This is a genomic window from Pseudomonas nitroreducens (assembly GCF_024170165.1).
Classification (GTDB): Bacteria; Pseudomonadota; Gammaproteobacteria; order Pseudomonadales; family Pseudomonadaceae; genus Pseudomonas; species Pseudomonas nitroreducens_C.
The window spans coordinates 1-57671 of sequence record NZ_JALJXP010000020.1; the positions used below are offsets into that span (position 1 = coordinate 1).

Genomic DNA, 57671 nt, shown 5'->3' on the forward strand with positions numbered 1-57671 from the left:
CCGCGAAGGGCCATCCCTGGCCCATCGCGGCTCTCGCGACATCCATGTCGCTCAACCCCTGAAACTCCGCTTCAACGAGGCCTCCTGAACGGGGCAGTCGGAGTACGCGGCTGTTTCTCTGGAAGTCCTCCAGAGCCAAAGCCAAATCTGGAACTGGGGCGGGTGTGCGGCTCTTCGTAGGAGCGAGCTTGCTCGCGAACAGCTCTTGGCTCCTGCACTTTGTTTTGACGTCTTCCAGAAAAATACCCGCCGCGCCGAAGTGCCCCTTTCAAGAGGCCGAAGGTGATCGGGGTTTCAGGGGTCGCCCGAGGGGGCGAAACAGGAAGTCCGCGTGCACGCCGAAGCGGCGCAGAACACCCAATCCCAAAGCATCGCGGACAAAGTCCGCTCCTACGTATACCGAAACGACAGTGCCGGCCTTTAGGAGCGCCCCATGGACGCGATTGCGGTCATGGCCGCTCCTACAGGTCCTGAAAGAAAAACGGGGCTCAGATCAGCCCCGTTTCCTCGTCGTCATTGATCAGCCGGGTCAGCCCGCCCAGGGCTTCACGCGCCTGGGTCCGGTTGAGCAGCTTGGAGCGCGCCGCCGGCGGCAGGTCGGTGATGCGGATCACGCCCTTGGTGATCAGCACCGAGATCAGGTCTTCCAGTACCCGGATCATGTCCAGGTCGCTCTGCTTGAGTTGCAGCAGGCTGCTTTCGGCCGCCCAGGCCTGGATGTCCGGGTGGTCCGCCGGCAGGGTGCCGGTCATTCCGTCGAACTCGGCGTCCTCGACGCGCGAGATTCTCCCCTCGGCGTTGCGCTGGATGTACAGCATCGACCGTCCCCATTTCTCGTGATGTGAAGGAACGACAGCGGTGCCACCCCGAAGGGTAGCCCCGCTGTCGTCGTGTCAGAGCCTGACCGTTTGGAAGCCTGGCGGCAACCGCGGATCAGTGATGCTCAGTCTTGACCACCGGGTCGGAACCCGCCACCAGCTTGTTGACGATCTCGGTGGAAGTCGAGCCGTAGGCGGAGAGATCGACCCCGCTCAGCTTGATGGTGACGTCTGCGGCCCCGCCATTGTTGATCTGCCCGGTGGTGCTCACCTGCAGGGTCGAGGTCGTGGTGTCCACCTTCAGGTAGCTGAGGATGTCGTTGTGCGCGGTCTCCGGTAGCAGGTCGCTGATGTCGATGCGGTCGCCTTCACCGGCCTTGAAGTCGGTGATGGTGTCGTTGCCGAGATCCCCGGCCTTCCAGATGAAGGTGTCGGCACCTGCACCGCCGGTGAGGATGTCGTCGCCCTTGCCGCCAGTGAGCTGGTCGTCGCCGGTGCCGCCGAAGAGGATGTCGTTGCCATTCTCGCCGAACAGGAAGTCGTTGCCGCCCTGGCCGTAGAGGATGTCATTGCCATCGCCGCCATACAGGTGGTCGTTGCCGCCACGGGTATCGCCCTCGACGTTGAACAGTGCGTGGTTGGCCTTGATGTAGTCGTACATCTCGTCGCTGGTGGCGGCGTGGCCGTTCTTCAGCTCGAGGAAGGCCGACAGTGCGCTGACACCCGAGCCCGCCGGCATGTCGGCCGGTTTGGCCGGGTTGCCGTTGACGCCCCAGGGCAGGTTATCGGTGTTGATGGTGTCACCGAAGATGATGTCGTCACCCGCGCCGCCGGTGATGGTGTCATGGCCCGAGGGCGCCAGTTCGGTGGAGGTGGAGCCGCCATGCAGCGCGGCGGTGAGGTCGCTGGCCTGCTTGACGATGTCCACCTGGCCGACCGGGGCATAGGTGTTGACGATCTGCTTGAGGTTGTCGAGGGTGATGCTCGCGGTGCCGGAAGTGGTGTTGTCGGTCAGTACGAAGTCGATGCGATAGGTACCTTCGCCCACGGTCTTGTCGGTGGTGTAGGTGGTGTTGCTCGACGTGGAAGTCAGCGTGTGCGTTTCTACCTGCGTCCAGGCGCCGTCGACGTACTGCTTCAGCGTCCAGGTGAAGGTGTCGCCGCTGCGCATGCTCTCGGTGAAGTCGAAGCTGAAGCTCGAGGTGGTGTTCTTGGCGACGGTCAGGTCCGAGGTGATAGCCGTGCTCGAACCGGCCGCACTGGTGTCGGTCATGTTCAGCTTGTTGCCCGAGATGCCGACCGAGCCGGTAGAGCTCTTGCTCAGGGTCCAGCCCGGCAGCGCGCTGTTGTTGTCGAAGGTGAACAGCGTGTTGGTCGCGGTGCTGTAGACCGTGCCGATGCCGGTGACATTGGTATTGTCGAAGTACTTGAGCGTGCTCTCGTTGACACTGGTGCCGATGCCGATGGCGCGGACCTCGCTGAGCGCCGACAGGCTGGCGAAGGCCTGGGTGGTGTTCTGCATCAGCGAGCCGTTGCCGCTGGACTCGGTCGGGTCACCGTCGGTGAGGAACAGGGTGATGTTCTCGTAGCCGTTCTTCTGGGTGTTGAACCAGCTGACTGCCTGGCCGAAGGCTTCCTGGTAGTCGGTGCCGCCGACGGCTTGCAGGCCCTGGTTCTGGGACTGGCCGATGGCGTTGACCAACTGGTTGATGTTGGCGTCGGACAGGTGGGCGATGTCGACTTTCAGGCTGGCGGTGCTCTGGAAGCCGATCAGGGAGATGTTGATGATCCCGTCATGGCCCTTGAGCTCGTTGGCCAGGCTGATCAGCGCATCCTTCACCAGCTTCATCCGCGAGTTGGCGTAGGCCGCGCCGGACTGGCCGGCGAGGTTGTAGGCCATGCTGCCGGAGGTGTCGACCACCAGGGCGATGTTGTAATTGGTGCCGCCCTGGGTGAGCGTCTTGATGCCGCCGACGTCGCCGAGGATCACGTCATCGCCCGAGCCGCCGGTGAGGGTGTTGTCGCCGTTGGGGTTGGTGGACGGGATCTGCACCTGACCGACGTGGATGTCGAAGCCGTAGGTCGGCGAAGTGTCGACGCCGCCGTTGGCCACGCCACCGCTGTCCTGCACGGCGAAGCTGAAGTGCGCGTTGGAACCCGAAGCGTCCGGTACGAAGGTCAGCTTGCCGGCGGCAATGTCACTGGCGCTGACGGCCTTGCCGGCACTGATGGCCTGGCCGTTGAGCAGCAGGGTGCCGGAGTCCGGCAGGGCCTTGATCAGGATGTTCTGCAGGCTGTGGTTCTGGCCGTTGGCGGAGTCCGCGGTGTCGCTGAAGGCGAAGTCCTTGGTGCCGAAGGTGTAGGTCTTGCCGGCGTAGATGCTGGCCGAAGCGTCCGCCGACAGCGGCGCATCGTTTACCGGGGTGACGTTGAAGGTCAGGGTGCTGGACGAGCTGGAGAAGCCGTCGTGGCTGTCCTGCACCGAGAACTTCAGGGTCGCGTAGGCATTGCCCGCGGCGTTCGCCACCGGGGTGTAGACCAGGCTGGCGAGCAGGCTGACGGCGATCACCTGGCCGGCGGTCACCGACTGGCCATTGAGGGTCAGGCTGCCGGCAGTGGGCAGGTTGTCGATGCGGATCGCCTTGAGCGTGTCGCCGGCGTCCTTGTCGCTGAAGCCGAAGTCGCTGGCGCTGAAGCTGCGCTTGCCGTCTTCGTTCAGGGTCACGCTGCTGGCGGTGGCGGTGGGCAGGTCGTTGCTGCCGGTCACGGTGATGGTCACGGTGGCCGGTGCGCTGACGGCGCCCTGGGCGTCCTTGGCGGTGTAGGTGAAGGTCACCTGGCGCGATTCACCGACGTTGAGCGAGTCGAAGTCGGTGCCCGGGTTGAACACGTAGCTGCCGTTGGCGTTGAAGGTGAGGGTGCCGTTGCCGGCGCCGACGTTCTGTACCAGGGCATAGCCGTTGGGGTTGACCGCGCTGTCGATGTCGGTAGCCGCCGGGACCTGGCCGTTGAGCGTGCTGTTCTCGCCGGTGGTCTGCAGGTCGTTCTTGGCTTCCGGCGCATCGTTCACCGCGTTGACGCCCACGGTGACGGTGGCGGTGCTGGTGCCGCCGTGGCCGTCGCTGATGGTGTAGGTGAAGCTGCCGCTGCCGTTGAAGTCCTTGGCCGGGGTGAAGACGACGTTGCCGCCCTCGAGCTTCACGCTGCCGTTCACCGCGTTCTGCACGCTGACGATGGTCAGGCTGTCGCCGTCCACGTCGCTGTCATTGCCCAGCAGGGTCTGCGGAGCGATGGTCAGCGCGGTGTCCTCGTTGGTCACCAGCTCGCCCACGGTGTGGGTCAGCGCGGTGCCGCCGACGGTGGCGTAGGTGCCGTTCTGCGGACGCATTTCCACCTGCAGCTGGGCCTGGCCACCCTGATCCCAGTAGACGATCTCGATGCTGTGGCTACCGCTCTGGGCGATGGTGAACACCGCCGATTCACGGCCTGTCGGGCTCTGGATGTTGTCGTACTTGAAGACTTCCACGCCATCGATCTTGATGCTGAAGCCATCGTCGGCGTTGACCCGCAGCTGGTAGTTGCCGGCGTTGAGGTTGATCGCGCCGGTCAGCTGGATGATCGCATCGGAGGTGTTCGCCGGGTCGGTGTTCAGCGAGCCGGCGTCGTTGCCGAGGAACTTCTGCAGGTTGCCGTCGCCGCCCAGGTCGCCGCCGCTGAGGTTGTAGTTCAGCGTGGTGGAGGTGAAGGTGGCGCTCGGGTTGTGCCCGGCCATGAAGCTGGTCACCTGGCTCAGGCTGATCAGGTTGGTGCCATCGGGGCCTTCGTTGTAGCCCCAGTAGTTGCCCTTCAGGCCGCTGACGGTGAAGTTGTCGTTCACCGCCACCGGGGCGTCGTTCACCGGCGTCACGTTGAAGGTGATCTTGTTCGGCGTGGTGTCGTAGGTGTTGCTGCTGTCCTTCACCGAGAAGGTGAAGTTGGCGTAGTTGTTGCCGTTGGCGTTGGCGGCCGGGGTGAATACCAGCTTGCCGAGGTCGGCGGCGTCGATCACCTGGCCTGCGCTCACGGCGTTGCCATTGAACTTCAGCGTGCCATTGGTGGGCAGGCTGTCGATGCGCACGCCACTCAGGGTGTCGCCGGCGTCCACGTCGCTGAAGCCGAAGTCGGCGGCAGTGAAGCTGCGGCTGCTGTCTTCGTTCAGGGTGATGGTGTTGTCGGTGCCATTGGGGGCGTCGTTGCTGCCATTGACGGTGATGGTAATGGTCTTCGGATCGCTGAGCGCGCCGGCATCGTCCTTCGCCTGGTAGGTGAAGGTGACGGTTTCGCTCTGGCCGGTGGCCAGGTGGTCGAAGGCCGTGCCCGGGTTGAAGGTGTAGCTGCCGTTGGCGTTGAAGACGAGGCTGCCCTTGCCCTGGGCGACATCGGTGGTCAGCTGGTAGCCGACCACGGTGCCGTCGATGTCGGTGGCGGTTGGGACCTGGCCGTTGAGAACGGTGTTCTCTCCGGTGGACGCGGTGCCGTCGACGGCAACCGGGCGGTCATTGGTGCCGGTGACGTCGATGGTGATGGTTTTCGGATCGCTCAGTGCGCCGTTGTTGTCCTTCGCCTGGTAGGTGAAGGTCACGGTTTCGTGAGCGCCGGCGGCCAGATGATCGAAGGCCGTGCCCGGGTTGAAGGTGTAGCTGCCGTTTGCGTTGAAGGTCAGGGTGCCTTTGCCAGCGGCGACGTTGGTGGCGAGCTGGTAGCTGGCGATGGTGCCGTCGACGTCGGTGGCGACCGGGACCTGGCCCTGGAGCACGGCGTTCTCGCCGGTGCTCTGGGTATCGGCGTAGGCAACCGGCGCATCGTTGGTGCCGTTGATGGTGACGGTCACGTTGCTGCTGGTGCCGTCGGCGGCTTTCACGACGAAGGTCTCGGTGAGGTGTTCGCCAGCCTTCAGTTCGTTGAAGGCGGAGTTGGCCACATAGGTCCAGGTGCCGTCGGTGGCGATGCTGAACTTGCCGTTGGTGCCGACGGTGTTGGTCTGCGCCTGGAAGACCGCCGGGCTGTCGACGTCGTTGACGATCAGCTTGCCGCCGATGGTCACCGGGGCGTTGGTTTCGTCCGCACTGCCGCTGGTCTGGCCGGTGATCACGGCGGCGTCGTTGGTGCCGGTGACGGTGATGGTGACGGCCTTCGGGTCACTCAGTGCGCCGTTGTTGTCCTTCGCCTGGTAGGTGAAGGTGACGTCCTGGGTCTGGCCCGCCGCCAGGTAGTCGAAGGCGGTGCCCGGGTTGAAGGTGTAGCTGCCATCGCTGTTGAAGGTCAGCGAGCCCTTGCCGCCGCCGATACCGGTGGCCAGCTGGTAGCTGGCGATGGTGCCGTCGACGTCGGTGGCGACCGGAACCTGGCCCTGGAACACGGTGTTCTCGCCGGTGCTCTGGGTATCGGCATAGGCAACCGGCGCATCGTTGGTGCCGTTGATGGTGACGGTCACGTTGCTGCTGGTGCCGTCGGCCGCTTTCACGATGAAGGTCTCGACGAGGTGTTCGCCGGACTTCAGTTCGTTGAAGGCGGAATTGGCCACGTAGGTCCAGGTGCCGTCGGTGGCGATGCTGAACTTGCCGTTGGTGCCAACGGTGTTGGTCTGCGCCTGGAAGCTGGCCGGACCGTCGATGTCGGTGACGTTCAGCTTGCCGCCGATGGTGACCGGGGCGTTGGTTTCGTCGGCGCTGCCGCTGGTCTGGCCGGTGATCACGGCGGCGTCGTTGGTGCCGGTGACGGTGATGGTGACGGTCTGCGGATCGCTCAGCGCGCCATTGTTGTCCTTCGCCTGGTAGGTGAAGGTCACGGCTTCGCTCTGGCCGGCGGCCAGGTGGTCGAAGGCAGCGCCCGGATTGAAGCTGTAGCTGCCGTCGGTGTTGAAGGTCAGGGTGCCTTTGCCGGCGGCCACGCTGGTGGTCAGCTGGTAGCTGGCGACAGTGCCGTCAACGTCGGTGGCAGTCGGAACCTGGCCGTTGAGAACAGTGTTCTCTTCGGTGGTCTTGCTGTCGGCGTAGGCGACCGGCGCGTCGTTGGTGCCGATGAGGGTCACGGTGACGCTGGTGCTGGTGCCGTCGGCAGCCAGGACGGTGAAGGACTCGCTCTGGTGCTCGCCGTCCTTCAGCTCGTTGTAGGCCTCGTTGGTGACGTAGCTCCAGGTGCCGTCAGCGGCGACGCTGAACTTGCCGAAGGTGCCGGCGGTGTTGGTCTGCACCTGGAAGCTGGCCGGGCCGTCGACGTCGCTGATGTCCAGCTTGCCGTCGATGGTGACCGGGGCGTTGGTTTCATCGGCGCTGCCGCTGGTCTGGCCGGTGATCACCGCTGCGTCGTTGGAGCCGTTGACGGTGATGGTGATGGTCTGCGGATCGCTCAGCGCGCCATTGTTGTCCTTCGCCTGATAGGTGAAGGTCACGGCTTCGCTCTGGCCGGCGGCCAGGTGGTCGAAGGCGGCACCCGGATTGAAGCTGTAGCTGCCGTCGGTGTTGAAGGTCAGGGTGCCTTTGCCGGCGGCCACGTTGGTGGTCAGCTGGTAGCTGGCGACGGTGCCGTCGATATCGGTGGCGACCGGGACTTGCCCGTTGAACACGGCGTTTTCGTCGGTATTGACGGTGTCGGCAAACGCCACCGGCTTGTCGTTGGTGCCGACGATGTTCACGGTGACGGTGGTGCTGGTGCCGTCGAAGGCCTTCACGGTGAAGGTGTCGGTCAGGGTCTGGCCGTCCTTCAGCTCGTTGTAGGCTTCTTTGGCGGTGTAGACCCAGGCGCCGTCGCTGCCGAGGTTGAAGGTGCCGTACTGGCCGGTGCTGCTCTGTGCCTGGAAGCTTTCCGGGCTGTCGACGTCACTGATGCTCAGCTGGCCATTGGTGGTGACCGGGGCGTCGGTCTCGTACACGTTGGCCGTGGACAAGCCGCCGATGACGGCTGCGTCGTTGCTGCCGGTGACGGTGATGGTGATGGTCTGCGGATCGCTCAGCGCGCCATTGTTGTCCTTCGCCTGGTAGGTGAAGGTCACGGCTTCGCTCTGGCCGGCGGCCAGGTGATCGAAGGCAGCGCCCGGATTGAAGCTGTAGCTGCCGTCGCTGTTGAAGGTCAGGGTGCCTTTGCCAGCCGCCACGTTGGTGGTGAGCTGGTAGCTGGCGACGGTGCCGTCAACGTCGGTGGCAGTCGGAACCTGGCCGTTGAGAACGGTGTTCTCTTCGGTGGTCTTGCTGTCGGCGTAGGCGACCGGCGCGTCGTTGGTGCCGATGAGGGTCACGGTGACGCTGGTGCTGGTGCCGTCGGCAGCCAGGACGGTGAAGGACTCGGTCTGATGCTCGCCGTCCTTCAGTTCGTTGAAGGCCTCGTTGGTGACGTAGCTCCAGGTGCCGTCAGCGGCGACGCTGAACTTGCCGAAGTTGCCGGCGGTGTCGGTCTGGACCTGGAAGCTGGCCGGGCCGTCGACGTCGGTGACGTTCAGCTTGCCGTCGATGGTGACCGGGGCGTTGGTTTCGTCGGCGCTGCCGCTGGTCTGGCCGGTGATCACCGCTGCGTCGTTGGAACCGTTGACGGTGATGGTGATGGTCTGCGGGTCACTCAGCGCACCGTTGTTGTCCTTCGCCTGGTAGGTGAAGGTCACGGCTTCGCTCTGGCCGGCGGCCAGGTGATCGAAGGCAGCACCCGGATTGAAGCTGTAGCTGCCGTCGGTGTTGAAGGTCAGGGTGCCTTTGCCGGCGGCCACGTTGGTGGTCAGCTGGTAGCTGGCGACGGTGCCGTCAACGTCGGTGGCAGTCGGGACCTGGCCGTTGAGAACGGTGTTCTCTTCGGTGGTCTGGCTGTCGGCGTAGGCGACCGGGGCGTCGTTGGTGCCGTTGACCGTGATGGTGATGGTCCGCGGATCGCTCAGCGCGCCGTTGTTGTCCTTGGCCTGGTAGGTGAAGGACACAGTTTCGCTCTGGCCGGCAGCCAGGTGATCGAAGGCGCTACCCGGGTTGAAGCTGTAGCTGCCGTTGGCGTTGAAGGTCAGGGTGCCCTTGCCGGCGGCGAGGTTGCTGGCGAGCTGGTAGCTGGCGATGGTGCCGTCGACATCGGTGGCGGTCGGGACCTGGCCGTTGAAGACCGTGTTCTCCCCGGTGGTTGCGGTGCCATCGAAGGCCACCGGCGCGTCGTTGGTACCGACGATGTTCACGGTCACGGTGGCGCTGGTGCCGTCGGCGGCCTTCACGGTGAAGGTGTCGGTGTAGGTCTGGCCAACCTTCAGTTCGTTGTAGGCGCTGCTGGCGACGTAGGTCCAGTTGCCGTCGGTGCCGAGGTTGAAGGTGCCGTACTTGCCGGCCACGTTGCTCTGCGCCTGGAAGGTTTCCGGGCCGTCGACGTCGCTGACGTTGAGCTTGCCACCGGTGCTGACCGGCGCGTCGGTCTCGTTGACGCTGCTGGACTTCACGCCGCTGATGACGGCGGCGTCATTGCTGCCGGTGACGGTGATGGTGATGGTCTTCGGATCGCTCAGCGCGCCGTTGTTGTCCTTCGCCTGGTAAGTGAAGGTGACGACCTGGCTCTCACCGGCGGCCAGGTGGTCGAAGTCGCTACCCGGTTCGAAGTGGTAGGTGCCGCTGGAGTTGAAGTTCAGCGAGCCATTGCCCTGGCCGACGTCGGTGACCAGCTGGTAGCTGGATACCCTGCCGTCCGGATCGGTAGCGGCCGGGACCTTGCCGTTGACGCGGCCGTTCTCGTCGATGGTGACACTGTCATCGTACGCGGTGGGCGCATCGTTGGTGCCGAGGATGTTCACGGTGACGCTGGAGCTGGTGCCGTCGGCGGCCTTCACGGTGAAGGTGTCGGTCAGGATCTGGCCCGGCTTCAGCTCGTTGTAGGCGTCCCTGGCGACGTAGGTCCAGGCGCCGTCGGTGCCCAGGTTGAAGGTGCCGTACTTGCCGGCGACGTTGGTCTGCGCCTGGAAGGTGTCCGGGCCGTCGACGTCACTGACGTCCAGCTTGCCGGTGGTGGTGATCGGCGCGTCGGTCTCGTAGACGTTGACGATCTTCGCCCCGCTGATGATCGCGGCATCGTTGCTGCCGTTCACGGTCAGGGTCAGGACGTTCTCGTCGGTGGCGCCCTTGTCGTCGGTGACGATGAACTTGATCTGCAGCTCGAGGGTTTCACCGGCGCCGAGCTTCTGGTAGTCGGCGTGGTTGCCGTTGAAGCTCCAGGTGCCGTTGGCGTTCAGGGTGAAGCCGCTGGGCGCCGCGTCCTTCAGGCTGAAGTACAGCGCGTGGCCATCGTCGACGTCGGTGGCGGTGAGCGTGCCGCCGCTGATCTTGTCTTCATTCACCGAAGCGCTGGCGGCCTTGGCCTGCGGCGCATCGTTGGTGCCGATGACGGTGATGGTCAGGGTGCTGCTGCTCTTCGCACCGTACTGGTCGGTGACGCTGTAGTTGACGGTGAAGACCTGGGTCGCGCCCACGGCCAGGTGCTGGTACGCCGCGTTGCTGGCGTCGAAGCTCCACTTGCCGCTGCTGTCGCTGCTGAAGCCCGCCGGCAGGTTGCCGGTGGTGGCGAAGGTGAGCGCGGCGTTGTCGTCGACATCGCTGCCGGCGAGCTGGCCACCGATCTTGCTGTCTTCGTAGACGGTTTCCTTCATCACCCCGGCGACCGGTGCGTCGTTGGTGCCGGTGATGGTGAGCGTCAGGGTGCTGGTGCCGGTGGCGCCGTGTTCGTCGGTGACGGTGTAGTTGATCGCCAGCGTCTGCGTCTCGCCTTGGGCGAGGTGGTCGTAGGCCGGGTCCTTGGCGTCGAACAGCCAGCTGCCGTCGGACTTCAGGGTGAAGCCGGCGGTGTTCTGCGCGGTGCTGAAGGTCAGCTGGGCGTCGTGGTCGACGTCGGTGGCCTGCAGCTTGCCGGTGATCTCGCTGACCGGCTTGAGCTGGTTGGTCAGGGTGGTGTTGTTGGCGCCGCTGGTGGTCAGGGTCCAGTTGCTGCCAATGTGGGTGACCTGGCCGACCACGTTGCCGACACTCGCCTGCGAAGGCAGGTTGCTCAGCACCAGGGTCGAGTCGACGGATTTGTCGACGGCATCGGAAACGCCCAGGACGATGGTGTAGGTGCCCGGCTTGTCGAACACCTGCTGGAAGGTCTGCAGCCCCGAGCTGCCGCCGTCGCCGACCAGAGCCACGCTGGAAAGCAGCTGCACCTTCTGGCCGTTGACCTGCACGTAGGCGAAATCGTTGAAGGCCGATTCGTCGTTGGTGCTGAACTTCCAGTTGAAGCTGACCGCCTCGCCCGGCTGGGTGGTGGTGATGGTCAGGGTGACGGACGAGCCGTCGGTGGCGCCGGCCACGACGCCGGGGTCCTTGATGCCGCCTTCGACCGCGCTGGCGGTGGCCGGGTAGGCGACCGGCGCGTCGTTGGTGCCGACGATGTTCACGGTGACGCTGGAGGCGGTGCCATCGGCGGCTTTCACGGCGAAGGTGTCGACCAGGGTCTCACCGACCTTCAGCTCGTTGTAGGCGGACTTGGCGGTGTAGGTCCACTGGCCGTCGGCGCCCAGGTTGAAGGTGCCGTACTTGCCGGCGACGTTGCTCTGCGCCTGGAAGGTTTCCGGGCTGTCCACATCGCTGATGGCCAGCTGGCCGCTGGTGCTGACCGGTGCGTTGGTCTCGTAGACGCTGACCGAGGTCTGGCCGCTGATGACCGCGGCGTCGTTGCTGCCGGTGACGGTGATGGTGATGGTCTGCGGGTCGCTCAGCGCGCCGTTGTCGTCCTTCGCCTGGTAGGTGAAGGTGACGTCCTGGCTTTCGCCGGCGGCCAGATGGTCGAAGTCGGTGCCCGGTTCGAAGGTGTAGCTGCCGTCGGCGTTGAAGGTCAGGCTGCCATGGCCCTGGCCGACGCCGGTGGCCAGTTCGTAGCCGACGACGCTGCCGTCGACATCGGTCGCCAGCGGAACCTGGCTGGTGAAGGCTGCATTCTCGCCGGTGGTCTTGCTGTCGCCGAATGCCACCGGCGCGTCGTTGGTGCCGATGATGTTCACGGTGACCGTGGCGCTGGTGCCATCGCTCGCCTTGACGGTGAAGCTGTCGGTCAGCTTCTCGTCCTGCTTGAGCTCGTTGTAGGCATCCTTGGCGGTGTAGGTCCAGGTGCCGTCGCTGCCCAGGCTGAAGGTGCCGTACTTGCCGGCGACGTTGTTCTGCGCCTGGAAGCTGGCCGGACCGTCGACATCGCTGACGGTCAGCAGGCCGCCGGTGGTGACCGGCGCATTGGTCTCGTTGACATCAACGCTGGCCACGCCGCCGATTACCGCCGGGTCGTTGCTGCCGGTGACGGTGACGGTGATGGTCAGGGTCTGGGTGTCAGTGGCACCGTGTTCGTCGGTGACGATGTACTTGACCTGGATGTTCTTGGTCTCGCCTTCGGCGAGGGACTGGTAGGCCGGGTTCTTGCCGTCGAAGGTCCAGCTGCCGTCGGTCTTCAGGGTGAAGCCGGCCGGCGGGTTGCCGGAAACGCTGAAGCTCAGCTTGGCGCCGTCGTCCACGTCGGTGGCCGTCAGCTTGCCCTGGCTGACCTGGTCTTCGTTGGCGGCAACAGGGGGCGCCGCGTTGGCGATGGGCGCATCGTTGGTGCCGGTGACGGTGATCACCAGCACGCTCTGGGTGCTGGCGCCGTGTTCGTCGGTGACGGTGTAACCCACGCTGATGAGCTGGGTCGCACCCGCTTTCAGGTGCTGGTAGGCGGCATCGCTCGCATCGAAGCTCCACTTGCCGTCGCTGCCCAGGATCAGGCCCGCCGGAGCGGCCTTGTTCAGGCTGTAGGTGAGCTGCGCGCCGTTGTCCACGTCGATGGCTTTCAGCTCGCCGCTGATCTGCGCATCTTCCTTCACGCCATTGAGCAGCGAGGGCAGGGCGATCGGCGTGTCGTTGGTGCCGGTGACGGTCAGCGTCAGGGTGTTGGAGCTGGTGGCGCCGTGTTCGTCGGTGACGGTGTAGTCGATCGACAGCACCTTGGTTTCGCCGACGGCGAGGCTCTGGTAGGCCGAGTCGAGGCCGCTGAAGGCCCAGGTGCCGTCCTTGAACAGGGTGAAGCCGGCCGGCGCCTTGTCATTCAGGCTGAAGCTGAGCTTGGCGCCGTCGTCGACGTCGCTGGCGGTCAGTTTGCCGAAGCTGAGCTTGTCTTCAGTGGCCTTGGCGGCTGCTGCATTGGCCACCGGCGCATCGTTGGTGCCGGTGATGGTGATGGTCAGGCTGCTGGAGCTGGTGGCGCCGTGCTCGTCGGTGACGGTGAACGGGATGCTGACGGTCTGCGTGGCGCCGGCTTTCAGGTGCTGGTACTCGCTGGCGCTGGCATCGAAGGTCCACTTGCCGTCGGCGTCGACGCTGAAGCCGGCCGGAGCGGTCTTGTCCAGGGCGTAGCTGAGCTGGGCGCCGTTGTCGGCATCGGTGGCGGCGAGCTGGCCGCTGATCTGCGCGTCTTCCTTCACCGCGCCGGTGGTGGCACTGGCGACCGGCGCGTCATTGCTGCCGGTAACGGTGATGGTGATGGTCTGCGGGTCGCTCAGGGCGCCGTTGTCGTCCTTCGCCTGGTAGGTGAAGGTGATGTCGCGGGATTCGCCTTCGGCCAGGCCGTCGAAATCCTTGCCGGGGTTGAAGCTGTAGCTGCCGTCGGCATTGAAGGTCAGGGTGCCGTTGTTGGCGCCCACGCCGCTGGCCAGCTGGTAGCCGGCGATGCTGCCGTCCACGTCGGAGGCTGTCGGAACCTGGCCGTTGAAGACGGTGTTCTCTTCGGTGGTGACGCCGTCGGCATAGGCCACCGGCGCGTCGTTGGTGCCGGTGACGGTGATGGTGACGGTCTGCGGATCGCTCAGCGCGCCGTTGTTGTCCTTCGCCTGGTAGGTGAAGGTCACGGTCTCCTGGGCGCCGGCGGCCAGGTGGTCGAACGCGGTGCCCGGGTTGAAGCTGTAGCTGCCGTTGGCGTTGAAGGTCAGCGAGCCCTTGCCCTGGGCGACGTCGGTGGTCAGCTGGTAGCTGACGACGGTGCCGTCCACGTCGGTGGCGACCGGAACCTGGCCGTTGAGAACGGCGTTCTCCTCGGTGGTGGCGGTGTCGGCGGAGGCGACCGGCGCATCGTTGGTGCCGATGAGGGTCACGGTGACGGTGGTGCTGGTGCCATCGGCGGCCAGGACCTTGAATGATTCGGTCTGGTGCTCGCCGTCCTTCAGCGCGTTGAAGGCCTCGTTGGTGACGTAGGTCCAGCTGCCGTCTGCGGCGACGCTGAACTTGCCATAGTCGCCAGCGGTGCCGGTCTGGACCTGGAAGCTGGCCGGGCCGTCAACGTCGCTGATGTCCAGCTTGCCATCGATGGTGACCGGGGCATTGGTTTCATCGGCGCTGCCGCTGGTCTGGCCGGTGATCACCGCTGCGTCGTTGGTGCCGGTGACGGTGATGGTGATGGTCTGCGGGTCGCTCAGCGCGCCGTTGTTGTCCTTCGCCTGGTAGGTGAAGGTCACGTCGCGGGTTTCGCCCTGGGCCAGGCTGTCGAAATCCTTGCCGGGATTGAAGCTGTAGCTGCCGTCCGGATTGAAGCTCAGGCTGCCGTTGCCCTGGCCGACGTCGGTGGTCAGCTGGTAGCCGGCGACGCTGCCGTCCACGTCGGAGGCGGCCGGCACCTGGCCGTTGAGAACGGTGTTCTCTTCCGTGGTGGCTGCGCCCGGCAGGGCGACCGGCGCGTCGTTGGTGCCGGTGACGGTGATGGTGATGGTCTGCGGGTCGCTCAGCGCGCCGTTGTTGTCCTTCGCCTGGTAGGTGAAGGTCACGTCGCGGGTCTCGCCCTGGGCCAGGCTGTCGAAGTCCTTGCCGGGGTTGAAGCTGTAGCTGCCGTCCGGGTTGAAGGTCAGGTTGCCATTGCCGTTGCCGACACCGGTGGTCAGCTGGTAGCCGGCGACGTTGCCGTCCACGTCGGAGGCGGCCGGCACCTGGCCGTTGAGCACGGTGTTTTCTTCGGTGGTGGCTGCACCCGGCAGGGCGACCGGCGCGTCGTTGGTGCCGGTCAGGGTCACGGTGAGGGTGGCGGTGCTGGTCGCGCCATGCTCATCGGTGACGGTGTAGGGCACCTGCACGACCTGGGTCTCGCCCTCGGCCAGGTGCTGGTAGGCCGGGTCCTTGGCATCGAAGGTCCAGCTGCCGTCCGGCTTCAGGGTGAAGCCCGCCGGCGGATTGCCGTTGGTGGTGAAGGTGAGGCTGCTGCCGGTGTCGCGGTCGGTGGCCAGCAGTTGGCCGCCAATCACGCTGTCCTCGTTGCCGCTGGCCTGGCCATCCTGGGCGACCGGGGTGTCGTTGGCGCCCTGGACGTTGATGGTGATGACGCGGGTAGCGGTGGCACCGGACGGATCGGTGACGGTGACGGTGAAGCTCTCGCTCGGGTTCTGGCCCAGTGGCAGGGCGTTCACCGCATTGGCGTCGACCACGTAGGTGTAGCTGCCGTCGGCGTTGACGGTCAGCTCGCCATAGGCGCCCTTGGCGCTGCCGCTCCAGGTCAGGTTGGTGTCGTCGACGTCGGTGGCGCTCAATTGGCCTTTGATGTCGGCGAAGCTGTCGTTGGCGGCAGTGTCAGTGATGGTACTGGTATAGGTACCAGTGGCCACTGGGGCGTCGTTCACCGGGGTGATACCGACGTTCACCACCAGGGTGCTGGACGCGCCACGGCTGTCGGTGACGATCACGGTGAAGCTGTCGGCGCCGTTGTAGTCGCCGTTGGGGTTGTATTGCCAGGTGCCGTTGGGGTTGAGCACCAGCAGGCCGTTGGCCGGCGCCTGGCCGACGCTGTAGGAGATCAGGTCGCCATTCGGATCGCGGGCGGAGAAGGCGCCGGTGAGCAGGGTGTCTTCGGCGGTGGTGAGGTTCAGCACGCCGTTGCCGCCGTCTTCGAATTGCGGCGCGAGGTTGGCCGGCAGTTCGTTCTGGCGCTCGTCACCGGCAGCGCCGCCGTTGTCCAGGCCGGAAGTGCTGTAGCCGATGTTCGGGTCGACGCGGCCGGCGGTGGCATCCAGCACCACGAAGCTGTGGCCGCCGCCAACGCCGGCATTGCCGCCAGCGGCCGAAGGCGCGGCAGTCGGGCCCGCTGCGGTGGGCGCCAGTGCCTGGGTCGGGTCGAGGCCGGCGGCGATGGCTTTCTGCAGGTCTTCGGTGCTCGGTGCGTTGACCGGCTGCGCGGCGGCGTGATGCGCCTCGGCCTGCGGCAGGTCGGCGCTGCTCCACTGGCTGTCGCGGCCCAGGTCGACCAGCTTGCCCTTGCCGACGTCGAGCGTCACCGCGCCGGAAGCGCCGGTGAGCAGCTGCTCGCCCTGGTAGATGCGGTCACCTTCGACCAGGACGCGCTGGGCGCCTTCGGGGGATACCGCAATCACTTGGCCGATGATGCTTTTTACGACGGCGACGACGCTGCTCATGCACTTCTCCTGGTGAGGCTTGCCTGGTTGCCGACCGGCCGCAGGTGAGGTCGGCTCAGGAGGCATTCCTTTGTCTTTAAGAGCAAAAAATTTGGCGTCAATCATTTGGCTTATAGCGTATCGAAATTACGTATATGCCAATGTATTGACCATTCGATTGCCATCCTAAACAATTGGCAAATCGATGTCACTTTGATATCGGTGCGCCGCCTAAAAAAATTTAGCGTGAAATTCATCACGCTTTTTGATGCTTTCCTTGCAGCTATTCGCCGGTCTTTTGACGCTACTTCGCGGCAATCGAATCGCTGCGGCTATCTCACTGATAAGGATGTTTTCCTCATGCGCATGCGATTCGCTCAAGCCGTGCCCTTCGCCCTGGCTTTCGTCATTCCCGTTGCCCTGCCGGTGCAGGCCGACACCCTCAACCAGGCCATGCAGAAGGCCCTGGAGTACCACCCGGAAATCCAGGCCGGGGTGAACTCGCGTCTCGCTGCGGACAAGCAACTGCGCGCTGCGAAGGGTGGTTACCTGCCGTCCGTCGACCTGACCGCCGGTTACGGCCGTGAGGGTTCGGATAACACCACCACCCGTGGCCAGGGCGACCACTGGGACACCCTGAACCGTGGCGAATCCAACCTCGCGCTGCGCCAGATGGTGTTCGACGGCTTCGCCACCTCCAGCGAAGTCGGCCGCCAGCAGGCCAACGTCAACTCCCGCGCCTACGCGCTGCTGGGTACCTCCGAGCGCACCGCGCTGGACGTCGCTCAGGTCTACACCGACGTGCTGCGTCGCCAGGAAATGGTTCGCCTGGCCGAGGACAACCTGAAGAATCACCAGCGTGTCTACGACCAGATCAGCCTGCGCAGCTCCCGCGGCGTCGGCCGTCTCGCCGACCAGGACCAGGCCGAAGCCCGCCTGGCCCAGGCGCAGAACAACCTGATGACCGAGAAGACCAACCTGGCCGACGCCCGCACCAACTACTACAGCGTGGTGGGCAGCGACCCGGTGGAGCTGAGCGAGCCGACCGGTCTTGTCGGCCAGCTGCCGGAAGACCTGCAGGCCGCCCGTCGCCAACTGGTGGAGAACAGCCCGATCCTGCGCTCCGCGGAATCCGACGTGGCCGCCGCCGAGAAGCAGTACGACGCGGCGAAATCGACCTTCTATCCGAGATTCGATGCAGAACTTTCCCGAGGTGCCGATAACAACCTCGACGGAGAAGAAGGCCACAACAACGAATGGCAGGCCATGCTGCGCATGCGCTACAACCTGTTTGCCGGTGGCAGCAACAAGGCCGAGCTGGAAGCCAAGTCGTATGAGGCGAACCAGGCCCTGGATATCCGTAACAATGCCCTGCGCCAGTTGAACGAGGAACTCGGATTGTCCTGGAACGCCCTGAACAACGCCCGCGACCAGCTGCCGATCGCCCGCCAGTACGTGGACTACAGCACCCGTGTGCGCGAGGCCTACCAGAAGCAGTTCACCATCGGCGAGCGCACCCTGCTCGACCTGCTGGACAGCGAGAACGAACTGTTCAACGCTTCGCGCCGTCTGGTCGACCTGAAGTACACCGAACTGTTCACCCAGTACCGCATCAAGGCCACCCTGGGCGAGCTGCTCAAGAGCCAGGGCGTGGTCGCGCCGATGGCCGCGGTGGCTTCCGAAGACATCAAGCCGAAAGTCCAGCTGCCCGGCCTCAACTAACCAGCCCGAGAGAGCATCCGCGTGGATCAAGAAGTCAGCGAAGTACCCCTAAGCCACGATCCGCGCGGTCTGCTGGATGACCCGCTGCTGGACAGCCTGCTGACGCTCTGTCAGCTGCACCAGAAACCGGCCAGTCGCGCCATGCTCACCAGCGGCCTGCCGCTGCCCGGCCAGCGCCTGTCCGCCGAGCTGCTGCCCCGTGCGGCGGCTCGTGCCGGCCTGCAGGGGCGACTGCTGCAGCGCAAGCTGGAGCAGATTCCCGCACTGGCGATGCCCGCCATGCTGCTGCTGCGCGAAGGGCGCTGCGCGGTGCTGCTGGGCTGGGAGAACAACGGCGATGCGCGCCTGCTGCTGTCCGAGAGCGACGGCGGCGAAGTGCGCGTCACCCGCGAGCTGCTCAGCGAGGACTACGCCGGCCAGGCCTTCTTCGCTCAGCCGCAGCACAGGTTCGACCTGCAGCACGGCGAGCTGATCCCGCGCGCCAAGAGCTGGTTCCGCGATACCCTCAAGCGCTCGCGCTGGCTCTACGTCGACGCCGTGGCCGCGAGCCTGCTGATCAACCTGATCGCCCTGGCTGCGCCGCTGTTCGTGATGAACGTCTACGACCGTGTGGTGCCCAACCAGGCCGCCGCCACCCTCTGGGTGCTGGCCATCGGCATCAGCGGCGCCTACCTGTTCGACCTGCTGCTCAAGACCATGCGCGGCCTGTGCCTGGACCTGGCCGGCAAGAAGACCGACCTGATCATCTCGGCGACGCTGTTCGAGCGCATCGTCGGCATGAGCATGAAGTACCGCCCGGCGCGGGTCGGCTCGTTCGCCCAGAACATCCACGAATTCCAGACGCTGCGCGACTTCCTCAACTCGCTCACGCTCACCACCCTGATCGACATGCCTTTCACCCTGCTGATCCTGCTGGTGATCGGCATCATCGGCGGGCCGCTGGTGTTCGTTCCGCTGATTGCCTTCCCCCTGGCCGCGGGCCTGGGCTGGCTGCTGCAGAAGCCGCTGGTGGAGACCATGAACCGCACCATGGCGCTGGCTGCCGAGCGCCAGTCGAGCCTGATCGAGACCCTCGCCAGCCTCGACGCGGTGAAGGTCAACAACGCCGAAAGCGAGCGCCAGTACCTCTGGGAACAGACCATCGGCACCCTCAGCCGCCTGGAGCTGCGGGTCAAGCTGCTGTCGACCCTGGCGATGAACATCACTGTGCTGATCCAGGCGCTGGCCGGGGTCATCATGATCATCGGCGGCGTCTACCTGATCATCGCCGGCGACCTGTCCATGGGCGGCCTGATCGCCTGCTACATGCTCAACGGCCGCGCCCTCGGTCCGCTGACCCAGCTCTCCGGGCTGATCCAGCGCTACCAGCAGGCGCGCCTGTCCATGGCCACCACCAACCAGATGATGGAGCTGCCACAGGAGCGCAACGCCGACGAACGCCCGCTGACCCGCTCGCAACTGCGCGGCGGCATCGAAATGCGCGGCCTCGACTTCGCCTACCCGAACCAGCAGGTGGCGGCGCTGCACGGCATCAACCTGCAGATCCGCGCCGGCGAGAAGATCGGCATCATCGGCCGCAGCGGCTCGGGCAAGAGCTCCCTGGCCAAGCTGATCGTCGGCCTGCACCAGCCCGAGAACGGCAACCTGCTGGTGGACGGCGCCGACGTGCGCCAACTGGACATCAGCGAGCTGCGCCACAACATCGGCTACGTGCCGCAGGACATCAGCCTGTTCAGCGGCACCCTGCGCGACAACCTGGTCAGCGGCGCGCGCTACATCGATGACGAGCGTGTGCTGGAAGTCGCCGAACTGACCGGTGTGAACGAGTTCGTCCGCCTGCACCCGCAGGGCTACGAACTGCAGGTCGGCGAGCGCGGCCACAACCTTTCCGGCGGCCAGCGGCAGAACGTCGCCCTGGCCCGCGCACTGCTGCTCGACCCGCCGATCCTGCTGCTGGACGAGCCCACCAGCGCCATGGACAACGCCGGCGAAGAGCGTCTGAAACAGCGCCTGCAAGCGATCATGGGCGAGAAGACACTGCTGCTGGTCACCCACCGCGCCTCCATGCTCAGCCTGGTGGATCGCCTGGTGATCATCGACAAGGGCCGCATCATCGCCGACGGTCCGAAGGACGTGGTCATGGATGCACTGAAGAAGGGGCAGATCAGTGTCGCTTAATCCTCTGGGCAGTATCCGCCACTCTGTCCGTGGCTATTTCAAGGGCGGCGACAACCTCTCCGGGCAACCGCTTCCGGAGGTCAGCAAGGCGCTGATCGAGGACGCGCCGCGGGTGGTACGCCTGACCATCTGGATTCTCATCGGCTTCGTGGCCTTCCTGCTGCTCTGGGCGCACTTCGCGCAGATCGACGAAGTCACCCGCGGCGAAGGCAAGGCGATTCCCTCGTCCAAGGTGCAGAAGATCCAGAACCTGGAAGGCGGCATCGTCTCGCAGATCTTCGTCCACGAAGGGCAGGTCGTGCAGGCTGGCGAACAGCTGATGCGCCTGGATCCGACGCGCTTCCAGTCCAACGTCGGCGAGACCGAGGCCGACCGCCTGGCGATGTTCCTGCGTGTGGAGCGCCTGTCCGCCGAGGTGGAAGAGCGAGCGCTGAACATCCCCGAGGACGTGCGCGCCAAGGCGCCGGGCCAGGCCAGCAGCGAAGAAGCGCTGTTTCACAGTCGCCAGCAGCAGCTCAAGGACGAAACCGACGGCCTGCAGCAGCAACTGGTGCAGAAGCAGCAGGAACTGCGCGAGTTCGTCTCCAAGCAGGCGCAGTACCGCAACAGCCTGAACCTGCTGCGCCAGGAAATATCCATGTCCGAGCCGCTGGTGGCCCAGGGCGCGATGTCCCAGGTGGAGCTGCTGCGTCTCAAGCGCGGTGAGGTCGAGAACCGTGGTCAGCTCGACGCCACGACACTGGCGATCCCGCGCGCCGAAGCGGCCGTGAAGGAAGTGGAGCGCAAGGTCGCCGAGACCCAGTCGCGCTTCCGCAGCGACGCGCTGAAGGAACTCAACGAGGCCCGCACCGAACTGAGCAAGGCCACGGCTACCGGCAAGGCGCTGGAAGACCGCGTCAGCCGCACCCTGGTCACCTCGCCGGTGCGCGGCATCGTCAAGCAGCTGCTGGTGAACACCATCGGCGGCGTGATCCAGCCGGGCAGCGACCTGATCGAAATCGTCCCGCTGGACGACACCCTGCTGGTGGAGGCGCGTATCCGTCCGCAGGACATCGCCTTCCTGCGTCCCGGCCAGCACGCCATGGTCAAGTTCACTGCCTATGACTACACCATCTACGGCGGCCTGCAGGCGGACCTGGAGCAGATCGGCGCCGACACCGTCACCGACGACGACGGCAACAGCTTCTACCTGATCAAGCTGCGCACTCGCAAAAGCCACCTGGGCACGGACGACAAGCCGCTGCTGATCATCCCCGGCATGATCGCCACCGTGGACATCATGACCGGTAAGAAGAGCATCCTCAGCTACCTGCTCAAGCCGATCCTGCGGGCCAAGGCGGAGGCATTGCGCGAGCGCTGACCGCCGCGCGGAGCCACACGAAAACGGGCCACCCCATGGGGTGGCCCGTTTCGTTTTTACGCTCCACCGGGGTCCGGCACCGGTCCCCCTGCAGGAGCGGGCCATGCCCGCGATCGCGTCCATGGGACGCTCCTGCAGATCGGCGCCAGCGTCGCGGTCAGTAAGCCACGGTAAACCGCTGCTGGTGATGGTTGGCCTGCTCGGCCTCGTCGATCATCGCCACCGCCAGGTCCGGCAGGGAGATGCGGCTCTCGCCGTTGCCATCGAACAGCACCTGGTCGCTACCGAGGCGGAAGCTGCCGGTGCGGGTCTCGCCGTCGAGCAGCATCGCCGGGCTGAGGAAGGCCCAGTCCAGCGTCTTCTCGGCGCGCAGCTGGTCCAGTGCATCGGCGGCGCCAAGCGCGCCTTGCTTCCACTGTTCGGGGAACTCCGGGCTGTCCACCAGGCGCTGGCCGGGGGCGATCTCCAGGCTGCCGGCGCCGCCGAGGACCAGCAGACGCTGCACGCCGGAAGCCTTCACGCCGTCGAGGATGGCGCGGCTGCCGCTGGCGTGGGCCTCGCGAATATCCGGATTGCCCCAGCCTGCATTGAACGCGCTGACCACGGCGTCCTGGCCAGCCACGGCACGGGCGACCTGGGCGGGGTCGCAGACGTCGGCCTGGACCACCTCGAGGTGATCGCGTGCCGGCAGCTTCGCCGGGTCGCGTACCAGTGCGGTGACCTGGTGGCCGCGGCGCAGGGCCTCTTCGAGGAAATAGTGGCCGACGTGGCCGGTGGCGCCGATCAGGGCAATGTTCATGGAATCACCTTTTCGTGGGAGGGAGTGCCGCGCCCGGGAAGCATGGCCGGCAGGTGATTCATCTTCGGTGTTGCACGGCTTCGGATAAACGCCTGCTGCCGCCATGCACTCGTAAGCCTGGCTTCACAATTCCTCGTGCTGATCGCTCATCAGGCTGAGCCCGCGGGCGACGGCCAGGGCGATGAACAGCGCTCCCATGATGGCCTCCGCGCCGGCCAGCAGGCGCGCCAGCGGCAGTACCGGGGCGATGTCGCCATAGCCGATGGTGGTGAGGGTGATCATGCTGAAGTAGATGAAGCTGTCCAGGTGCAACGGACCGGCGCCGGCGAAGCTGTGCGGCCGCAACTGTTCGATGAGGTTGAAGGTGAAGGCGAACACCAGCACGAAGTTCAGGTACAGCGAGCACAGGCCATAGAGCAGCTCCCCGGTTACCGGACGCTCCTGGGTCACGCGGCGGAACAGCGCCACCACCAGAAGCAGGTAGAAGCTCATCTGCGGAATGCCCTGGTGCAGCAGGGGAGACCGTTCCCAGTGCTCTGGAATGAACAGCATGCACAGACTGACGATGCCCGTCAGGCTGGTGAACAGGAACAGACGGCTGTGGCTGCGCAGGGTGTTGAGCGCAGCCAGCACCATCAGCATCAGGCTGCCCAGCTTCAGCAGCAAGGGCGGCGCGGGAAAGGCCAGCACGCCCAGCAGGAGGATGATGCTGCCCAGCAGCAGGCGGAAGCGGTAGTGCAGCAAAAAGCGTTTCACGGATGGCGGCATCTGCGACCGGAGGTGCTGCCAGTCTGGTCGATTGCGTTGTCCGCCAGCCATATCCGGCCTTCAGTTATCGAAGAGTTTCTGCACCACCGAGAAGTCCTGCTCACCATGACCCTGTTTCACCAGCAGCCGGTACATCGCCAGCGCCAGGCTGCCCATGGGCGTGCTGTTGCCGCTGACCTGCGCGGTCTCCTGCGCCAGGCCCAGGTCCTTGGTCATCAGCGCGGCCATGAAGCCGCCGGTATAGCCGCGCGAGGCGGGGGCATTCTCCATCACGCCGGGCCAGGGGTTGTACACCTCCAGCGCCCAGTTGCCACCGGAGCTGCGCCGCATGATTTCCGACAGCACGGCCGGGTCCAGGCCATTGGCGGCACCCAGGGCGAGGGACTCGGCGGTGCCGATCATCAGCACGGCGAGCAGCTGGTTGTTGCACACCTTGGCCACTTGCCCGGCGCCGTCGCCGCCGGCGTGGAAGATATTGCGGCCCATGGCCGAGAACACCGGGCGCGCGCGTTCGAGCACCTCGGCGTCACCGCCGACCATGAAGGTCAGGGTGCCGGCGATGGCGCCGCCGGTGCCGCCGGATACAGGAGCGTCGAGCATGGGAATCCTGCGCTCGGCGGCGGCCTGGTGGACTTTGCGCGCGGAGGCTGGGGCGATGGTCGAGCACTCCAGGACCAGGGTCCCGGGGGCGATGTGTTCGAGCAGGCCTTCGTTGCCGAGGTAGAGCCCCTCGACGTGCTGGCTGGCCGGCAGCATGGTGACCACCACGTCGGCGCCATCCACCGCGTCGTGGGCGCTGCGCGCGGCACTGGCGCCCTGGGCGATCAGGCCGTCGATGGCGCTCTGCACCAGGTCGAACACGCGCAGCAGGTAGCCGGCCTTGATCAGGTTGGCGGCCATGGGGGCGCCCATGTGGCCGAGGCCGATGAAGGCGATGGTTTGCATGCTGGTTTCCTCCTGTTCAAAGACGACAGGCACTCCAGCGCTATGGCTCTTCGTAGGAGCGAGCTTGCTCGCGAACGGGCCCCGCAGCGAAGCCGTTCGCGAGCGAGCTCGCTCCTACAGGGAGGGGACCCTACAGGTCCGCCAGCGGATGCTCGCCCTCCCAGGTCGCGTCGAAGTGCGCATTCACCACAGCATCAGGTATGGCAGCGATATCCGGCCAGTGCCAGTGCGGGGTGTTGTCCTTGTCGATCAGCCGGGCCCGCACGCCCTCCGGGAATTCCGGGTGACGGCAGCAGTTCAGGCTCATCGCGTACTCCATGCGGAACACCTCGGCAGTCGACAGATGGCGCGCGCGGCGGATCTGCTCCCAGACCAGATGAGCGGTCAGCGGGCAGCCCGAAGCGAGGGTCTTCGCCCCGCGGGCGATCAGCGCGTCCTCGTCGCCGACCAGCGCAGTCAGTGCATTCCAGGCTTCCGCGATGTTGGCGCTGTCGAGTACCGCATCCAGGCGTGCGCGGCGTGGCAACAGCTGGGCTTCGGGCATCTCGCCCCGGGCTTCGTGCTCCAGCGCCTGCAGCAGGCTGTGCAGCTGCACGTCGGCCTGTTCGCGCCAGTTCAGCTGCACCAGGCCTTCGATCAGGTCTTCCTGCTGGGTGTCGAGCAGGAAGCGGTCGGCGAGGTCCAGGTCCAGCGCGTCGCGGGCGTTCATCTGGGTGGCGGTCAGGCCGAGGAACAGGCCCAGGCGGCCGGGCAGGCGGGCGAGGAACCAGCTCGCGCCGACATCCGGGTACAGGCCGATGTTCACTTCCGGCATGGCCAGGCGGCTGCTCGGGGTGACGATGCGCACGCCGGCGCCCTGCATCAGGCCCATGCCGCCGCCCATCACGTAGCCGTGGGCCCAGCAGATCAGCGGTTTGGAATAGCTGTGGATGAGGTAGTCCAGGCGGTACTCGTCGGCGAAGAAGCGCCGGGCCAGTTCCGGCACCTCGCCTGGCTGCTCGCGGCAGGCATCGACCAGTTTGCGTACGTCGCCGCCGGCGCAGAAGGCCTTGCCGCCATTGCCGCGCAGCACCACGCAGGCGATCTGCGCGTCGTCCTGCCAGACGCGCAGCTGGTGGTTCATGGCCTCGATCATCGGCAGGCTCAGGGCATTCAGGCTCTTCTCCGCGTCCAGCGTCACCACGCCGATGCGGAAGCCGTGCAGGCCGGGGCGTTCTTCGAACATCACATTCATCGTCGGGCCCTTATTGGTTGCGCCAGTGCGGATCGCGTTTCTCGAGGAAGGCATTGACGCCTTCGCGGGTATCGTCGGCGTCGAACAGGTCGACGAAGCGCTCGCGCTCCTCCGGCAGCCAGGTAGTCGGGCCGCGTTCGCGGGCGCCCTGGATCAGCGGCTTGATGGTGCGCACCGCCACCGGACTCTGCCGCGCGACCTTGGCCGCCAGCAGCAGGGCGGTGCCGCGCGCTTCACCAGTGTCGACGACCTGCTCGATGAGGCCGATGCGCAGCGCCGTTTCCGCGTCGACCCGTTCGCCGCAGAGAATCATGCGCTTGGCCCAGCCTTCGCCGATCAGCCAGGGCAGCGCCTGGGTGCCGCCAGCGCAGGGCAGCAGACCGACGGTGGCTTCGGGCAGGGCCATCTGCGCCTGGCGCTCGGCGATGCGGATGTCGCAGGCCAGCGCGCATTCCAGGCCGCCGCCCATGGCGTAGCCGTTGATCGCGGCGATGGACACGCCACGGAAGTCGCGCAGCGTCTCGAAGGCCTCGCCGAAGCGGCGGGCCATCTCGCGGGCGCGGGCCTTGTCGCCGTCGGCGAACATGTTCAGGTCGGCGCCGGCGGAGAAGAATTTCGGACCCTGGCCGGTCACCACCAGGGCGTAGATGTCGTCGTCGCGGTTCAGGTGCTCGACCACCTGGCGCAGGCCGATCAGCGAGTCGCGGTCCCAGGTGTTGGCCGGCGGGTGGTTGATGGTGATCAGTGCGGTGTGGCCGTGTTTTTCCACGGTCAGCTTGTGGGTCAGGTCGAAGACTCCGGGCTTGTAGGGCTCGAGGGCGTTGCTCATGGGCATCTCCTGGTCGGTGCCGCCAGCGGGCGGGCGTATGGGCATGGACTCTAGGCGTGCGCGACGGCGCGCGTCCATGTCCGATCTGTTCGATTGCGCCCGCGCGGGCGGGCGGTTTTTCCAGTGAATCGCGTGGATCGATACGTAGGGCGAATAACGCGCCAGCGTTATCCGCCATCCCAGGGGCGGCGGATAACCTGTTCCAGGTTATGCGCCCTACGGTTCTGTTGATCTTCGCAGGAGCGTCAGAGCAGGCGATCCAGCATCCCGCCCTGTTCCAGCAGGCGCCGGGCGACGATGACCCGCATGATCTCGTTGGTGCCTTCCAGGATCTGGTGCACGCGGCTGTCGCGCACCCAGCGCTCCAGCGGATAGTCGTTGAGGTAGCCGTAGCCGCCGTGCAACTGCAGCGCCTCGTTGCACAGGGCAAAGCAGCGGTCGGTGGCGAAGCGCTTGGCCATCGCGCAGTAGAGGGTCGCCTCGCCGTCCTTGTGGTCCAGCTTGTGCGCGGCCAGGCGCACCATCTGCCGGCTGGCGGTGAGGTCGGTGAGCATGTCGGCGAGCTTGAACTGCAGGGCCTGGAACTCGGCCAGTGCCTTGCCGAACTGCTTGCGCTCCTCGACGTAGCGCAGCGACTGCTCCAGCGCCGCCTGGGCCGCACCGAGGGAACAACTGGCGATGTTCAGGCGGCCGCCGTCCAGGCCTTTCATGGCGTAGACGAAGCCCTGGCCCTCCGGGCCGATGCGGTTGCCGGCGGGAATGCGCACACCCTCGAAGGTGATGGTACGGGTCGGCTGCGCCTTCCAGCCCATCTTGTCCTCGTTGCGGCCGTAGCGGATGCCTTCGGCGTTGGCCGGCACCAGGAAGCAGGAGATGCCCTTGGCGCCATCCTCGCCGGTGCGCGCCATGACGATCAGCACGTCGGTGGAGCCGGCGCCGGAGATGAAGGTCTTGGCGCCATCCAGCACATAGTCGTCACCGTCGCGCTTGGCGCGGGTGCGCAGGCGCGCGGCGTCGGAGCCGGCGTCCGGTTCGGTGAGGCAGTAGGAGGCCAGCAGCTCCCCGCCGATCAGTCCCGGCAGCCACTGCTCCTTGAGCGCGGCATCGGCGAAGCTGGCGAGCATCCAGCTGGCCATGTTGTGGATGGTCATGTAGGCGGTGGTGGCGACGCAGCCGGCGGCCAGCTGCTCGAAGATCAGCGAGGCAGAGAGGCGCGACAGGCCCAGGCCGCCGTCTTCCTCGGCGATGTACAGGCCCAGGTAACCCTGCTCGGCGGCGCGGCGGATCACTTCCACCGGGAAATGGTGCTGGCGGTCCCAGTCGGCGGCGCGGGGCGCCAGTTCGCGGCTGGCGAAGGCGCGGGCGCTCTCCACCAGCAGGCGTTGTTCTTCGGACAGATCGAAATGCATGCAGCTACCTCTGTTTGTTCTTGTCGGCTACAGCTTGGCGCTCGTGGCGCGTTTCTTTTCGGTAAGGCGGCTCCTGGGTAAAGAGCCTTTTCGAGATCGGCCTTGGGGTTATAGCCGTTGCACCGGCCGCTGTGGATTGACGATCTTGTGCTGGGGATGGACGATCTTGGTATTGCTGTTGCCGGAATCCTGTCCATGTCCCGCCCACTGATCTCCACCTGGCCGCTGCCGCAGCAGGGCGTACGCTTCATCACGCCACCGCGCCTGCGCCGCGCGCTGGATCGCCATCCGCTCGGCCAGGCCTGTTATCCACTGGCCCTGGGCTATTACCCGGCCGCGGTGGGGCATCGCATGGAGCGCGAGGAGCCCGATGATCACTTGCTGATCTACTGCAGCGCAGGGCAGGGCTGGCTGGAAACGGCGGATGGACGATTCGAGGTCGCCGGTGGCGACCTGCTGGTGCTGCCCAAGGGCCGCTCCCATGCCTACGGGGCTGATCCGCAACAGCCCTGGTCGATCTTCTGGGTGCACCTGGAAGGCCGGCTGGCCGAGGACTTCCTGCGTCCGCTGGGCAAGTCGCCGCGCCTGCGGGTAGGCGTGCAGCCGCGCCTGCTCGGGGAGTTCGATGCGCTGTTGGCGCTGCGCCGGCAGGGCCTGAGCCTGCCGCACTTCATCCATGCCGCCCATCTGCTGCAGAGCCTGCTGACCTCCCTGGCCCTGCGCCCGGCACGGGCACGGCTGAAGTCCGGGCGGGTGCTGGATGTGGAGGCAGTGCAGGCGATGATGCGCGAGCACCTGCACGACGCGCTGAACCTCGACGAGCTGGCGGCGCAGTTCCGCCTGTCGCGCTTCCACTTCGCCAAGACCTACCGCGCGCTGACCGGCCAGGCGCCGATCCAGGATTTCATCCGGCTGAAGATGACCCACGCCTGCCGGCTGCTCGATCAGGGCAACCTGGAGGTGCGCCAGGTGGCCGAGCAACTGGGCTATACCGACCCGTACTACTTCTCGCGGCTGTTCAAGAGCGTGGTGGGCATGGCGCCCAGTCACTACCGCGCGTTGCACCAGGGATGAGGATGGCGCAGCTCGTCCGCTGCGCTGTCGCGCTCGACCGTGCGAGTGGTCCGGCGGCTCGCTAGTCTGCGGCGATGACAAGAAGAAGGATTTGCCCATGCTGCCCGTGATCGTCGAACTGCTGCTGACCCTGGCCTGCGCCATCGCCGCGTGGCTCGCCCTGCGCGAGCGCCAGGGCTGGCGGGTGTTGGGCTTCCTGTCCATGGGCGTTGCGGCGTTGCTGGGTGCGCTGGAATACGGCGGCCTTGGTGCAATGGCCGAGGCGCACCACCTGGCGAGTGTGCTGTCTGGCGCAGTGGGGCTGCCGCTGATTGCGCTGGGGGCGTCGCCTGGCGGGGCAGGGCGGCAACTCCTGGTGCTGCTGGGCTGTATCGCGCTGCTGGTGCTGCCGTCCGAAATCACGCTGGTCAGCAACCTGATCGCGCTGCTGGTGATCGCCTGGCCCGGCCGTTCCCGTCGCTACCTGCCGGCGCTGTTCGGCGCGCTGCTGTTCATCGGCAGCGGGCTGCTGATCGGTACCCGTGGCGAACTGGCTGGCGTACCGCGCCGCGAGCTGTTCCACCTGGGCCTGACGGTCGCCGTCGCGGCGTGGATTATTGCTGGCCTGGGCAGTGGTGCGCCGCGTTTGCCGGGCTCCTGGGCGGTGCGGCACAAGTCGCCTTGACTTGGCCGGGGCGCTTGCTTAGCGTGCCGGTTCGTTTCACCAGGCAGACGCACCATGACCCACGACGACCGGATCAAGCTGGAACCCAGCTGGAAAGAAGCCCTCCATGAGGAGTTCGAAAAACCCTACATGAAGCAGCTGGGCGAGTTCCTGCGCACGGAGAAGGCCGCCGGCAAGGTGATCTTCCCGCCCGGTCCGCTGATCTTCAACGCGCTGAACACCACGCCGCTGGAGCGCATCAAGGTCGTCATCATCGGCCAGGACCCGTACCACGGCCCCGGCCAGGCCCACGGCCTGTGCTTCTCGGTACAGCCGGGCGTGCCGACGCCGCCGTCGCTGCAGAACATCTATAAAGAGCTGCAACGCGACCTCAACCTGCCGATCCCCAGCCACGGCTACCTGCAGCACTGGGCCGAGCAGGGCGTGCTGCTGCTCAACACCTCGCTCACCGTCGAGCAGGCCCGCGCCGGCTCCCACGCCCAGGCGGGCTGGGGCCCGTTCACCGACAAGGTGATCGAAGTGGTCAGCCAGCGCTGCGAGAACCTGGTGTTCCTGCTCTGGGGCTCCCATGCGCAGAGCAAGCAGAAGCTGATCGACGCACAGAAGCACCTGGTGCTCAAGTCCGCGCACCCGTCGCCGCTCTCGGCCTACCGCGGCTTCCTCGGCAACGGCCACTTCAGTCGAACCAACAAGTTCCTCGAACAGCACGGCCTGACGCCTATCGACTGGTCGTTGCCTCCGGTGTGATACCAATGCTCCGGCGCGCGTGGCTGCTTTTCCTGCCGAGCCTGGTGTTCGGCATGAACTGCCTCGCCGCCGGTTCCCCGCTCGAAGACTTCCGCTCCAGCGAGTCGATTCACGACCTGTACGAAATCGACCAGGCGGCCCGTGCCTTCGTCGCCACCGAGAACGCCCGCGACGACACCGCCTGGACGGTGGCCGAACCCAATCTCAAGACCCTTGTTGCCCGCTGTTCAGTGCCGCTGGACACCCGCTGGGGTGAGATTCGCCTGTTCGCGCCGAGCTTAGGCGCAAGGTCGTCGAAGTCGTTTGCGCCAAACCGGTCAGCGGCGAGCGCTGGACTGTCTCGCTGCGCGTCTCCCGTGCCTCCTGATCGCAACAAAAAAAGAGGCCCGCACAAAGGCGGGCCTTGAAAATCGCCGCGCGTCTCGACGCGGCGAGCGTGGTTTGCTTTACGCGGCGTCAGCCACGGCTTCGCGGGAGCGGCGGGCGCGTTTGCGCCAGGCGCGGTACAGCGGCAGGCCGAGCATCAGCGCGACCAGCGCCCAGGTGCCGATGGCGATGGGGCTGGACCAGAGGATGCCCAGTTCGCCATTGGAGATGGACAGCGCGCGGCGCAGGTTCTGCTCCATCAGCCCGCCGAGGATGAAGCCCAGCAGCAGTGGCGACAGCGGGAAGTCCAGCTTGCGCAGGATGTAGCCGAGGATGCCGATGGCGACCATCAGGAACAGGTCGAAGGTGGTGGCGTGTACGGCGTAGACGCCGATCGCGGTGATGATCGCGATGCCCGGCACCAGCGCCCAGTTCGGCACCGAGAGGATGCGGGTGAACACCCGCACCATCGGCACGTTGAGGATGATCAGCATGACGTTGGCGATGAACAGCGAGGCGATCAGGCCCCAGACGATGTTCGGCTGTTCCTGGAACAGCAGCGGGCCCGGGGTGATGTTGTACAGGCTGAGCGCGCCGATCATCACCGCGGTGGTGCCCGAACCGGGTACGCCGAGGGTCAGCATCGGCACCAGCGCGCCGCAGGCGGAAGCGCCGATGGCGGTTTCCGGGGCGGCCAGGCCGCGCAGGTCGCCCTTGCCGAACTTGCCCGTCTCGCCGGCCATCTTCTTCTCGGTCATGTAGGCCACGGCGCTGGCCAGGGTCGCGCCAGCGCCGGGCAACACGCCCATGATGAAGCCGAGCAGGCCGCAGCGCACGTTGACCGCAGCCACCGAGGCCGCTTCCTTCATGTTGAACAGCATGCGCCCGCTGGCCTCGACCATCTTGTGGCCGTGGTGGGTCTTCTCCAGCAGCAGGAGGATTTCGCTCACCGAGAACAGGCCCAGCACCAGCACGACGAACTGGATGCCGTCGGAGACGTGGATGTTGTCGAAGGTGAAGCGGTACACGCCGCTGTTGGCGTCGATCCCGACGCTGGAGAGGAACAGCCCGAGCAGCGCCGCCAGCAGGGTTTTCAGCGGCCGGTCGCCGGCCAGCCCGCCGAGGGCGACGATGGCGAAGACCATCAGCACGAAGTATTCCGCCGGGCCGAAGGCGATCGCCCATTTCGCCAGCAGCGGGGCGAACAGCACCATGCCGCAGGTGGCGATGAAGGCACCGATGAAGGAGCTCCACGCCGACAGCGACAGGGCCACGCCGGCCAGGCCATTGCGGGCCATGGGGTAGCCGTCGAGGGTGGTCATCACGGTGGAGGCTTCACCGGGAATGTTCAGCAGGATCGAGGAAATCCGCCCGCCGTATTCGCAGCCCAGGTACACGGCGGCCAGCAGGATCAGCGCTGATTCCGGCGGCAGGCCGAGGGCGAAGGCCACCGGGATCAGCAGCGCCACGCCGTTGATCGGGCCCAGGCCCGGCAGCAGGCCGACGACGGTGCCGATCAGGGTGCCGATCAGTGCGGTGATCAAGTTGTACGGGGTCAGGGCGACGCCGAAGCCCTGCCCGAGGTAGCTCAAAGTTTCCATGACGATTTCCTCAGAGCAGGGGATCGAGGATGCCCAGCGGCAGCGGGACGTCCAGGGTGCGGTCGAACAGCACGTAGAGACCGATGGCGAGCAGCGTCGCGGTGATCACGCTGGGCACCGGGCGGCCGCCGTAGATCAGTGCGATGAAGGTGCCGACCAGCGCGCTCGCCGGGATGAAGCCCAGCGGCTCGAACAGGCCGGCATACACCGCCAGCAGGACGACGCAGAGCACCACCTTGGCCAGCAGTGCGCCTTCCAGCGCGGGCTCGTCTTCCTCGCCCTTGATCGGCGTGGGGCGGGCGATCAGCCAGGCCAGGCCTACGGCCATCAGGCCCAGGCAGAGCAGCGGGTAGGCGCGCGGGCCGACCGGTTCGTAGGAGAAGGGCGCCTGCAGTTGCCAGGCGATCAGGGCGAAGGCGACGCAGGCGAACAGCCAGGCGCCGGCGAACAGCCGCTGGAAGAGGCTGGTACGGGACATGGGGAGTCTCCTGGCGCCGCCTTCGCGGAAGGCGGCGCCGCGCGGGGAGTTACTGGATGAGGCCGAACTCGCGGGCCAGCTGCTTGTACTGGGCGACCTGCTGCTTCACGTAGGCGTCCAGTTCCGGGCCGGTCATGGCGAAGGGGAACAGCTCGCGCTGGTCGCGCAGCCTGGCGAAGTCTTCGGAAGCCAGCAGCTTGTCGAAGGAGGCCTTCCAGAACTGGTAGTCCTCATCGCTCACCTTCGGCCCGACATAGAAGCCGCGTACCACCGGCCAGACGATGTCGAAGCCCTGCTCCTTGGCGGTGGGGATGTCGGCCATGCCTTCATCCTTCAGGCGTTCCTCGGAGAACACCGCGAGGATGCGCATCTTGCCGGCGCGGATGTGCGGCATGGAGTCGGAGATGTCCGTGCTGCCCACCTGGATGTGCCCGCCCAGCAGCGCCGTGGCGATTTCGCCGCCGCCTTCCAGGGCGACATAGCGCAGCTGCTTCGGATCGATGCCGGCGGCCTTGGCGATCAGCGCGGTCTGCATCCAGTCCTGGCTGCCGACGGTGCCGCCGGAACCGATCACCACCTTGCCCGGGTCGGCCTTGAGCGCGGCCACCAGGTCGCCGAGGTTCTTGTACGGCGAGTCGCTGGGCACGGCGATGGCGCCATAGCTGGTGCCCACGGCGGCCAGCCACTTCACGGCGTTCTCGTCGAAGCGGCCGAACTTGCCCTGGGCCAGGTTCAGCAGCGAGCCGCTGGAGAAGGCGGTGATGGTGTTGCCGTCGGCCGGGCGCTGGGCGACCACCGCGTTGTAGGCCACGGCGCCGACGCCGCCGGGCATGTAGGTGACGCGCATCGGCTTGGTCAGCAGCTTCTCGTCCACCAGGGCGCTCTGCGCCAGCTTGCAGGTGAGGTCGAAGCCGCCGCCGGGGGAGGCCGGGGCGATGCATTCCGGGCGCTTGGGCTCGGCCATCAGTTGGCTGGCGGCGAGCAGGGTGGCGCCGGCGAGGGTCAGGTTGCGCAGGACGGTGGACATGGTGCGATGCCTCTCTTGTTGTTGTCGGTTTACCAGATCGCCAGGGAGTAGCTGAGGTAGATACGCGTCTCGTCGGCGTCCCGCGCGAAGCTGGAACGGTAGGTGGCGTTGCGCACGCGCACCGCGACGTCCTTGAGCGGGCCGCTCTGGATCACGTACTTGATGTCGGTGTTGCGCTCCCATTCCTTGCCGTGACCGTCCATGCCGTTGATTTTGGCATTGTCACCGCTGATGTAGCGATTCATCAGCGTCAGGCCGGGGATGCCGAGCTTGGCGAAGTCGTAGTCGTGGCGGACCTGCCAGGAGCGTTCGTCGGTCTCGGCGAAGTCGCCGACCTGGACGAAGTTGACGAGGTAGGGGTTGCTGCCGTCGATGTAGGGGAAGGCGCTGTCGCCGCTCATCTGCTGCCAGCCGAGGCTGAACTTGTTGGCGCCCAGGGCGTAGCCGAGCATGCCGTTGAAGGCGCGGTTGTCGATCTCGCCGCCGCGCGCCTCGCCCTGGTCGTCGCTGATGGCCAGGCGCACATCGGCGCTGAACTTGCCCGGGCCCAGCGGGTAGCTGGCGAGCAGGCCGACGAAGTGCTGACGGTACACCTCGTCCAGCTGCGCGTAGTGATAGCGGCCGGTGAGATTGTCGGTGAACTGGTAGTCGCCGCCGGCCAGGTCGTAGTGCCTGCCCTCGGCGCTGCCACCGGAGAAGCGGCGGTTCTTGTTGTTCAGCGCGAGGTCCTGCCAGTCGGTGGAGTCGCGGTCCTTCACTTTCTCCAGGCGCCCGCCGGTGAAGTTCAGGCCCGGCAGGTCGGTGGAGTTGAGCAGCCCGCCTTCGAAGGTCTGCGGGAACAGACGGCTGTCGTTGGGCTGCAGGGTGGGCAGGTCGGGGATCAGGCTGCCGATTTTCAGCTCGGTCTCGGAGGCCTTGAACTTGGCGGTCAGGCCCAGCTTGCTGTACTCGTCGGCGGCGCGGCCGTCGTCGTGGGTCGGCAGCAGGCCGGTGCCGGTGCGGTCCGGCGAGGAATCGAGTTTCAGGCCGAGCATGCCCATGGCATCGAGTCCGACGCCGAGGGTGCCGGGGGTGTAGCCGGACTGGAAGTCGAGGATGAAACCCTGCGCCCATTCTTCGCGCTTGGACTGGCCGTCGCCGTCGCGGAAGTCGCGGTTGAAGTAGATGTTCTGGGTACTGAGCGTGGCGCTGCTGTCTTCGACGAAGCCGGCGGCTTCGCACAGCGGGGCGACCCCGGCGAAAGCCAGTAGGGCGGGGGTCAGACAGCGGGAACTGGGCTTGGCGAAAGCCGGTGCAGCCAAAGGCCGGGCGGTGGGCATCTGTGGTCTCCGTTCTTGTTGTTGTCGCGAAAGGGCACCACGCCGCCTTTCGCTCTGTTGACGGTCTTCGCCGTCGTCGAGTCCGCTGCTCCCGCCGTTGCGCCTGGGCAGTCGGCGCTGAAATATTCGGGGTTGGGAGGCGGCTCGTTGGCGATGCTAACGGGCTAAGCTTTCGCCAGGCTTTCAGTCACCTTTCGCAGTGATTTCAGCGAATTTCCCCCATTCACAGCGGCGCGCGGATGGGTAAACTGCCGGCCCGAACCTGTAGTCCGAGGGGTAGAAACCCGTGCGAATTCTCCTGGTTGAAGACCATCCGCAACTCGGTGAAAGCGTCGCCCAGGCGCTCAAGGGCGCCGGCTGGACCGTGGACCTGCTGCAGGACGGCGTGGCCGCCGACCTGGCCCTGGCCAGCGAGGACTACGCGCTGGCGATCCTCGATGTCGGCCTGCCGCGGCTGGACGGCTTCCAGGTGCTGGCGCGTCTGCGTGAGCGCGGCAAGACCCTGCCGGTGCTGATGCTCACCGCCCGTGGTGAGGTGCGCGACCGCGTGCACGGGCTGAACCTGGGCGCTGACGATTACCTGGCCAAACCCTTCGAACTCACCGAGCTGGAAGCGCGGGTGAAGGCCTTGCTGCGCCGCAGTGTGCTGGGTGGCGAACAGCAGCAGCGCTGTGGCGAGCTGGTCTACGACCTCGGCGCGCGGCGCTTCACCCTGGCCGAGCAGGCGATGAACCTGACCTCCCGCGAGCAGGCCGTATTGGAGGCGCTGATTGCCCGTCCGGGACGGGTGATGAGCAAGGAGCAACTGGCGGCGCAGGTGTTCGGCCTGGATCAGGATGCCAGCGCGGACGCCATCGAAATCTACGTGCACCGCCTGCGCAAGAAGCTCGAAGGCAGCTCGGTGCGCATCGTCACCTTCCGTGGCCTGGGCTATCTGCTCGAGGCCCGGGATGGCTGAACGGCGCTGGGTGTTCCCCGGCACGGGCAGTTTGCGCGGGCGCCTGCTCTGGCGCCTGGGCGGCCTGCTGCTGGTGTTGTTGCTGATCGGCAGCGCGGCCACCTACTGGCGGGCCCGGCACGCGGCGGACATCGCCTATGACCGCACCCTGCTGGCCTCGGCGCGGGACATCGCCGATGGCCTCTATGCCAGCGATGGCACCCTGCGCGCCAACGTGCCCTATGTGGCGCTGGACAGCTTCGAGTACGACAGCGCCGGGCGCATCTTCTACCAGGTGATCGACCCGCAGGGGAACAATATCTCCGGCTACGAGAACCTCCCCGCGCCGCTGCCGACCACGCCGCGCACCGACGATTACCCGGCGCTGGCCAAGTTCTACGACGCGACCTACGAAGGGCAGGGCGTGCGCGTGGTCAGCCTGTTGCAGCCGGTGAGCCAGCCGACGGTCAACGGCATGGCGGAAATCCGCGTCGCCGAAACCCTGGGCGCCCGCGAGCGGCTGGCGCGCAACCTGCTCGCCGACACCCTGCTCAACCTCGCGTTGTCGGCCATCGCCGCGCTGATGATGGTCTGGTACGCGGTGAGTGCCGGCCTGCGCCCGCTCGACCGTCTGCGCGAAGCGGTGGAAGAACGCCAGCCGGACGACCTGCGGCCGTTGCCGGAAGTCCGCGTGCAGAAGGAGCTGCGCCCGCTGGTGGCGGCGCTCAACCATTTCACCGTGCGCCTGCGCGGGCTGTTCGACCGCCAGTCGCAGTTCATTGCCGAGGCCTCCCACGAGCTGCGCACCCCGCTGGCAGCGCTCAAGGCACGGCTGGAGCTGGGCTTGCGCGAGCAGGACCCGCAGCAATGGCGCGCGACGCTGGCAGATGCCGTGCAGAACACCGACCGGGTCACCGGGCTGGCCAACCAGTTGCTGTCCCTGGCGCGGGTGGAAAGTGGTGCCCGCGCCATCGCCGAGGGCGCGGGGGAAAGCATCGAACTGAGCCAGCTGGCCCGCGAGCTGGGCCTTGCGCTGGCGCCGCTGGCCTATTCGCGCGGCGTGGCGCTGGCGCTGGAGGCGGACCAGCCGGCTTGGGTGAAGGGCGATCCGACCCTGCTCAACGAGCTGCTCAGCAATCTGGTGGACAACGCCATCGCCCACGCCCCGGCGGACGGCAACGTGATCATCCGCGTGCGCTCGCCCGCGGAACTGGAAGTCGAGGACGACGGCCCCGGCATCCCTGCGGAAGAGCGCGACAAGGTGTTCCGCCGCTTCTACCGCCGTCGCCAGCAAGGCACTGGGCTGGGTCTGGCCATCGTCGGCGAGATCTGCAGCGCGCACCGCGCTCGTATCGAACTGGGCCAGGGCGAACTGGGCGGGTTGCTGGTGCGGGTGACCTTCCCGGCGGAAAACGCCTGAGCCAGAAACGCGAAACCCGCCGGTAAGGGCGGGTTTCGGTGTGGGGCAAAAGCATCGCGGCGGCGCGGATGCCAGTCGTTACTGCAGCATGCTCATCGCCGCTTCCATCGCAGCGGAGAGATCTTCGTCTTCCTTCACGTCGGCCTTCGGGTCCAGGCCCAGCTTGGCGAAGGCCGGGATGGTGGCCCAGTCCAGCTCGGTGTAGGGGTGCTGGCTGCCGAGGTAGCTCTGCAGGGTGGCAACCTGGACGATGTCCACGTAGTCGACCTTGGCCGAGTCGCGGCTGAAGTCCAGGTGCTGGCCCGGTACGGCGGCGATCAGCGCCGGGAAGTCCCAGGCCTTGAGGATGCGGTCGCCGATGACCGGGTGGATGCGCTCGATCACGTGATTGAGGCTGATGGAGTCGGCCAGCAGCTCGCTGTGTTCTTCGGCGTAGGTGAGGATCGGCAGCACGCCGATCTGGTGCACCAGGCCGGCCAGGGTCGCCTGATCCGGCGCCAGGCGGGTGTAGTGGCGGCACAGGGCATGGCAGATGCCGGCGATCTCGGTGCTCTTGTTCCACACCTCGCGCATCTTGCGGTCGACCACATCGGAAGTGGCCTGGAACATCTGCTCCATGGCAAGGCCCGTGGCCAGGTTGCAGGTGTAGTTGATCCCCAGGCGGCTGATCGCCATCTGCAGATCGGTGATTTCCTTGTTGGTGCGCAGCAGCGGGCTGTTCACCACCTTGATGATGCGTGCGGTCAGGGCGGCGTCGTTGCCGATCACCTTGGCCAGATCCTGGATGCTGATGTCCGGGTCTTCCGCCGCTTCACGGACGCGCAGGGCGACTTCCGGCAGCGTCGGCAGCACCAGCTCATCGTTGTCGATGGCCCGCAGCAGTTCCTGTTGTACTTTTTCGGCAAGCTTGCTCATGAAGTGTCCTTCAGGGAAAGCCGGGCTCCCCGCCCGGCACGAAATTCAGCGCTGGATCTCGCGGTCGCTGTCCAGAACGTAAGGCAGATCCAGCAGGCGCAGAGGCTGGTCTTCGCCCAGGCGCACGTTGCCATCGGCAGCGGCGTCGTCCTGCAGCACGGCGAGCAGTTCCACGCCATCGGCCGCGCGGGCGGCCAGTACCACTTCGCCGACGCTGGTGGCGTGCACCGGCGAGAACAGCTCGCGGCCCGGCTCCGGCAGTTCGGCGCTATCGAGTTTCAGACGCTGCAGGCGGCGCTTGAGGCGACCGAGGTACTGCATGCGCGCGACGATTTCCTGGCCGGTGTAGCAACCCTTCTTGAAGCTCACGCCGCCCACGGCCTGCAGGTTGATCATCTGCGGGATGAACAGCTCGCGGGTGGCACCGAAGACCTGGCCGACGCCGGCGCGGACCTGGCCGAGCAGCCAGTCGTTGAGTTCGGCGTGGGGCAGGCGGGCCTGCAGCAGGTCGGCGACGGCGGCGGCGCGTTCGGCCGATACCCAGAGTTCGACGCGACCCTGGCCGAGGCCGATGGCGATCAGGCCCTCGGCCCGCGCGACCTGGTCGGCCGCGCCGGAGAGGCTCAGGCCCAGTTCGGCGAGGACGGCATCAGCACCGCTCAGGCCGAAGCGCGCCCACTGGGTGCTGTCATCGGACAGGGTGGCCTTGGAGAACACCGCGTACTTCTTCAGGTCCGTCAGCTGGCTTTCCAGCAGGTCGCCGGCCATGGCCAGCAGGAAGCCTTCGCCTTCGGCGAGGATGCGGAAGCTGGAGGTCATGCGGCCCTTGGGCGTGCAGCGGGCGCCGAGGCTGGCGTATTCGGCGTTCAGGTAATTGAGATTGCAGGTCAGCTGGCCCTGGAGGAATTTGGCGGCGTCCGCGCCACGGACGGCGAGAATCCCTTCGTGATTGAGTTCGGTGTAGAAAGCAGAGTCGGTCATCACGATTCGCTGGAAGAAAGTTAGGGGCCTCATGATAGAGCTCAGGCCCAGCCTTGTCAGCGGGTGCCGGGTGAGCCGAGCATGCGTATAATGCCGGTCGGCTCGCGCCGTCCGTCGACTTCGCGAGCGTTCCGATGTATTTGCTCGCAGTTATTCGAGGGAACCCGCAGATGAACGACGAAACCGAACTCAAACGCCTTTTCTGGCACAGCCGCCGCGGCATGCTGGAACTGGACGTCCTGCTGGTGCCTTTTGTCCAGGAAGTCTACCCGGGGCTGCCCGCCGACGATCAGGCGCGCTTCCGCAAGCTGCTGGAGTGCGAGGATCAGGACATGTTCGGCTGGTTCATGCAGCGCGGCGAGCCGGAAGATGCCGACCTGCGCATCATCGTTCGGATGATCCTGGACCGTGTCCAGCCGAAGTGACCCCTTCGAGTGCCGCTGGCAACCGTCCAACGGTCTGCTGGCGGCCTACCTCGCCGCGCAGTGCTGCGCCGTCCTGGCGCTGCTGCTCGCGGAGACTCCCCTTCACTGGAAAACGCTCGGCCTGAGCCTCTGCCTGCTGCATGCCTGTTGGGTTGTGCCTGGGCGGATTCTATTGCGTGCGCCGGATTCGGTGCGTGCGCTGCGCCACAACGCCGAGGGCTGGCAGCTGTGGAGCGAGCGGGAAGGCTTTCAACCGGTGCAGTTGCTGCCGGACAGTCTGGCGCTGCCCTCGTTGATCGTCCTGCGTTTCCGCCGCCCCGGCGACTGGCTGGCACGCAGCGTCTGCGTGCCGGCCGATGCCCTGGCGCCGGAGTTGCACCGGCGCCTGCGCGTGCGGCTGCGCTTCAGTCGCAATAGGTGGACGGCGCCAGGATAGTGTCGCGGGCTTCGGGCAACAGCTCCGGATAGTCCAGCGTGTAGTGCAGGCCGCGGCTCTCGTGGCGCTGCATGGCGGAGAGGATGATCAGTTCGGCCACCTGGGCCAGGTTGCGCAACTCGATCAGGTCGCGGCTGACCTTGTAGTTCGAGTAGAACTCGTCGATCTCGTCCAGCAGCAGGCGCACCCGGTGCTGTGCACGGGCCAGGCGCTTGTTGGTGCGAACGATGCCCACGTAGTCCCACATGAAGCGCCGCAGTTCGTCCCAGTTGTGGGCGATGATCACGTCCTCGTCGGAGTCGGTCACCTGGCTGGCGTCCCAGCAGGGCAGCGCAACCAGCGTCTGCGCCTTGGGCAGCTCGGCGAGGATGTCGGCGGCGGCGGAGCGGGCATAGACGAAGCATTCCAGCAGCGAGTTGCTGGCCATGCGGTTGGCGCCGTGCAGGCCGGTGAAGGTCGTCTCGCCGATGGCATAGAGGTTCGGTACGTCGGTGCGGCCCTGGGAGTCCACCAGCACGCCACCACAGGTGTAGTGCGCTGCCGGCACCACCGGGATGGGCTCGCGGGTGATGTCGATGCCGAAGTCCAGGCAGCGCTCGTAGACGGTAGGGAAGTGCTCGCGGATGAACTCGGCCGGCTTGTGGCTGATGTCCAGGTAGACGTAGTCGATGCCCAGGCGCTTCATCTCGTGGTCGATGGCGCGGGCCACCACATCGCGCGGGGCCAGCTCGCCCAGGGTGTGGAAGCGCGGCATGAAGCGCTCGCCGTTGGGCAGGCGGAGCAGGGCGCCTTCGCCGCGCAGCGCCTCGGTGATCAGGAAGCTCTTGGCCTGCGGGTGGTACAGGCACGTCGGGTGGAACTGGTTGAACTCCAGGTTGCCGACCCGGCAGCCGGCGCGCCAGGCCATGGCGATGCCATCGCCGGAGTTGCCGTCGGGGTTGCTGGTATAGAGGTAGACCTTGCTGGCGCCGCCGGAGGCGAGCACGGTGAAGCGCGCGCTGAAGGTGTCGACTTCGCCGGTGGAGCGATCCAGCACGTAGGCGCCGAGGCAGCGTTGACCGTCCATCCCCAGTTTCTGCTCGGTGATCAGGTCGACGGCGACCCGTTGCGACAGCAGTTCGATGTTCGGCCTTTGGCGGGCCTGTTCCAGCAGGGCGTTGAAGATCGCGGCGCCGGTGGCGTCGGCGGCATGGATGATGCGGCGGTGGCTGTGGCCGCCTTCACGAGTGAGGTGGAATTCGAAACCACCGTCCTCGCGGCCCGGTTCATGGTCGCGGGTGAAGGGCACGCCCTGTTCGATCAGCCACTGGATCGCCTCGCGGCTATGCTCGACGGTGAATTTCACCGCGTCCTCGCGGCACAGGCCGGCGCCCGCGACCAGAGTGTCCTCGACGTGGGACTCGACGGTATCGGTGTCATCCAGCACGGCAGCGACGCCGCCCTGGGCCCAGAAGGTGGAGCCCTGGGACAGTTCGCCCTTGCTCAGCACGGCGATCCTCAGGTGCGAAGGCAGCGTCAAAGCCAGCGTCAGGCCGGCGGCCCCGCTGCCGATCACTAGGACATCGTGCTGGAAATGCTGACTCATACCCGGCTCCACAAAATGGCGCCCTAGTATATAGAAGGGGGCCACGGCACAATACTGGCGAACCGATGACACCGAAGGCGCGTGCGGTGGGGCGGCAGTCGCAGGGCGGGAAGCTTTCTTCCCCGCTCAAGCCGGTCCGGCAGGCGCCTGGGGTTGCGTCGGAATCATTGAACGATCACGGCAAATCACCGGAACTTTTTCAGGCGTTCCGGTTCGAACGCGGAATACCCAATCAACTTTGCGTGCAGATTGACATTGCGCGGAAGGGGAGCGGGTGTTCCGCCCGGTACAGTTGAATTTGACGGGCTTCGGACGCATGTCGGGGTCCGATTGCCGCCAATGTGAAAAAACTGTGCGGCGCATGCTTGGAGGGGAGAACTTTTGCAAAAGACCCGAGTCTATCTTGGCAGGACGATTTACCAGGGTGCTCGAAGCTCCTCCAGGTTTTCAGAGGAGCATTCATGCTAACCCAGGAACAGGATCAGCAACTGGTTGAACGGGTACAGCGCGGAGACAAACGGGCATTCGACCTGCTGGTGCTGAAGTACCAGCACAAGATTCTGGGGCTCATCGTGCGATTCGTGCACGACGCCCAGGAAGCCCAGGACGTTGCACAGGAAGCATTCATCAAGGCGTATCGCGCCTTGGGCAACTTCCGCGGCGACAGTGCCTTTTATACCTGGCTGTACCGTATCGCCATCAACACCGCGAAGAACCATCTGGTTGCGCGCGGTCGGCGGCCGCCGGACAGCGATGTCACGGCAGAGGACGCGGAGTTCTTCGACGGCGATCACGCCCTGAAGGACATCGAGTCGCCGGAAAGAGCCATGCTGCGGGATGAGATCGAGGAAACCGTCCATCGCACCATCCAGCAGCTGCCCGATGATTTGCGCACGGCTTTGACCCTGCGCGAGTTCGAAGGCCTGAGTTACGAAGATATCGCCACCGTGATGCAGTGTCCGGTGGGGACCGTCCGCTCACGGATATTCCGTGCGCGGGAAGCGATCGACAAAGCTTTGCAGCCTTTGTTGCATGATGAAGTCTGATACAGCGGCAGAAGCCAAGAGAGGTACCGCTATGAGTCGTGAAGCCCTGCAGGAGTCGCTGTCCGCGGTAATGGATAACGAAGCGGATGAGCTTGAGCTGCGGCGTGTGCTTGCAGCCTGCGGCGAGGACGCCGAATTGCGGGCCACCTGGTCCCGTTACCAGCTGGCCCGTGCAGTGATGCACCGCGAGCCGGCCATGCCCAAGCTGGACATTGCCGCCGCCGTGTCCGCCGCGCTGGCCGATGAAGCCGCCCCGGCGCCGCGCAGTCGCAATCCGTGGCGTAACGTCGGCCGTCTGGCGGTCGCCGCTTCGGTGACCCTGGCTGTTCTGGCCGGTGTGCGCATGTACCACCAGGATGACAGTGTCGCCAACGGCCTTGCCCAGCAAGGCGCCACTCCGCAGATCGCCCTGCCGCAAGTGCAAGGCCCGGCGGTACTGGCAGGCTACACTCAGGACGAGGCGCCGCAGGTGATCACCAATGCCCAGGGTGGGCAGACCACCTGGCACGAGCAGCGTCTTCCGGGTTACCTGCGTCAACACGCGCAGCAGTCCGCCGTCAGCGGCACCGACAGCGCCCTGCCTTACGCACGCGCCGCGAGCCTGGAAAGCCGCTGATTTGCGACCTTAAGGAGCGACATGCGCGCGACTACAGCACTGTTGTTCTTCCTCGGCGGTCTGCTGGCATTGCCAGTCCAGGCCGCCGATGCGTTGGACTGGATCAAGCGCCTCTCCGAGGCTGATCAGCAACAGAACTTCCAGGGCACTTTCATCTACGAACGCAGCGGAGCCTTCACTACCCACGATGTCTGGCATCGTGTGGAGAGTGATGGCTCGGTACGCGAGCGCCTGGTTCAGGTCGATGGACCGCGCCAGGAAGTGGTGCGCGTCGATGGCGCCACCCAGTGCGTAGGTGGAGGCATGTCGGGGCAGGTGTCGACCGGTGAGATGTGGCCGGCACGCAAGCTCAACCCGACGGATCTGTCCACCTACTACGACGTTCGCGTCGCCGGCGAGTCGCGCATTGCCGATCGTCCGGCGGTGGTGCTGGCGGTGATCCCGCGTGACCAGCATCGCTATGGCTTCGAGCTGCACGTGGACAAGGAGACGGGCCTGCCGCTCAAGTCCCTGCTGCTCAACGACAAGGGCCAGATCATCGAGCGCCTGCAGTTCACCCGCATCGACATGGCAGCGCCGGATGACGGCGAGTTGCAGGCGAGCGCGGCCTGCAAGCCGGTGAAGGAAGCCAAGGTTGCCGAAGTGAAGACCAACTGGCATTCGGAATGGGTGCCGCCGGGCTTTACCCTGAACAGTACGTTGCAGGAGCGCAGCCCGGTCTCCAATGATCAGGTCCTGTGCCTGGCCTACGGCGACGGACTGGCGCGTTTCTCGGTCTTCCTCGAGCCGCTGCACGGCGCCAAGGTCGATGATGCCCGCACCCAGCTGGGCCCGACCACCGTGGTGTCGAGGCGGTTCGCCAGTGACGATGGCGGCACCATGGTGACCGTGGTCGGCGAGATACCCAGTGGCACGGCCGAGCGCGTGGCGTTGTCCATGCGGCCAACGGGAGCCCAGCCACAGTGATCCATGAGCGGGGAAGAGTGGTTGCGGTCGAGTCTGGAACGGTCCAGGTCGAAACGCTGCGCCGCTCCACCTGCTCGGGATGTTCGGTCAACGCCGGTTGCGGCCAGGGTCTCCTGGAGCGACTGGGTGTTACCCAGGGACGCAGCCGAGTGCAAGCGCTGATCTCGCCGAACCTGGCTTCATCGAATCTTAAGCCTGGCGATGAAATCCTGCTGGGCGTGGATGAACACCTTCTGCTGAGAAGCGCCCTGCTTTTCTATCTTTCCCCGCTGATCGGGCTGTTCGCGCTGGCGCTACTGGCGGCGCGCCTCGATCTGGGGGAACCTCTCATCATCGTGGCCGGGCTGGCGGGTTTCCTGCTGGCCTGGCTGCTGGTGCGTCGCCATGCGCGACGCCATACGGATGATCCGGCGATGCAACCGGTTGTGCTGCGTGCGCTGGTCGGTGGGCCGCCCGGCCCTGTTTAGTGATCTTCCCAATCAACATCACGGGAGCTGTAGTCAATGCAAACCCTGAAACGCAGCATGGCTGCGCTGGTCGCCCTGCTGGCCCTGAGCCTGTCGGTCACCGCGCGGGCTGAACTACCGGACTTCACTCCGCTGGTCGAGAAGGCCTCGCCGGCGGTGGTCAACATCAGTACCACCCAGAAACTTCCCGACCGCTCCAACGCGCAGATGGGCATACCGGACCTCGACGGCCTGCCGCCGGGCCTGCGCGAATTCTTCGAGCGCAGCATTCCCCGCGGCCAGGGCGGCCAGGGGCAGACGCCCCGTGGCCAGCAGCGCGAGGCCCAGTCGCTGGGTTCGGGCTTCATCATTTCCGATGATGGCTACATCCTCACCAACAACCACGTGGTGGCCGACGCCGACGAGATCCTCGTGCGCCTGTCCGACCGCAGCGAGCACAAGGCCAAGCTGGTCGGTGCCGACCCGCGCAGCGACGTGGCCGTGCTGAAGATCGATGCCAAGGGCCTGCCGACGCTCAAGCTGGGCGACTCCGACAAGCTGAAGGTCGGTGAGTGGGTGCTGGCCATCGGTTCGCCGTTCGGCTTCGACCACTCGGTGACTGCCGGTATCGTCAGCGCCAAGGGCCGCAGCCTGCCGAACGAGAACTACGTGCCGTTCATCCAGACCGACGTGGCGATCAACCCGGGCAACTCCGGCGGTCCGCTGCTGAACCTGCAGGGCGAAGTGGTAGGCATCAACTCGCAGATCTTCACCCGTTCCGGCGGCTTCATGGGGCTTTCCTTCGCGATCCCGATCGATGTGGCGCTGAACGTCGCCGATCAGCTCAAGGCTGGCGGCAAGGTCAATCGCGGCTGGCTGGGCGTAGTGATCCAGGAAGTGAACAAGGACCTGGCTGAGTCCTTCGGCCTCGACAAGCCGGCCGGCGCGCTGGTTGCACAGCTGGTGGAGGACGGCCCGGCAGCCAAGGGCGGCCTGCAGGTAGGTGACGTGATCCTGAGCCTGAATGGCCAGACCATCAACGAATCCGCTGACCTGCCGCACCTGGTGGGCAACATGAAGCCGGGCGACAAGGCGGCTCTGGAAGTCATTCGTGACAACAAGCGCCAGACCCTGAACATGACCATCGGCAGCCTGCCGGACGACGACGATGCCGTCGCTGCCGTCGAGGGCAAGGGCGCCGAGCGTAGCAGCAACCGCATGGGTGTGACCGTGGCCGAGCTGACCGCCGAGCAACGCAAGTCCCTGGATATCAAGGGCGGCGTGGTCATCAAGGAAGTGCAGGGCGGTCCGGCGGGCATGATCGGACTGCGTCCGGGCGATGTCATCACCCACCTGAACAACCGTGCTGTGGATTCCTCGAAAACCTTCAGCGAGATCGCCAAGGCGCTGCCGAAGGATCGTTCGATTTCCATGCGCGTGCTGCGCCAGGGACGTGCGAGCTTCATCACCTTCAAGCTGACCGAATAAGGTCGGCGCACCAGAAAAGGGCGACTCCGGTCGCCCTTTTTCATGCCTGACCGTCCGGCGCGGCGTGACGCATCAGGCTGTAGTCAGGTAAACTCCCCCGCTATTTTTCGGCGGACCGCCGCCTTCAGCCTTCCGAGTGTGTTCGCCGTGAGTGACCTGAGTCATATCCGCAATTTCTCCATCATCGCCCACATCGACCATGGCAAGTCGACGCTGGCAGACCGCTTCATCCAGATGTGCGGCGGCCTGTCCGACCGCGAGATGGAGGCCCAGGTACTGGACTCCATGGACCTGGAGCGTGAGCGCGGCATCACCATCAAGGCGCACAGCGTCACCCTTCACTACAAGGCGAAGGACGGCAAGACCTACCAGCTGAACTTCATCGACACCCCCGGCCACGTCGACTTCACCTACGAAGTCAGCCGTTCGCTGGCCGCCTGCGAAGGCGCGCTGCTGGTGGTGGACGCCGGCCAGGGCGTGGAAGCGCAGTCGGTCGCCAACTGCTACACCGCCATCGAGCAGGGCCTGGAAGTCATGCCCGTGCTGAACAAGATGGACCTGCCGCAGGCCGATCCGGACCGCGTGAAGGACGAGATCGAAAGCATCATCGGCATCGACGCCACCGACGCCGTTGCCTGCTCGGCCAAGAGCGGCATGGGTGTGGAAGATGTGCTGGAGCGCCTGGTCACCGCCATTCCCGCTCCGGAAGGCGAGATCGACGCGCCGCTGCAGGCGCTGATCATCGACTCCTGGTTCGACAACTACCTGGGCGTGGTCTCGCTGGTGCGTGTGAAGCACGGCCGCGTCAAGAAGGGCGACAAGATCCTGGTGAAGTCCACCGGCAAGGTCCACCAGGTGGACAGCGTCGGCGTCTTCACTCCGAAGCACACCGAGACTCCGGATCTCAAGGCCGGCGAAGTGGGCTTCATCATCGCCGGCATCAAGGACATCCTCGGTGCGCCGGTGGGCGATACCCTGACCCTGAACAACACCCCCGACGTGGACGTGCTGCCGGGCTTCAAGCGCATCAAACCGCAGGTCTACGCCGGCCTGTTCCCGGTCAGCTCCGATGACTTCGAGGACTTCCGCGAAGCCCTGCAGAAGCTGACCCTGAACGACGCCGCGCTGCAGTACGAGCCGGAAAGCTCCGAGGCCCTGGGCTTCGGCTTCCGCATCGGCTTCCTCGGCATGCTGCACATGGAGATCATCCAGGAGCGCCTGGAGCGCGAATACGACCTGGACCTGATCACCACCGCACCGACCGTGATCTTCGAGATCGTGCAGAAGAACGGCGAGATCCTCTACGTCGACAACCCGTCAAAGCTGCCCGACCTCTCGTCCATCGACGAAATGCGCGAGCCGATCTGCCGCGCGACCATTCTTGTGCCTCAGGAGCACCTGGGCAACGTCATTACCCTGTGCATCGAGAAGCGCGGCGTCCAGCGCGACATGCACTTCCTCAGCGGCCAGGTCCAGGTGATCTACGATCTGCCGATGAACGAAGTGGTGCTGGACTTCTTCGACCGCCTGAAGTCCACCAGCCGTGGCTATGCTTCGCTGGACTACAGCTTCGACCGCTTCGAGCCGGCCAATCTGGTCCGCCTCGATGTGTTGATCAACGGTGAGAAGGTTGACGCCCTCGCCCTGATCGTTCACCGCGACAACGCCCCGTACAAGGGTCGTCAGCTGGTGGAGAAGATGAAGGAACTGATTCCGCGGCAGATGTTCGACGTCGCGATTCAGGCGGCCATCGGTGGGCAGATCATCGCTCGCTCGACGGTCAAGGCGCTCAGGAAGAACGTGTTGGCCAAGTGCTACGGTGGTGACGTGAGCCGTAAGCGCAAGCTGCTGGAGAAGCAGAAGGCCGGTAAGAAAAGGATGAAGCAGGTCGGTAGCGTGGAGATTCCGCAGGAAGCCTTCCTCGCTGTGCTCAAAGTGGACAGTTGAACCCTATGACCCTGAATTTCCCGCTGTTGCTGGTGATTGCCGTTGCGGTATGCGGCGTTCTCGCCCTGGTGGACCTGGTGCTGTTCGCACCGCGCCGCCGGGCGGCCATTTCCGCCTACGAAGGTTCGGTCAGCGAAGCTGACCCGCAAGTGCTGGAGAAACTGAACAAGGAGCCGGTACTGGTCGAGTACGGCAAGTCGTTCTTCCCGGTGCTGTTCATCGTGCTGGTGCTGCGTTCGTTCCTGGTCGAGCCCTTCCAGATCCCGTCGGGCTCGATGAAGCCGACCCTGGAAGTGGGCGATTTCATCCTGGTGAACAAGTTCGCCTACGGCATCCGCCTGCCGGTGCTCGACACCAAGGTGATCCCCGTGGGTGACCCGCAGCGTGGCGATGTCATGGTGTTCCGCTACCCCAGCGACCCGAACATCAACTACATCAAGCGTGTGGTCGGCGTGCCGGGTGACACCATCCGCTACACCAGCGACAAGCGCCTGTTCATCAACGACCAGGCCGTGGCCGAATCGCTGGTGGGCGAGGAGCCGGGCACCCTCGGCAGCGTGACCCTGTACCAGGAGAAGCTGGGCGCGGCGGAGCACATGATCCGCAAGGAAATGACCCGCTTCCGCATCGAGCCGGGCAAGCAGTGGAAAGTGCCGGCCGGCCATTACTTCATGATGGGCGACAACCGCGACAACTCCAACGACAGCCGCTACTGGAACGATCCGAAGATTCCGAAGGACCTGCTGGGCATGGTTCCGGACCGCAATATCGTCGGCAAGGCCTTTGCGGTCTGGATGAGCTGGCCGGATCCGAAGATGCGCAATCTGCCGAATTTCTCGCGAGTTGGTGTGATTCACTAAACTGGTGAGACGTTCCAGGCCTGCAGGGCTGGATCGGTGCTGAAAACGGGCGGGGCTGCACGCGGGGAGCGAGGCGGCCCCGCTTCACTTGGACCTGCCGCGGTTGGCGGGCAAATAAGAAAGATACCGACATGAGGTCGATATGACGTACGCACGTTCGCAGAAGGGAATGTCGTTGCTGGGTTGGCTGGCCGTACTCGCCGTCGTGGCATTCTTTGCCAGCGCTGCGTTCAAGATCTTCCCGCACTACATGGACTACTACGCCATCGAGAAGGCCATCACCTCGGTGGAGACCGATAAGGCCGCGGAAGTGCGCTCGGTTCCGGAGTTCTACGCCTATGTGAGCAAGGCGCTGACGATCAACGGGATTCGGGATCTGAAGCTGGAAGATGCCCTGGACGTGAAACTTGAGAACAACGAGTTCCGCGCCCACCTGAAATACGAAAGACGCGAGCCACTGGTGCAGAACATCGACCTGGTGGTCAAATTTGACAAAGAATTCCGTGTACGAATGCCGTGAGTAACAACAGTCTGGATCGACTCGAGCGCAAGCTTGGCTACACCTTCCGCGACCAGGACCTGATGGTCCTGGCGCTGACCCATCGCAGTTTCGCCGGACGCAACAACGAGCGCCTGGAGTTCCTCGGTGACGCCATCCTCAACTTCGTCATCGGCGAAGCCTTGTTCACCCACTTCCCCCAGGCCCGTGAAGGCCAGCTGTCGCGCCTGCGCGCGCGACTGGTGAAAGGCGAGACCCTGGCTCTGCTGGCCCGCGGTTTCGAGATCGGGGATTACCTGCGACTGGGCTCGGGTGAGCTGAAGAGCGGCGGTTATCGTCGCGAGTCGATCCTGGCTGACGCCATGGAGGCGCTGATCGGCGCCATTTATCTGGACACCGGCATGGATTCCGCCCGCGAGCGGATCATGGACTGGCTCGGCCCGCAGCTGCGCGAGCTGACCCCGGTGGATACCAACAAGGACCCCAAGACCCGCCTGCAGGAATTCCTGCAGTCCCGTGGGTGCGAATTGCCGCGTTACGACGTGGTGGATATCCAGGGCGAACCGCATTGCCGCACTTTCTTCGTGGAGTGCGAGGTGGCCCTGCTGAACGACAAGACCCACGGTCACGGCGGCAGCCGCCGCATCGCCGAGCAGGTGGCCGCCGCCGCCGCACTGGCAGCCCTGGGCGTGGAGAATGGCCATGAGTGAGCACGAGCAAGACCAGCACGACCCATCCGAGCACGATGAAGCAGGAACCGTTCGTTGCGGTTACGTCGCCATCGTCGGCCGCCCCAACGTAGGCAAGTCGACCCTGCTCAACCACATCCTCGGGCAGAAGCTGGCGATCACCTCGCGCAAGCCGCAGACCACCCGCCACACCCTGCTGGGCATCAAGACCGAGGGTGATGTGCAGGCGGTGTATGTCGACACCCCCGGCCTGCACAAGGACAACGACAAGGCACTGAACCGCTATATGAACCGTTCGGCCAGCGCCGCGCTGAAGGACGTCGATGTGGTGATCTTCGTCGTCGACCGCAACCGCTGGACCGACGAAGACCAGATGGTCTACGACAAGGTCAAGTACGTGAGCTGCCCGGTCCTGCTGGCGGTGAACAAGGTTGACCGTATGGAAGACAAGGGCGAGTTGCTGCCGCACCTGCAGTGGCTGGCCGAGCAGCTGCCCAACGCCGAAGTCGTGCCGATTTCCGCCCAGCACGGGCAGAACCTCGACGTGCTCGAAGGCCTGGTGGCCGAGCGCCTGCCGGAGAATGATCACTTCTTCCCGGAAGACCAGATCACCGACCGCAGCAGCCGCTTCCTCGCCGCCGAACTGGTGCGCGAGAAGATCATGCGCCAGCTGGGCGCCGAGCTGCCGTACCAGGTCGCCGTGGAGATCGAAGAGTTCAAGCAGGACGGTCCGATCCTGCACATCCACGCGCTGATCCTCGTGGAGCGCGACGGCCAGAAGAAGATCATCATCGGCGACAAGGGCGATCGCATCAAAAGCATCGGCCAGAACGCCCGCAAGGACATGGAAGTGCTGTTCGACTCCAAGGTCATGCTCAATCTCTGGGTGAAAGTGAAAGGCGGCTGGTCCGACGACGAGCGCGCACTGCGTTCTCTGGGCTACGGCGACCTCTGACCTTCAGCACCCCGCGAGCATTCGCGGGGCGTACCCTTCGGGTGCCTGAGCGCGCCCGCCTCCCGACTCCCACTCCAGGCGCAGTGCCATGAGCCTCGCTTCTACTGCCCAAGCCGCTTTCGTCCTGCACAGCCGTCCCTACAAGGAAACCAGCGCGCTGGTGGATTTCTTCACCCCGCAAGGACGACTGCGCGCCGTTCTTCGCGGTGCGCGGGGTAAGGCTGGTGCGCTGGCGCGGCCGTTCGTGCCGCTGGAAGGCGAATTCCGCGGGCGCAGCGACCTGAAGAATGTCGTGCGCCTGGAACCCAATGGCATTCCCAACCTGCTCAGTGGCGAAGCGCTGTTCAGCGGCCTCTACCTGAACGAGCTGATGGTCCGCCTGCTGCCCGTGGAAGATCCGCATCCCGCGCTGTTCGAACATTACCGTGCGACCCTGCCACTGCTGGCTGCCGGCAGTCCGCTGGAGCCGCTGCTGCGCTCTTTCGAATGGCGGCTGCTGGACGACCTGGGCTATGGTTTTTCCCTGGACACCGATATCGTCGGCCAGGCTGTGGCGCCCGACGGACTCTACCGCCTGCTGCCTGACTCTGGACTGGAACCGGTCGGCAGCCTGCAGCCGGGGCTGTTCCATGGCGTCGACCTGCTGGCCATGGCAGAAGCCGACTGGAACGCCCCTGGCGCCCTGGCAGCGGCCAAGCGCCTGATGCGCCAGGCCCTGGCACCCCATCTTGGCGGCCGACCGCTGGTCAGCCGCGAGCTCTTCATGAATCGCAAGGACAACTCCCGTGACTGAAGCCAACCGTATCCTGCTCGGCGTGAACATCGACCACGTCGCCACCCTGCGCCAGGCCCGCGGCACCCGTTATCCCGACCCGGTGAAAGCTGCTCTGGACGCCGAGGAAGCCGGCGCCGACGGCATCACCGTGCACCTGCGCGAAGATCGCCGGCACATCCAGGACCGCGACGTGCGCGTGCTGGCCGAAGTCCTGCAGACCCGCATGAACTTCGAGATGGGCGTCACCGAGGAGATGATGAAGTTCGCCGAGATCATCCGCCCTGCCCATGTCTGCCTGGTCCCGGAGACCCGCCAGGAGCTGACCACCGAGGGTGGCCTGGACGTCGCCGGCCAGGAAGCGCGCATCCGCGAAGCGGTGCAGCGCCTGGCGGCCGCTGGCTGCGAGGTGTCGCTGTTCATCGACCCGGACCAGCGCCAGATCGAGGCTTCGGCTCGGGTTGGCGCCCCGGCCGTCGAGCTGCACACCGGTCGTTACGCCGACGCCCACAACCCCGCCGAAGGCGCCCATGAGCTGGCACGCATCCGCGATGGCGTGGAGTTCGGCCTGTCCCACGGCCTGATCGTCAACGCCGGTCACGGCCTGCATTACCACAATGCCGAGCCGGTAGCAGCCATCGCCGGGATCAACGAGCTGAACATCGGCCACGCCATCGTTGCCCATGCGCTGTTCGTGGGCTTCAAGCAGGCAGTTGCCGAGATGAAGGCGCTGATCGTGGCGGCGGCGAATCGCTGACTGGGGGAAGAGCTTCATCGGGTAATTCGAGCCAGAGAATTTCCCTCTCCCTAACCCTCTCCCTGAAGGGAGAGGGGACTGTCCGGTGCGGACGGGTAGCCTTGTGCTAGCTGGCTGGCTCCGTCCTGACCGGGAGCGCCGAGTGGCTCCCTCGCCCTTCGGGGCGGGGCGCGCAGCCAGGGCGTGGGGAGAGGGCAGGCAGCTGCACAGAGCTTGATGTAAGCGAGCTATGCCTCTATCGCATTACAGGCAAATCAGGGCTTGCGCGCCACCAGCGTGGCGCGCAGCGGCGCCGGCAGGCCTTCGAGGGTGCGGCTGTGGTCGTCCGGATCGAGGAAGTCCGGCAGCGACTGATAGCGCATCCACTCGGTGGCGCGCTGTTCCTCTACCGAGGTGCGGCTCACGTCGACGCTGCGCACGTCGGTGAAGCCTGCACGGCGCAGCCACAGCTCCAGCGCCGGCACCGACGGCAGGAACCACACGTTGCGCATCTGCGCGTAGCGATCTTCGGGCACCAGCACGCTGTTCACGTCGCCTTCCACCACCAGGGTTTCCAGCACCAGTTCGCCGCCACGGCGCAGGCAATCCTTGAGCGCCAGCAGGTGGTCGATGGGCGAGCGGCGGTGGTAGAGCACGCCCATGGAGAACACCGTGTCGAAGCCTTCCAGCTTCTCGGGCAGGTCTTCCAGGGCGAAAGGCAGGTGCCAGGCCGGCAGATCCGGCAGGTAGCGCTTCATGGCGAGGAACTGGCAGAAGAACAGCCAGTTCGGGTCCACGCCAACCACGCTGCGTGCGCCAGCGCCGAGCATGCGCCACTGGTAGTAGCCATTGCCGCAGCCAACATCGAGGATGCGTTTTCCTGCCAGATCGATGTGCGGCGACACGCGCTCCCACTTCCAGTCCGAGCGCCATTCGGTGTCGATGTGCACGCCGAACAGGTTGAACGGCCCCTTGCGCCACGGGATCAGCCCTTGCAGGGCGAGCTTGAGCTGCGCGCGGGTGTCCTCGTCGCAGTCGCCTTCGAGGTTGAAGCGCTCGCGCAGCTCGACGGCGGCGGCCTGCAGCTCGGGCAGGCGATCCACCGCGGCCAGCCAGCGTTCGAGATCGCCATGGCCATCGTCGACCTTGCCGGCCAGTTGTGCGGGCAGCGAGCCGGCCCAGGATTCCAGTGGCGTGCCGGCCAGTTCAAGGCGCAGGCGGTCGAGGTCGAAGCGTTCGATCATGGCAGGGCAATCAGGGAAGCGAAGTTGAGGCACTGGAACCAGGGCACGACCTTGGAGAAGCCGGCGGCCAGCAGGCGCTCGCGGTGGGTCTCCAGGGTGTCGGGGCGCATGACGTTCTCGATGGCGGTGCGCTTCTGGGCGATTTCCAGTTCGCTGTAGCCATTGGCGCGCTTGAAGTCGATGTGCAGGTCGGTGAGCAGCTCGTGCTCCTGCTCGTCGGCGAAGCGCAGTTTTTCCGAGAGGATCAGCGCACCGCCGGGCAGCAGGGCGCTGCGCAGGCGGCTGAGCAGTTCCAGGCGTTGTTCGGGGGCGATGAACTGCAGGGTGAAGTTCAGTGCGATCAGCGAGCAGGGCTTGAGGTCCAGCCTGAGGATGTCCGCCTCGATCAGTTCGACCGGCAGCAGTTCCTGGTGCATGGCGTCCTGGGCGCGCAGGTATTCGCCGCAGCGTTCGATCATCGGCGCGGAATTGTCGACGCCGATGACACGGCAGCCTTCGGTCTTCACGTGGCGGCGCAGCGCCTGGGTCACCGCGCCGAGCGAGCAGCCAAGGTCGTAGAGCACGCTGTTCGGCGCGGCGAAGCGCGCGCCGAGCACACCTATGTTCTCGACGATGGTGGGGTAGCCCGGCACCGATCGCTTGATCATGTCCGGGAAGACGCGCACCACGTCCTCGTTGAAGGTGAAGTCGGGAACCTGGGTTTGCGGCTGGGCGAAGATGCGGTCGGATTCGCTCACGCTGGATGGGGCCTCGTTACGCTGAACAGGCGACCAGGCGCGGCGCGCCCGGTTTGCCGGGGCGCGCATTGTAGCCGAGGCGCCGGGTGCGCCCAAGCTTCAGCCGATAAGGGTCACTTGAGCTGGTCGGAGAAGTATTCGCCGGCGCCCTGCAGCGGGCCGAGGGGATTCTTCTTGTCTTCCATGCGGCGGATGTTCGGCTCGCCGTTGCTGGTCTTGTGCACCACCACGTCGTCGATCAGCACGAACACCGGGCGGAACGACCAGCCCTGCACCTGGCGGCGTTTGCGGAAGTTGAAGATGTCGGCCCAGAAGCTGCCCACACGCTGGCTGTCAGTCTTGTTGAAGTCGAAGGCGTAGCCGACGCAGCGATCCTTGGCCTGCAGGCAGGTCACCAGGCCGTCTGGCAGGTAGTCGATGGGGATGTTGGGCTGTACGAAGAGCAGGCGCACGTCGATGAACGAAAGCATCTTGGCGTTGCCCTGGGACAGCGGATCGAAGCCCAGCGCGTAGAGCTGCGACTTGGTGGTCTTGCCAGGATCGACCTGGTTGTAGCGGCTCTGTGCATCCTGGTAATCCAGGAATGGTGACTGCACTTCCGCGCGTTCGCTGGGCAACAGGCTGCCACAGGCCGAGAGTGTCAGGCAGGCTCCCAGCAACAACATCGAGCGAACTACTGCACGCATGGAGCTCCCCTTTTCCCAGTCTCTTATTGATTGATCTATAGCCGATGACAGAGGGCTCTGCCGGACTTTTCTCACGCCTTCGCAGGACTAGTCAACGGCGATGCCGTAACCCTGCATCAGGGGTTTCCACTGGTCGTTGCGGCGCAGTTCGCGCAGGCCCTCGTCGAGGTCGGTCAGGCGCTCCTGCACGCCTTCCAGACGCGGGTTGAGCGCAACGTACATGGGACGTTTATCGGCGAGCTCGCCGGCCGCTTGAATGCGCTCCAGGAGGCCGTGGCGCTGCAGGTAGTGCTCGACGATCTGGCTGTCTTCCAGCAGCACCGTGATACGCCCGAGCAGCAGCTTCTGGATGTTGCGTTCGAGCACCTTCTCGCCACTGAGCACCTGCACCTGCTCGTGGTTGGCGAGATGTTCGTCACGCCAGTCGTCCAGTTCCTTGCCGTAGGAATAGCCTTGCGCCAATCCGATGGACTGGCTGCTCAGCGAGGTGGGACCCTGCCAGGTCCAGGGGTTGTCGTTGCGCACGTAGAAACGCATGGTCACCCAGCCGATGGGTTCCTCGCCGATCAGCAGGTCCGCGGACTCTTCGCTGTAGGCGCCGACCACGCCGTCCACCAGGCCCTCGCGGGCCATCTGCAGGGCGCGAGGCCAGGGCAGGGGCTCGAAGCGCGGCGGTTGCGGCAGCAACTGGTCGAGGGCCTCGAGCAGATAACCGGGTTTGTCCGGATCGCCCGGGCAGAGATAGGGGCACCAGTCGTCGCCGGCCAGGCGCAGGGGTTCGGCGCTGGCCAGCGCCGAACAGAGGAGCAGCAGCGGTGAAGCGATTCGCAGCATGTCAGGCCCGGGAAGTGGAGTGTCCTTCCGAGTATGGCAGAGCGATATGACGGGAAGTGACGGACGCGGCAATACCGAACTGGCCGAGCCAGTAGGTGAGCATGATGGCGTAGGAGGAGCCGTCGAAAGCGGCGACGAAGCGGCTGATGCCGATCATCGAATCGGAGCTGACGAACAGCAGCGCGCCCAGGGCGGCGAACACCCGGCTGGCATGGGCGATGGAGGGCACGCCAAGGCGGGCAATGGCGCGCCAGAGCATGGCGCTGATGGTCAGGCTATACAGCGCAATCGGCAGCAGCAGTGGGCCCAGGCCGCGGCTGTAGAGCAGGGCGAACAGGCCGCCACCCACGCCGCCTGCGACCAGCAGACCGAGCGGGGCGAAGCGGCGGGTATCGCCCAGGTAGGCGACCAGGTACGCCAGGTGTGCCAGCAGGAAGGCGGCGAGGCCGGGCACGAAGGCGTTGATCGGCCATTCCAGCAGGATGTCGCCGAGCATCGACAGCACCAGGCCGATGGCGACCCAGCGGCGATAGCCGTCGGCGGGCGTGGCGAGAATCCACAACAGCATGGCCAGCACCGGCAGCGGCTTGCACAGCATGCGCAGGGTGGGCAGGTCGAAGGTGACGGCGAACAGGTAGGCGGCACCGCCGATCAGTGCCAAGAGTGCCCAGCGCATGGGGTTCCCTCCCGAGGAAATGAACGCCCACTGTGCCGCAGCGAGGTGCCCTGCCCACAGGCCGAAGGCGCCAGGGCGAGCGGCTTATGGCGCCTTGCTGGTCCCGGGTTACTTGACGGTGATCGGGCAGACGAAGGTCTGCGCCGGGGCTACTTCGGCTTCCCAGGGGCGGCGGTAGGCCAGTTCCAGTTTGTCCTCGCCGGCGGCGGTCACGCGGAAGCGCCAGGTGGATTCGCCGGCGCTGCCGACCAGGCCGGCGTCTTCCGGATTGCTGTAGACCTCCGGGCCGAGGGCGCGCAGCAGGCCGTTGGCGGCGTTGCGCAGTTCCCAACGGAAACCGGTGGTGGGGTTGCTCGGCAGGATCAGCACCAGCTCCTGGCCGGTGTGAAGCTTCAGCGGCTTGCAGTCGCTGGCGTCTTCCAGGGTGACCACGGGCTTGGTCTGCCCGGCGCAGCCGGCGAGCAGGGCCAGGGAGAGGGGCAGCAACGGGCGGTACGACGGCATGACGGCTCCTGGGAGGGGACAGGTTGGGCCGCAGGATAACGCAATCGGCGTAGGAGCGGTCGCACAGCCGCGATGCTTTTGGCTTGGGCGTTCTAGCGTCGCTTCGGCGTACGCCCGTGCATCTTGTTTCGCCCCCTCGGGCGAGTCACTTCTTCCAAACGTCGGAAGGCCGCCCCCAAAGAAGTAACCAAGAAGGCTTGCCCCGGACATCCGGTTTTTCGCTTAGGCGAAAAATTCCCTCGTTGAAGCGGAGTTTCAGGGGCACGCCGCGAAGGGCCATCCCTGGCCCATCACGGCTCTCGCGGCATCCATGCCGCTCAACCCCTGAAACTCCGCTTCAACGAGGCCTCCTGAACGGGGCAGTCGGAGTGCACTGGTGTTTCTCTGGAAACATTTCTGAGCCAAAGCCAAAGCCAAAGCCAAAGCCAAAGCCAGAGCCAGAGCCAGAGCCAGAGCTGCGGATTGGGATATTCGGCTCTTCGTAGTAGCGAGCTTGCTCGCGAACAGGCTGTAGGGCGCATAACGCG

Annotated in this window: 44 protein-coding genes; 23 read left to right on the top strand and 21 right to left on the bottom strand. The window is 65.7% G+C overall.

Features of this window, described 5'->3' with window-relative positions:
* Positions 1–488 precede the first annotated feature (488 nt).
* Positions 489–818 carry a tryptophan synthase subunit beta gene (locus tag J2T47_RS28130; protein WP_081517608.1) on the bottom strand — a complete coding sequence of 110 codons (330 nt, stop codon included), beginning with the start codon at positions 816–818 and terminating at the stop codon, positions 489–491.
* A 115-nt stretch (positions 819–933) separates the two neighbouring features.
* Entirely contained in the window at positions 934–16245 is a 15312-nt protein-coding gene (locus J2T47_RS28145; RefSeq protein ID WP_301295716.1) for a retention module-containing protein, read from the bottom strand.
* Positions 16246–16584: 339 nt separating this feature from the next.
* Here J2T47_RS28145 and J2T47_RS28150 point away from each other — a divergent pair, with 339 nt between their 5' ends.
* The 3 genes from J2T47_RS28150 to J2T47_RS28160 are packed head-to-tail and all read left to right on the top strand — an operon-like array spanning position 16585 to position 21484.
* Entirely contained in the window at positions 16585–17946 is a 1362-nt protein-coding gene (locus J2T47_RS28150) for a TolC family outer membrane protein (RefSeq protein WP_045209747.1), read from the top strand.
* A gap of 21 nt (positions 17947–17967) precedes the next feature.
* Positions 17968–20124 carry a type I secretion system permease/ATPase gene (locus J2T47_RS28155; protein WP_253453924.1) on the top strand — a complete coding sequence of 719 codons (2157 nt, stop codon included), beginning with the start codon at positions 17968–17970 and terminating at the stop codon, positions 20122–20124.
* Positions 20114–21484 (top strand): HlyD family type I secretion periplasmic adaptor subunit, encoded by a 1371-nt coding sequence (locus J2T47_RS28160; RefSeq protein WP_253453926.1) that lies wholly within the window; start codon positions 20114–20116, stop codon positions 21482–21484. The genes J2T47_RS28155 and J2T47_RS28160 overlap by 11 nt, the downstream gene beginning before the upstream one ends.
* A 157-nt stretch (positions 21485–21641) precedes the next feature.
* Here the strand turns inward: J2T47_RS28160 and J2T47_RS28165 are convergent, their stop codons facing one another.
* From J2T47_RS28165 to J2T47_RS28190, 6 genes are all read right to left on the bottom strand, one after another.
* Positions 21642–22283: an NAD(P)-dependent oxidoreductase gene (locus tag J2T47_RS28165; RefSeq protein ID WP_253453928.1), complete on the bottom strand. Its 642-nt coding sequence runs from the start codon at positions 22281–22283 to the stop codon at positions 21642–21644.
* A 123-nt stretch (positions 22284–22406) separates the two neighbouring features.
* Positions 22407–23039 (bottom strand): potassium channel family protein, encoded by a 633-nt coding sequence (locus tag J2T47_RS29365; protein ID WP_253453931.1) that lies wholly within the window; start codon positions 23037–23039, stop codon positions 22407–22409.
* A 72-nt stretch (positions 23040–23111) separates the two neighbouring features.
* Positions 23112–23996: a 3-hydroxyisobutyrate dehydrogenase gene (gene mmsB / locus J2T47_RS28175; protein ID WP_253453933.1), complete on the bottom strand. Its 885-nt coding sequence runs from the start codon at positions 23994–23996 to the stop codon at positions 23112–23114.
* A 130-nt stretch (positions 23997–24126) separates the two neighbouring features.
* The gene (locus tag J2T47_RS28180) at positions 24127–25230 is read right to left on the bottom strand and encodes an enoyl-CoA hydratase/isomerase family protein (RefSeq protein ID WP_253453934.1); all 1104 of its coding nucleotides are present in this window, start codon (positions 25228–25230) and stop codon (positions 24127–24129) included.
* A gap of 10 nt (positions 25231–25240) precedes the next feature.
* Positions 25241–26059: an enoyl-CoA hydratase gene (locus J2T47_RS28185; protein WP_253453936.1), complete on the bottom strand. Its 819-nt coding sequence runs from the start codon at positions 26057–26059 to the stop codon at positions 25241–25243.
* Positions 26060–26304: 245 nt separating this feature from the next.
* Positions 26305–27468, bottom strand: a complete 1164-nt coding sequence (locus tag J2T47_RS28190) for an isobutyryl-CoA dehydrogenase (RefSeq protein WP_253453938.1) — start codon at positions 27466–27468, stop codon at positions 26305–26307.
* Between the two features lie 195 nt (positions 27469–27663).
* On the opposite strand from J2T47_RS28190, the gene J2T47_RS28195 reads away from it, so the two are divergent.
* The 4 genes from J2T47_RS28195 to J2T47_RS28210 all read left to right on the top strand — a co-directional run bounded on the left by J2T47_RS28195 (position 27664) and on the right by J2T47_RS28210 (position 30360).
* Positions 27664–28542 (top strand): AraC family transcriptional regulator, encoded by an 879-nt coding sequence (locus J2T47_RS28195; RefSeq protein ID WP_253453940.1) that lies wholly within the window; start codon positions 27664–27666, stop codon positions 28540–28542.
* A 97-nt stretch (positions 28543–28639) separates the two neighbouring features.
* On the top strand, positions 28640–29206 hold the full coding sequence (locus J2T47_RS28200; protein WP_253453942.1) for a hypothetical protein: 567 nt from the start codon (positions 28640–28642) through the stop codon (positions 29204–29206).
* A 54-nt stretch (positions 29207–29260) separates the two neighbouring features.
* The gene (gene ung / locus J2T47_RS28205; protein ID WP_192289762.1) at positions 29261–29953 is read left to right on the top strand and encodes a uracil-DNA glycosylase; all 693 of its coding nucleotides are present in this window, start codon (positions 29261–29263) and stop codon (positions 29951–29953) included.
* Between the two features lie 53 nt (positions 29954–30006).
* Positions 30007–30360 carry a hypothetical protein gene (locus tag J2T47_RS28210; protein ID WP_253453944.1) on the top strand — a complete coding sequence of 118 codons (354 nt, stop codon included), beginning with the start codon at positions 30007–30009 and terminating at the stop codon, positions 30358–30360.
* Positions 30361–30399: 39 nt separating this feature from the next.
* On the opposite strand, the gene J2T47_RS28215 is transcribed toward J2T47_RS28210, so the two are convergent.
* Genes J2T47_RS28215 through J2T47_RS28230 form a run of 4 tightly spaced genes read right to left on the bottom strand, consistent with a single transcriptional unit; the run spans position 30400 to position 34744 of the window.
* Positions 30400–31920: a tripartite tricarboxylate transporter permease gene (locus J2T47_RS28215; RefSeq protein ID WP_253453946.1), complete on the bottom strand. Its 1521-nt coding sequence runs from the start codon at positions 31918–31920 to the stop codon at positions 30400–30402.
* Between the two features lie 10 nt (positions 31921–31930).
* Positions 31931–32398 carry a tripartite tricarboxylate transporter TctB family protein gene (locus J2T47_RS28220; protein WP_253453948.1) on the bottom strand — a complete coding sequence of 156 codons (468 nt, stop codon included), beginning with the start codon at positions 32396–32398 and terminating at the stop codon, positions 31931–31933.
* Between the two features lie 49 nt (positions 32399–32447).
* Positions 32448–33425: a Bug family tripartite tricarboxylate transporter substrate binding protein gene (locus tag J2T47_RS28225; protein WP_233298331.1), complete on the bottom strand. Its 978-nt coding sequence runs from the start codon at positions 33423–33425 to the stop codon at positions 32448–32450.
* A 29-nt stretch (positions 33426–33454) separates the two neighbouring features.
* On the bottom strand, positions 33455–34744 hold the full coding sequence (locus tag J2T47_RS28230) for an OprD family porin (RefSeq protein ID WP_253453950.1): 1290 nt from the start codon (positions 34742–34744) through the stop codon (positions 33455–33457).
* Positions 34745–35030: 286 nt separating this feature from the next.
* Between J2T47_RS28230 and J2T47_RS28235 the strand changes: the two genes are divergently transcribed.
* Complete coding sequence (locus J2T47_RS28235; protein ID WP_015476079.1) at positions 35031–35702, top strand: response regulator; 672 nt, start codon at positions 35031–35033, stop codon at positions 35700–35702.
* Positions 35695–37101, top strand: a complete 1407-nt coding sequence (locus tag J2T47_RS28240) for a sensor histidine kinase (RefSeq protein ID WP_253453952.1) — start codon at positions 35695–35697, stop codon at positions 37099–37101. Before J2T47_RS28235 ends, J2T47_RS28240 begins: the two co-directional genes overlap by 8 nt.
* Before the next feature lie 78 nt (positions 37102–37179).
* Here the strand turns inward: J2T47_RS28240 and J2T47_RS28245 are convergent, their stop codons facing one another.
* Both J2T47_RS28245 and ygfZ read right to left on the bottom strand, forming a co-directional pair.
* Positions 37180–38016 (bottom strand): HDOD domain-containing protein, encoded by an 837-nt coding sequence (locus J2T47_RS28245; protein WP_253453954.1) that lies wholly within the window; start codon positions 38014–38016, stop codon positions 37180–37182.
* 45 nt (positions 38017–38061) lie between these two features.
* Positions 38062–38997 (bottom strand): CAF17-like 4Fe-4S cluster assembly/insertion protein YgfZ, encoded by a 936-nt coding sequence (ygfZ, locus tag J2T47_RS28250; protein WP_253453956.1) that lies wholly within the window; start codon positions 38995–38997, stop codon positions 38062–38064.
* 170 nt (positions 38998–39167) lie between these two features.
* On the opposite strand from ygfZ, the gene J2T47_RS28255 reads away from it, so the two are divergent.
* Positions 39168–39422, top strand: coding sequence for a succinate dehydrogenase assembly factor 2 (locus J2T47_RS28255; protein WP_138212446.1), 255 nt, complete (start codon positions 39168–39170; stop codon positions 39420–39422).
* Positions 39406–39858, top strand: coding sequence for a protein YgfX (locus J2T47_RS28260; RefSeq protein WP_253453958.1), 453 nt, complete (start codon positions 39406–39408; stop codon positions 39856–39858). Before J2T47_RS28255 ends, J2T47_RS28260 begins: the two co-directional genes overlap by 17 nt.
* On the opposite strand, the gene nadB is transcribed toward J2T47_RS28260, so the two are convergent.
* The gene (gene nadB / locus J2T47_RS28265) at positions 39827–41443 is read right to left on the bottom strand and encodes an L-aspartate oxidase (RefSeq protein ID WP_253453960.1); all 1617 of its coding nucleotides are present in this window, start codon (positions 41441–41443) and stop codon (positions 39827–39829) included. The two genes, J2T47_RS28260 and nadB, sit on opposite strands and share 32 nt — an antisense overlap.
* A 461-nt stretch (positions 41444–41904) precedes the next feature.
* Between nadB and rpoE the strand changes: the two genes are divergently transcribed.
* The 12 genes from rpoE to pdxJ all read left to right on the top strand — a co-directional run bounded on the left by rpoE (position 41905) and on the right by pdxJ (position 52484).
* Positions 41905–42489: an RNA polymerase sigma factor RpoE gene (rpoE, locus tag J2T47_RS28270; protein ID WP_017516654.1), complete on the top strand. Its 585-nt coding sequence runs from the start codon at positions 41905–41907 to the stop codon at positions 42487–42489.
* Between the two features lie 31 nt (positions 42490–42520).
* Positions 42521–43105 carry a sigma-E factor negative regulatory protein gene (locus tag J2T47_RS28275; RefSeq protein ID WP_081517630.1) on the top strand — a complete coding sequence of 195 codons (585 nt, stop codon included), beginning with the start codon at positions 42521–42523 and terminating at the stop codon, positions 43103–43105.
* Positions 43106–43126: 21 nt separating this feature from the next.
* Positions 43127–44071, top strand: a complete 945-nt coding sequence (locus J2T47_RS28280; RefSeq protein ID WP_253453962.1) for a MucB/RseB C-terminal domain-containing protein — start codon at positions 43127–43129, stop codon at positions 44069–44071.
* Positions 44068–44538, top strand: coding sequence for a SoxR reducing system RseC family protein (locus J2T47_RS28285; RefSeq protein WP_253453964.1), 471 nt, complete (start codon positions 44068–44070; stop codon positions 44536–44538). Before J2T47_RS28280 ends, J2T47_RS28285 begins: the two co-directional genes overlap by 4 nt.
* Before the next feature lie 36 nt (positions 44539–44574).
* Entirely contained in the window at positions 44575–46005 is a 1431-nt protein-coding gene (locus tag J2T47_RS28290) for a DegQ family serine endoprotease (protein WP_253453966.1), read from the top strand.
* Between the two features lie 147 nt (positions 46006–46152).
* Positions 46153–47952 carry a translation elongation factor 4 gene (lepA, locus tag J2T47_RS28295; RefSeq protein WP_045210230.1) on the top strand — a complete coding sequence of 600 codons (1800 nt, stop codon included), beginning with the start codon at positions 46153–46155 and terminating at the stop codon, positions 47950–47952.
* Positions 47953–47957: 5 nt separating this feature from the next.
* On the top strand, positions 47958–48812 hold the full coding sequence (lepB, locus tag J2T47_RS28300) for a signal peptidase I (RefSeq protein WP_253453968.1): 855 nt from the start codon (positions 47958–47960) through the stop codon (positions 48810–48812).
* 142 nt (positions 48813–48954) lie between these two features.
* Positions 48955–49332: a DUF4845 domain-containing protein gene (locus J2T47_RS28305; protein ID WP_253453970.1), complete on the top strand. Its 378-nt coding sequence runs from the start codon at positions 48955–48957 to the stop codon at positions 49330–49332.
* Positions 49329–50021 (top strand): ribonuclease III, encoded by a 693-nt coding sequence (rnc, locus tag J2T47_RS28310; protein WP_017517395.1) that lies wholly within the window; start codon positions 49329–49331, stop codon positions 50019–50021. The genes J2T47_RS28305 and rnc overlap by 4 nt, the downstream gene beginning before the upstream one ends.
* Positions 50014–50955, top strand: coding sequence for a GTPase Era (era, locus tag J2T47_RS28315; protein WP_138212455.1), 942 nt, complete (start codon positions 50014–50016; stop codon positions 50953–50955). Before rnc ends, era begins: the two co-directional genes overlap by 8 nt.
* Before the next feature lie 88 nt (positions 50956–51043).
* The gene (gene recO / locus J2T47_RS28320) at positions 51044–51748 is read left to right on the top strand and encodes a DNA repair protein RecO (protein ID WP_253453972.1); all 705 of its coding nucleotides are present in this window, start codon (positions 51044–51046) and stop codon (positions 51746–51748) included.
* Positions 51741–52484 (top strand): pyridoxine 5'-phosphate synthase, encoded by a 744-nt coding sequence (gene pdxJ, locus J2T47_RS28325; RefSeq protein ID WP_138212457.1) that lies wholly within the window; start codon positions 51741–51743, stop codon positions 52482–52484. Before recO ends, pdxJ begins: the two co-directional genes overlap by 8 nt.
* A 254-nt stretch (positions 52485–52738) precedes the next feature.
* On the opposite strand, the gene cmoB is transcribed toward pdxJ, so the two are convergent.
* The 6 genes from cmoB to J2T47_RS28355 all read right to left on the bottom strand — a co-directional run bounded on the left by cmoB (position 52739) and on the right by J2T47_RS28355 (position 57144).
* Complete coding sequence (cmoB, locus tag J2T47_RS28330; RefSeq protein ID WP_253453974.1) at positions 52739–53707, bottom strand: tRNA 5-methoxyuridine(34)/uridine 5-oxyacetic acid(34) synthase CmoB; 969 nt, start codon at positions 53705–53707, stop codon at positions 52739–52741.
* Positions 53704–54444 (bottom strand): carboxy-S-adenosyl-L-methionine synthase CmoA, encoded by a 741-nt coding sequence (gene cmoA / locus J2T47_RS28335; RefSeq protein ID WP_253453977.1) that lies wholly within the window; start codon positions 54442–54444, stop codon positions 53704–53706. The genes cmoB and cmoA overlap by 4 nt, the downstream gene beginning before the upstream one ends.
* 113 nt (positions 54445–54557) lie before the next feature.
* Positions 54558–55130, bottom strand: coding sequence for a hypothetical protein (locus J2T47_RS28340; protein ID WP_081517641.1), 573 nt, complete (start codon positions 55128–55130; stop codon positions 54558–54560).
* 87 nt (positions 55131–55217) lie between these two features.
* Entirely contained in the window at positions 55218–55964 is a 747-nt protein-coding gene (locus J2T47_RS28345) for a substrate-binding periplasmic protein (RefSeq protein ID WP_253453979.1), read from the bottom strand.
* A gap of 1 nt (position 55965) precedes the next feature.
* Entirely contained in the window at positions 55966–56640 is a 675-nt protein-coding gene (locus J2T47_RS28350; protein WP_253453981.1) for a lysoplasmalogenase, read from the bottom strand.
* A 108-nt stretch (positions 56641–56748) separates the two neighbouring features.
* Positions 56749–57144: a protease inhibitor I42 family protein gene (locus tag J2T47_RS28355; RefSeq protein WP_253453984.1), complete on the bottom strand. Its 396-nt coding sequence runs from the start codon at positions 57142–57144 to the stop codon at positions 56749–56751.
* Positions 57145–57671: the final 527 nt, after the last annotated feature.

Excerpts from the sequence above, each read along its gene's own strand:
- J2T47_RS28350 (WP_253453981.1), bottom strand. The coding sequence starts at position 56,640 with ATGCGCTGGGCACTCTTGGCACTGATCGGCGGTGCCGCCTACCTGTTC.
- J2T47_RS28130 (WP_081517608.1), bottom strand. The coding sequence starts at position 818 with ATGCTGTACATCCAGCGCAACGCCGAGGGGAGAATCTCGCGCGTCGAG.
- J2T47_RS28190 (WP_253453938.1), bottom strand. The coding sequence starts at position 27,468 with ATGCATTTCGATCTGTCCGAAGAACAACGCCTGCTGGTGGAGAGCGCC.
- lepB (WP_253453968.1), top strand. The coding sequence starts at position 47,958 with ATGACCCTGAATTTCCCGCTGTTGCTGGTGATTGCCGTTGCGGTATGC.
- J2T47_RS28150 (WP_045209747.1), top strand. The coding sequence starts at position 16,585 with ATGCGCATGCGATTCGCTCAAGCCGTGCCCTTCGCCCTGGCTTTCGTC.
- mmsB (WP_253453933.1), bottom strand. The coding sequence starts at position 23,996 with ATGCAAACCATCGCCTTCATCGGCCTCGGCCACATGGGCGCCCCCATG.
- J2T47_RS28220 (WP_253453948.1), bottom strand. The coding sequence starts at position 32,398 with ATGTCCCGTACCAGCCTCTTCCAGCGGCTGTTCGCCGGCGCCTGGCTG.
- J2T47_RS28185 (WP_253453936.1), bottom strand. The coding sequence starts at position 26,059 with ATGAGCAACGCCCTCGAGCCCTACAAGCCCGGAGTCTTCGACCTGACC.
- J2T47_RS28275 (WP_081517630.1), top strand. The coding sequence starts at position 42,521 with ATGAGTCGTGAAGCCCTGCAGGAGTCGCTGTCCGCGGTAATGGATAAC.
- J2T47_RS28345 (WP_253453979.1), bottom strand. The coding sequence starts at position 55,964 with ATGCTGCGAATCGCTTCACCGCTGCTGCTCCTCTGTTCGGCGCTGGCC.
- J2T47_RS28240 (WP_253453952.1), top strand. The coding sequence starts at position 35,695 with ATGGCTGAACGGCGCTGGGTGTTCCCCGGCACGGGCAGTTTGCGCGGG.
- recO (WP_253453972.1), top strand. The coding sequence starts at position 51,044 with ATGAGCCTCGCTTCTACTGCCCAAGCCGCTTTCGTCCTGCACAGCCGT.
- J2T47_RS28200 (WP_253453942.1), top strand. The coding sequence starts at position 28,640 with ATGCTGCCCGTGATCGTCGAACTGCTGCTGACCCTGGCCTGCGCCATC.
- rpoE (WP_017516654.1), top strand. The coding sequence starts at position 41,905 with ATGCTAACCCAGGAACAGGATCAGCAACTGGTTGAACGGGTACAGCGC.
- J2T47_RS28145 (WP_301295716.1), bottom strand. The coding sequence starts at position 16,245 with ATGAGCAGCGTCGTCGCCGTCGTAAAAAGCATCATCGGCCAAGTGATT.
- J2T47_RS28180 (WP_253453934.1), bottom strand. The coding sequence starts at position 25,230 with ATGAATGTGATGTTCGAAGAACGCCCCGGCCTGCACGGCTTCCGCATC.
- J2T47_RS28215 (WP_253453946.1), bottom strand. The coding sequence starts at position 31,920 with ATGGAAACTTTGAGCTACCTCGGGCAGGGCTTCGGCGTCGCCCTGACC.
- J2T47_RS28305 (WP_253453970.1), top strand. The coding sequence starts at position 48,955 with ATGACGTACGCACGTTCGCAGAAGGGAATGTCGTTGCTGGGTTGGCTG.
- nadB (WP_253453960.1), bottom strand. The coding sequence starts at position 41,443 with ATGAGTCAGCATTTCCAGCACGATGTCCTAGTGATCGGCAGCGGGGCC.
- J2T47_RS28245 (WP_253453954.1), bottom strand. The coding sequence starts at position 38,016 with ATGAGCAAGCTTGCCGAAAAAGTACAACAGGAACTGCTGCGGGCCATC.
- J2T47_RS28355 (WP_253453984.1), bottom strand. The coding sequence starts at position 57,144 with ATGCCGTCGTACCGCCCGTTGCTGCCCCTCTCCCTGGCCCTGCTCGCC.
- J2T47_RS28195 (WP_253453940.1), top strand. The coding sequence starts at position 27,664 with ATGTCCCGCCCACTGATCTCCACCTGGCCGCTGCCGCAGCAGGGCGTA.
- J2T47_RS28225 (WP_233298331.1), bottom strand. The coding sequence starts at position 33,425 with ATGTCCACCGTCCTGCGCAACCTGACCCTCGCCGGCGCCACCCTGCTC.
- J2T47_RS28340 (WP_081517641.1), bottom strand. The coding sequence starts at position 55,130 with ATGCGTGCAGTAGTTCGCTCGATGTTGTTGCTGGGAGCCTGCCTGACA.
- ung (WP_192289762.1), top strand. The coding sequence starts at position 29,261 with ATGACCCACGACGACCGGATCAAGCTGGAACCCAGCTGGAAAGAAGCC.
- era (WP_138212455.1), top strand. The coding sequence starts at position 50,014 with ATGAGTGAGCACGAGCAAGACCAGCACGACCCATCCGAGCACGATGAA.
- ygfZ (WP_253453956.1), bottom strand. The coding sequence starts at position 38,997 with ATGACCGACTCTGCTTTCTACACCGAACTCAATCACGAAGGGATTCTC.
- J2T47_RS28210 (WP_253453944.1), top strand. The coding sequence starts at position 30,007 with ATGAACTGCCTCGCCGCCGGTTCCCCGCTCGAAGACTTCCGCTCCAGC.
- J2T47_RS28230 (WP_253453950.1), bottom strand. The coding sequence starts at position 34,744 with ATGCCCACCGCCCGGCCTTTGGCTGCACCGGCTTTCGCCAAGCCCAGT.
- J2T47_RS28165 (WP_253453928.1), bottom strand. The coding sequence starts at position 22,283 with ATGAACATTGCCCTGATCGGCGCCACCGGCCACGTCGGCCACTATTTC.
- J2T47_RS28280 (WP_253453962.1), top strand. The coding sequence starts at position 43,127 with ATGCGCGCGACTACAGCACTGTTGTTCTTCCTCGGCGGTCTGCTGGCA.
- J2T47_RS28255 (WP_138212446.1), top strand. The coding sequence starts at position 39,168 with ATGAACGACGAAACCGAACTCAAACGCCTTTTCTGGCACAGCCGCCGC.
- J2T47_RS28290 (WP_253453966.1), top strand. The coding sequence starts at position 44,575 with ATGCAAACCCTGAAACGCAGCATGGCTGCGCTGGTCGCCCTGCTGGCC.
- cmoB (WP_253453974.1), bottom strand. The coding sequence starts at position 53,707 with ATGATCGAACGCTTCGACCTCGACCGCCTGCGCCTTGAACTGGCCGGC.